Annotated in this window: 53 protein-coding genes, 1 tRNA gene and 1 CRISPR repeat array (2 of these 55 running past the window's edge); of the genes, 22 read left to right on the forward strand and 32 right to left on the reverse strand. The window is 36.6% G+C overall.

The window, feature by feature from the left end:
• The 7 genes from cbiD to ACNF4Z_RS03055 all read right to left on the reverse strand — a co-directional run.
• Window positions 1-313: the start of a cobalt-precorrin-5B (C(1))-methyltransferase CbiD gene (gene cbiD, locus ACNF4Z_RS03025; RefSeq protein ID WP_458327768.1), read on the reverse strand. 776 nt of this gene lie to the left of the window's left edge; only the first 313 of its 1,089 coding nucleotides appear in the window; its start codon is at window positions 311-313; the stop codon falls past the left edge of the window.
• Window positions 310-1,089: a precorrin-3B C(17)-methyltransferase gene (gene cobJ / locus ACNF4Z_RS03030; RefSeq protein WP_458327824.1), complete on the reverse strand. Its 780-nt coding sequence runs from the start codon at window positions 1,087-1,089 to the stop codon at window positions 310-312. Before cobJ ends, cbiD begins: the two co-directional genes overlap by 4 nt.
• Complete coding sequence (locus ACNF4Z_RS03035; protein WP_458327769.1) at window positions 1,035-1,820, reverse strand: precorrin-8X methylmutase; 786 nt, start codon at window positions 1,818-1,820, stop codon at window positions 1,035-1,037. The genes cobJ and ACNF4Z_RS03035 overlap by 55 nt, the downstream gene beginning before the upstream one ends.
• Entirely contained in the window at window positions 1,801-2,547 is a 747-nt protein-coding gene (locus tag ACNF4Z_RS03040; RefSeq protein ID WP_458327770.1) for an SAM-dependent methyltransferase, read from the reverse strand. The genes ACNF4Z_RS03035 and ACNF4Z_RS03040 overlap by 20 nt, the downstream gene beginning before the upstream one ends.
• A complete protein-coding gene (locus tag ACNF4Z_RS03045; protein ID WP_458327771.1) occupies window positions 2,544-3,191 on the reverse strand; it encodes a precorrin-2 dehydrogenase/sirohydrochlorin ferrochelatase family protein in 648 nt (215 codons plus the stop codon). The genes ACNF4Z_RS03040 and ACNF4Z_RS03045 overlap by 4 nt, the downstream gene beginning before the upstream one ends.
• A 71-nt stretch (window positions 3,192-3,262) precedes the next feature.
• Window positions 3,263-5,281 carry a heavy metal translocating P-type ATPase gene (locus ACNF4Z_RS03050; RefSeq protein ID WP_458327772.1) on the reverse strand — a complete coding sequence of 673 codons (2,019 nt, stop codon included), beginning with the start codon at window positions 5,279-5,281 and terminating at the stop codon, window positions 3,263-3,265.
• A 6-nt stretch (window positions 5,282-5,287) separates the two neighbouring features.
• A complete protein-coding gene (locus ACNF4Z_RS03055) occupies window positions 5,288-5,428 on the reverse strand; it encodes a YHS domain-containing protein (protein WP_458327773.1) in 141 nt (46 codons plus the stop codon).
• Window positions 5,429-5,502: 74 nt separating this feature from the next.
• Here ACNF4Z_RS03055 and ACNF4Z_RS03060 point away from each other — a divergent pair, with 74 nt between their 5' ends.
• Complete coding sequence (locus ACNF4Z_RS03060; protein ID WP_458327774.1) at window positions 5,503-6,012, forward strand: TRASH domain-containing protein; 510 nt, start codon at window positions 5,503-5,505, stop codon at window positions 6,010-6,012.
• On the opposite strand, the gene ACNF4Z_RS03065 is transcribed toward ACNF4Z_RS03060, so the two are convergent.
• Both ACNF4Z_RS03065 and ACNF4Z_RS03070 read right to left on the reverse strand, forming a co-directional pair.
• Window positions 6,007-6,465: a hypothetical protein gene (locus ACNF4Z_RS03065; RefSeq protein WP_458327775.1), complete on the reverse strand. Its 459-nt coding sequence runs from the start codon at window positions 6,463-6,465 to the stop codon at window positions 6,007-6,009. The genes ACNF4Z_RS03060 and ACNF4Z_RS03065 overlap by 6 nt on opposite strands.
• A gap of 55 nt (window positions 6,466-6,520) precedes the next feature.
• On the reverse strand, window positions 6,521-7,714 hold the full coding sequence (locus ACNF4Z_RS03070) for an NAD(P)/FAD-dependent oxidoreductase (RefSeq protein ID WP_458327776.1): 1,194 nt from the start codon (window positions 7,712-7,714) through the stop codon (window positions 6,521-6,523).
• A gap of 100 nt (window positions 7,715-7,814) precedes the next feature.
• Here ACNF4Z_RS03070 and ACNF4Z_RS03075 point away from each other — a divergent pair, with 100 nt between their 5' ends.
• From ACNF4Z_RS03075 to ACNF4Z_RS03145, 15 genes are all read left to right on the forward strand, one after another.
• Window positions 7,815-8,507, forward strand: coding sequence for a metallophosphoesterase family protein (locus ACNF4Z_RS03075; protein ID WP_458327777.1), 693 nt, complete (start codon window positions 7,815-7,817; stop codon window positions 8,505-8,507).
• Between the two features lie 24 nt (window positions 8,508-8,531).
• Window positions 8,532-9,320 (forward strand): MBL fold metallo-hydrolase, encoded by a 789-nt coding sequence (locus tag ACNF4Z_RS03080; protein WP_458327778.1) that lies wholly within the window; start codon window positions 8,532-8,534, stop codon window positions 9,318-9,320.
• Between the two features lie 144 nt (window positions 9,321-9,464).
• Window positions 9,465-9,749: a DUF211 domain-containing protein gene (locus ACNF4Z_RS03085; RefSeq protein ID WP_458327779.1), complete on the forward strand. Its 285-nt coding sequence runs from the start codon at window positions 9,465-9,467 to the stop codon at window positions 9,747-9,749.
• Window positions 9,750-9,752: 3 nt separating this feature from the next.
• Window positions 9,753-10,274 carry a hypothetical protein gene (locus ACNF4Z_RS03090; protein ID WP_458327780.1) on the forward strand — a complete coding sequence of 174 codons (522 nt, stop codon included), beginning with the start codon at window positions 9,753-9,755 and terminating at the stop codon, window positions 10,272-10,274.
• The gene (locus ACNF4Z_RS03095) at window positions 10,267-11,715 is read left to right on the forward strand and encodes a hypothetical protein (protein WP_458327781.1); all 1,449 of its coding nucleotides are present in this window, start codon (window positions 10,267-10,269) and stop codon (window positions 11,713-11,715) included. The genes ACNF4Z_RS03090 and ACNF4Z_RS03095 overlap by 8 nt, the downstream gene beginning before the upstream one ends.
• A gap of 104 nt (window positions 11,716-11,819) precedes the next feature.
• Window positions 11,820-12,560: a carotenoid biosynthesis protein gene (locus ACNF4Z_RS03100; protein ID WP_458327782.1), complete on the forward strand. Its 741-nt coding sequence runs from the start codon at window positions 11,820-11,822 to the stop codon at window positions 12,558-12,560.
• 36 nt (window positions 12,561-12,596) lie between these two features.
• Window positions 12,597-14,177, forward strand: a complete 1,581-nt coding sequence (locus ACNF4Z_RS03105; protein ID WP_458327783.1) for an APC family permease — start codon at window positions 12,597-12,599, stop codon at window positions 14,175-14,177.
• Window positions 14,174-15,097: an ATP-binding cassette domain-containing protein gene (locus ACNF4Z_RS03110; RefSeq protein ID WP_458327784.1), complete on the forward strand. Its 924-nt coding sequence runs from the start codon at window positions 14,174-14,176 to the stop codon at window positions 15,095-15,097. Before ACNF4Z_RS03105 ends, ACNF4Z_RS03110 begins: the two co-directional genes overlap by 4 nt.
• Window positions 15,054-15,827, forward strand: a complete 774-nt coding sequence (locus ACNF4Z_RS03115) for an ATP-binding cassette domain-containing protein (RefSeq protein WP_458327785.1) — start codon at window positions 15,054-15,056, stop codon at window positions 15,825-15,827. The genes ACNF4Z_RS03110 and ACNF4Z_RS03115 overlap by 44 nt, the downstream gene beginning before the upstream one ends.
• A gap of 70 nt (window positions 15,828-15,897) precedes the next feature.
• Entirely contained in the window at window positions 15,898-16,281 is a 384-nt protein-coding gene (locus tag ACNF4Z_RS03120; protein ID WP_458327786.1) for a hypothetical protein, read from the forward strand.
• Window positions 16,282-16,361: 80 nt separating this feature from the next.
• Window positions 16,362-17,429: a glucose-1-phosphate thymidylyltransferase gene (locus ACNF4Z_RS03125; RefSeq protein WP_458327787.1), complete on the forward strand. Its 1,068-nt coding sequence runs from the start codon at window positions 16,362-16,364 to the stop codon at window positions 17,427-17,429.
• Window positions 17,420-18,247 (forward strand): SDR family oxidoreductase, encoded by an 828-nt coding sequence (locus tag ACNF4Z_RS03130; RefSeq protein WP_458327788.1) that lies wholly within the window; start codon window positions 17,420-17,422, stop codon window positions 18,245-18,247. Before ACNF4Z_RS03125 ends, ACNF4Z_RS03130 begins: the two co-directional genes overlap by 10 nt.
• Window positions 18,244-19,164 (forward strand): dTDP-glucose 4,6-dehydratase, encoded by a 921-nt coding sequence (locus ACNF4Z_RS03135; RefSeq protein WP_458327789.1) that lies wholly within the window; start codon window positions 18,244-18,246, stop codon window positions 19,162-19,164. The genes ACNF4Z_RS03130 and ACNF4Z_RS03135 overlap by 4 nt, the downstream gene beginning before the upstream one ends.
• A 42-nt stretch (window positions 19,165-19,206) precedes the next feature.
• Complete coding sequence (locus tag ACNF4Z_RS03140; protein WP_458327790.1) at window positions 19,207-19,887, forward strand: DUF47 family protein; 681 nt, start codon at window positions 19,207-19,209, stop codon at window positions 19,885-19,887.
• Window positions 19,884-20,783, forward strand: a complete 900-nt coding sequence (locus ACNF4Z_RS03145) for an inorganic phosphate transporter (RefSeq protein ID WP_458327791.1) — start codon at window positions 19,884-19,886, stop codon at window positions 20,781-20,783. Before ACNF4Z_RS03140 ends, ACNF4Z_RS03145 begins: the two co-directional genes overlap by 4 nt.
• On the opposite strand, the gene ACNF4Z_RS03150 is transcribed toward ACNF4Z_RS03145, so the two are convergent.
• Together ACNF4Z_RS03150 and ACNF4Z_RS03155 are read right to left on the reverse strand one after the other, a co-directional pair.
• Window positions 20,784-21,452 (reverse strand): hypothetical protein, encoded by a 669-nt coding sequence (locus ACNF4Z_RS03150; protein ID WP_458327792.1) that lies wholly within the window; start codon window positions 21,450-21,452, stop codon window positions 20,784-20,786.
• Between the two features lies 1 nt (window position 21,453).
• A complete protein-coding gene (locus ACNF4Z_RS03155) occupies window positions 21,454-22,203 on the reverse strand; it encodes a hypothetical protein (RefSeq protein ID WP_458327793.1) in 750 nt (249 codons plus the stop codon).
• Between the two features lie 85 nt (window positions 22,204-22,288).
• On the opposite strand from ACNF4Z_RS03155, the gene ACNF4Z_RS03160 reads away from it, so the two are divergent.
• Window positions 22,289-22,363, forward strand: a tRNA-Met gene (locus tag ACNF4Z_RS03160).
• Window positions 22,364-22,370: 7 nt separating this feature from the next.
• Here ACNF4Z_RS03160 and ACNF4Z_RS03165 read toward each other — a convergent pair.
• The gene (locus ACNF4Z_RS03165) at window positions 22,371-22,616 is read right to left on the reverse strand and encodes a hypothetical protein (RefSeq protein ID WP_458327794.1); all 246 of its coding nucleotides are present in this window, start codon (window positions 22,614-22,616) and stop codon (window positions 22,371-22,373) included.
• A gap of 132 nt (window positions 22,617-22,748) precedes the next feature.
• Here ACNF4Z_RS03165 and treS point away from each other — a divergent pair, with 132 nt between their 5' ends.
• Complete coding sequence (gene treS / locus ACNF4Z_RS03170) at window positions 22,749-24,389, forward strand: maltose alpha-D-glucosyltransferase (protein ID WP_458327795.1); 1,641 nt, start codon at window positions 22,749-22,751, stop codon at window positions 24,387-24,389.
• A gap of 1 nt (window position 24,390) precedes the next feature.
• Here treS and ACNF4Z_RS03175 read toward each other — a convergent pair whose 3' ends face one another.
• The 5 genes from ACNF4Z_RS03175 to pyrG all read right to left on the reverse strand — a co-directional run bounded on the left by ACNF4Z_RS03175 (window position 24,391) and on the right by pyrG (window position 31,979).
• A complete protein-coding gene (locus ACNF4Z_RS03175; RefSeq protein ID WP_458327796.1) occupies window positions 24,391-25,008 on the reverse strand; it encodes a superoxide dismutase in 618 nt (205 codons plus the stop codon).
• Window positions 25,009-25,091: 83 nt separating this feature from the next.
• Entirely contained in the window at window positions 25,092-26,294 is a 1,203-nt protein-coding gene (locus ACNF4Z_RS03180; protein WP_458327797.1) for an MFS transporter, read from the reverse strand.
• Entirely contained in the window at window positions 26,284-27,090 is an 807-nt protein-coding gene (locus tag ACNF4Z_RS03185) for a PRK13768 family protein (protein WP_458327798.1), read from the reverse strand. The genes ACNF4Z_RS03180 and ACNF4Z_RS03185 overlap by 11 nt, the downstream gene beginning before the upstream one ends.
• On the reverse strand, window positions 27,087-30,362 hold the full coding sequence (locus ACNF4Z_RS03190) for a DNA polymerase II large subunit (protein ID WP_458327799.1): 3,276 nt from the start codon (window positions 30,360-30,362) through the stop codon (window positions 27,087-27,089). The genes ACNF4Z_RS03185 and ACNF4Z_RS03190 overlap by 4 nt, the downstream gene beginning before the upstream one ends.
• Before the next feature lie 3 nt (window positions 30,363-30,365).
• Window positions 30,366-31,979 carry a glutamine hydrolyzing CTP synthase gene (gene pyrG / locus ACNF4Z_RS03195; RefSeq protein WP_458327800.1) on the reverse strand — a complete coding sequence of 538 codons (1,614 nt, stop codon included), beginning with the start codon at window positions 31,977-31,979 and terminating at the stop codon, window positions 30,366-30,368.
• Between the two features lie 201 nt (window positions 31,980-32,180).
• Between pyrG and ACNF4Z_RS03200 the strand changes: the two genes are divergently transcribed.
• A complete protein-coding gene (locus ACNF4Z_RS03200) occupies window positions 32,181-33,632 on the forward strand; it encodes a 4-hydroxyphenylacetate 3-hydroxylase N-terminal domain-containing protein (protein ID WP_458327825.1) in 1,452 nt (483 codons plus the stop codon).
• Between the two features lie 53 nt (window positions 33,633-33,685).
• On the forward strand, window positions 33,686-35,347 hold the full coding sequence (locus ACNF4Z_RS03205) for an AMP-binding protein (RefSeq protein ID WP_458327801.1): 1,662 nt from the start codon (window positions 33,686-33,688) through the stop codon (window positions 35,345-35,347).
• Window positions 35,348-35,359: 12 nt separating this feature from the next.
• On the opposite strand, the gene ACNF4Z_RS03210 is transcribed toward ACNF4Z_RS03205, so the two are convergent.
• Window positions 35,360-36,466 (reverse strand): 3-hydroxyacyl-CoA dehydrogenase NAD-binding domain-containing protein, encoded by a 1,107-nt coding sequence (locus ACNF4Z_RS03210; protein WP_458327802.1) that lies wholly within the window; start codon window positions 36,464-36,466, stop codon window positions 35,360-35,362.
• Window positions 36,467-36,572: 106 nt separating this feature from the next.
• On the opposite strand from ACNF4Z_RS03210, the gene ACNF4Z_RS03215 reads away from it, so the two are divergent.
• The gene (locus tag ACNF4Z_RS03215) at window positions 36,573-37,313 is read left to right on the forward strand and encodes an enoyl-CoA hydratase-related protein (protein WP_458327803.1); all 741 of its coding nucleotides are present in this window, start codon (window positions 36,573-36,575) and stop codon (window positions 37,311-37,313) included.
• Window positions 37,314-38,641: 1,328 nt separating this feature from the next.
• Here the strand turns inward: ACNF4Z_RS03215 and ACNF4Z_RS03220 are convergent.
• Together ACNF4Z_RS03220 and ACNF4Z_RS03225 are read right to left on the reverse strand one after the other, a co-directional pair.
• The gene (locus tag ACNF4Z_RS03220) at window positions 38,642-38,779 is read right to left on the reverse strand and encodes a hypothetical protein (protein ID WP_458327804.1); all 138 of its coding nucleotides are present in this window, start codon (window positions 38,777-38,779) and stop codon (window positions 38,642-38,644) included.
• A gap of 81 nt (window positions 38,780-38,860) precedes the next feature.
• A complete protein-coding gene (locus ACNF4Z_RS03225) occupies window positions 38,861-39,067 on the reverse strand; it encodes a transposase (RefSeq protein ID WP_458327805.1) in 207 nt (68 codons plus the stop codon).
• Window positions 39,068-39,354: 287 nt separating this feature from the next.
• Here ACNF4Z_RS03225 and ACNF4Z_RS03230 point away from each other — a divergent pair, with 287 nt between their 5' ends.
• Window positions 39,355-40,029, forward strand: a complete 675-nt coding sequence (locus ACNF4Z_RS03230; protein WP_458327806.1) for a hypothetical protein — start codon at window positions 39,355-39,357, stop codon at window positions 40,027-40,029.
• Here ACNF4Z_RS03230 and ACNF4Z_RS03235 read toward each other — a convergent pair.
• The 12 genes from ACNF4Z_RS03235 to ACNF4Z_RS03290 form a co-directional block, all read right to left on the reverse strand.
• Window positions 40,022-40,864, reverse strand: coding sequence for a bifunctional DNA primase/polymerase (locus ACNF4Z_RS03235; RefSeq protein WP_458327807.1), 843 nt, complete (start codon window positions 40,862-40,864; stop codon window positions 40,022-40,024). The two genes, ACNF4Z_RS03230 and ACNF4Z_RS03235, sit on opposite strands and share 8 nt — an antisense overlap.
• A gap of 83 nt (window positions 40,865-40,947) precedes the next feature.
• Window positions 40,948-44,681: direct repeats of the CRISPR family, unit length 28 nt; unit sequence CTTCCATACTAACTAGTTTTTCTGAAAC.
• A 195-nt stretch (window positions 44,682-44,876) separates the two neighbouring features.
• Entirely contained in the window at window positions 44,877-45,158 is a 282-nt protein-coding gene (cas2, locus tag ACNF4Z_RS03240; protein WP_458327826.1) for a CRISPR-associated endonuclease Cas2, read from the reverse strand.
• The gene (cas1b, locus tag ACNF4Z_RS03245; protein WP_458327808.1) at window positions 45,137-46,102 is read right to left on the reverse strand and encodes a type I-B CRISPR-associated endonuclease Cas1b; all 966 of its coding nucleotides are present in this window, start codon (window positions 46,100-46,102) and stop codon (window positions 45,137-45,139) included. Before cas1b ends, cas2 begins: the two co-directional genes overlap by 22 nt.
• A gap of 2 nt (window positions 46,103-46,104) precedes the next feature.
• On the reverse strand, window positions 46,105-46,863 hold the full coding sequence (locus tag ACNF4Z_RS03250; protein ID WP_458327809.1) for a CRISPR-associated protein Csx14: 759 nt from the start codon (window positions 46,861-46,863) through the stop codon (window positions 46,105-46,107).
• Window positions 46,864-48,063 carry an RAMP superfamily CRISPR-associated protein gene (locus ACNF4Z_RS03255; RefSeq protein WP_458327810.1) on the reverse strand — a complete coding sequence of 400 codons (1,200 nt, stop codon included), beginning with the start codon at window positions 48,061-48,063 and terminating at the stop codon, window positions 46,864-46,866.
• 4 nt (window positions 48,064-48,067) lie between these two features.
• Window positions 48,068-49,030, reverse strand: coding sequence for a hypothetical protein (locus ACNF4Z_RS03260; protein ID WP_458327811.1), 963 nt, complete (start codon window positions 49,028-49,030; stop codon window positions 48,068-48,070).
• A 4-nt stretch (window positions 49,031-49,034) separates the two neighbouring features.
• A complete protein-coding gene (csm3, locus tag ACNF4Z_RS03265) occupies window positions 49,035-49,712 on the reverse strand; it encodes a type III-A CRISPR-associated RAMP protein Csm3 (RefSeq protein WP_458327812.1) in 678 nt (225 codons plus the stop codon).
• A gap of 3 nt (window positions 49,713-49,715) precedes the next feature.
• Window positions 49,716-50,168 (reverse strand): type III-A CRISPR-associated protein Csm2, encoded by a 453-nt coding sequence (gene csm2, locus ACNF4Z_RS03270; RefSeq protein ID WP_458327813.1) that lies wholly within the window; start codon window positions 50,166-50,168, stop codon window positions 49,716-49,718.
• Between the two features lie 99 nt (window positions 50,169-50,267).
• Entirely contained in the window at window positions 50,268-52,586 is a 2,319-nt protein-coding gene (cas10, locus tag ACNF4Z_RS03275; protein WP_458327814.1) for a type III-A CRISPR-associated protein Cas10/Csm1, read from the reverse strand.
• A gap of 1 nt (window position 52,587) precedes the next feature.
• Window positions 52,588-53,313 (reverse strand): CRISPR-associated endoribonuclease Cas6, encoded by a 726-nt coding sequence (cas6, locus tag ACNF4Z_RS03280; RefSeq protein ID WP_458327815.1) that lies wholly within the window; start codon window positions 53,311-53,313, stop codon window positions 52,588-52,590.
• Between the two features lie 157 nt (window positions 53,314-53,470).
• Window positions 53,471-54,784, reverse strand: a complete 1,314-nt coding sequence (gene csx1 / locus ACNF4Z_RS03285) for a CRISPR-associated CARF protein Csx1 (protein ID WP_458327816.1) — start codon at window positions 54,782-54,784, stop codon at window positions 53,471-53,473.
• A gap of 270 nt (window positions 54,785-55,054) precedes the next feature.
• Window positions 55,055-57,671, reverse strand: partial view of a DEAD/DEAH box helicase family protein gene (locus tag ACNF4Z_RS03290; protein WP_458327817.1) — the 3' portion only. Its footprint extends 170 nt past the window's final position; the window shows 2,617 of its 2,787 coding nt (coding positions 171-2,787); its start codon lies off the right edge, out of view; it ends in the stop codon at window positions 55,055-55,057.

Below are 57,671 nucleotides of genomic sequence, written 5' to 3' on the forward strand. Positions count from 1 at the left end.
CCATCGCAGTGCCAATACCCTTTCCCCCCTGAACAGTAATGGTTCCGTTTCCATTTTTCAAACATGCATTCGCAACGATAGTAATGCCATCCAGTTCATCCGGGTTGTCACCAGAAAATTTTCTCACTGATCCCCTCCCCTTCATATTTCCAAGATTTTCCATTTTTTCAACAGGTATTTCAAGTCTGATTCCCAGCGGTGTTGGTATACCAACCATCTGTATATTTAATCCGTAGGCGGCAAGAACCGCTGCCTTTGCAGCAGCTGATGCGGCAGCGCCTGTTGTTATTCCATACTGTTGAAAGGGGTTCATTGCCCACCATATTTGTTTGTATAGCCTCTTGGCGTTGCCATTTTTCCCCTTACCATCCTGGTGTTGGAATTGCCAATTATGACCGTTGTTATCATGTCTGCCGTGTTTGGGTCGTAGGTTTCAACGGTTTCAATTTCTATTTTCATCCCCTTTCTGTAGGCGTTTCTAACATGGGCCACAGGTGTTTTCCCGTCCCTGTATTTTTTCACTATGGAGAAAGCCTCAGAGAGATTGTCCGGAAATCTGGATCCTCGTGGATTATAGATAACTGTCACGAGATCAGCAATCATGAGACACTCCATCCTTTTCATTATGACGTCATGAGGAGTTAGCATGTCACTCATGCTAATCACCGCAAAATCATTTGCAAGAGGGACACCTACAAGTGAAGCAACTGAACTGAGCGCACTGATACCCGGGATGATCTCTATGTCTATATCTTCATTGATGCTTTCCACGATTTCAAAAAGTGCTGCCCCAATGCCATATATTCCAGGATCTCCACTTGATACCAGGGAAACCACATTTCCCTCATCGGCTTCCTTCACTGCGTACCTTGCCCTTGCAAGTTCCCCTGTCATGCCATTTGATACCACCTTCTTGTGAGAAATAAGATCTCTTATTAGTTCAACATAGAGTGTGAAACCCACTATTACCTGAGACTCTGAAATGGCCTTTACTGCAGCAGGGGATAGAAATTCCCTTGAACCAGGGCCAATGCCTACAATATATATTTTTCCTGACGTAGTAACATCACCCCAAGTGAATTCATACAGGCAGAGGCAAGAGGACTTCCCCCTCTGTTGCCATGAACAGTAATGAAAGGTATGCCTGAGCTTGAAAGTTTTTTCTTTGAGTATGCTGCATTCACAAAACCTACTGGGAATCCGGCAACAGCACCGGGATATTCACCTCTCTCATCTGCAATTTTCAATATTTCCATAAGTGCAGTTGGTGAGTTTCCCACACAATAGATTGTGTTTCTAAATTCATTATCGGATGTTAGAAGTATGCCAGCTGCTGATTTTGTGATTCCATGTTTTCTTGATACCTCCTGGATTCCCGGTATATCAAGCACACACTTCTTTTCATTATTATTGAGGGAATTTGAGTAAATCGCAGAAAGTGACATTCTACTATCACAGATTATTCTACCACCTCTGGATAATACATTGAGGGAAGATTTCAAAAAATTCTCTGAAAACTCTATGTCGGGAAGTATCGTAAAATCACCAACGGAATGAATCAGCTTTGCAATCATGTACCTGTGCTTTTCAGGTATGTTTGATATAAACCTGTAAATTCTACCAAAACTGCTCCTCTCTATTTTTTCAGGTTCATTTTCCCAGTCCCCCTCACTCACTGTTTTGTTTACAAATTCACCCACTATTTTATGAAGAATTTCATCATCCAACTCTTCTTTCAGTTTCTCTGTCATCTTATGGAATAAAGGTCTTTCAGATTTCAGAATCTCTAATACATTTTCATCAAACTTGTAACTTACCATTTTTTGAGCACCTCATTTTTTCATAATTTTTCACAGAGCCACCAATAAAAATAATACATGGAGTCTTTGGTAAGTAACCACTCATCTCTTCCAAATTCTCAAACACAACTATTCTTTCATCATCTAGTGAGGCATTTTCAACAATCAGAATTTCATCCACTCCCTTTCCATATTCCCCCATGATCCTGCAAATATGGTCTAGAAAATGACCGCCCATAAATATGGCACAGGGAATGTCCATTTTTATGGCATTTTCAACGTCCTTCAGGTTAAAAACACCATTTTCAAGGGTGGCCGTTATGAGCATGAATGATGATACGTCACCTCTGATGGTTAAAGGTATCCCCGATATGCCTGAAAAATAGAGAAAACTGCTGATGCCGGGAATTATCCTCACCTCCATTCCGATTTCAGATGCGAATTTTATATCGTCCCAAATATTGGCAAAAATCCCCGGATCACCATTCTTCACATAGGAGACATCAATTGAATTTTTATTTCCGTATAAAAGAGTCTCTCTCAATACCTTTTTTCTGGAGCTGTTCTGGACCCCATACTTTCTTCCAGCCCTTACACATTTTACATCATTCCCTATTATTCTTTGAATCCTTTCATCTACCAGGTCATCAAGAATGATGATTTTGGAATCCCTTAATATTTTATGTGCCTTGAGGGTTAGGAGTTCAGGATCTCCAGGGCCACTTCCAATGACATAAAATGTGCTCATTCCAAACCACTAAAATTTTTAATTATCCTTTCAAGATTATCCATTGCAGATTTTTCATTTCCATTTATCAGGTTAAGGCGTATTTCAGGGTCGGTTGCAATCCTGAACATGGCCAATCTTCTATTCCTCTTATCCCCAACTGCCCTCATTATTTTGCTTCGGTTTGAACTTATGAAATCAACCATCAAAACATCTTCCTGATCCAGTATTTTCTGTGAACTTAGGGCAGCCATAATTTTTCTTTTTGTTATAACTGTCATTGCTGGTGAGTATCCTTGAGAGCTGATACCAATGGAAATTTTTCCCCTTTTTATTATTGCACAGAGATTTACCTGGCTTAAATTATTCCTGTCCGGCACATAGACAAGATTGGAAAATTTTTTTGCATAATGGCTTATCTCAAAGTCAAGTGATTCGTTTTCAGTTGATACGAATGTGAAGTAAGGCCTTTCACTTTCAATATATTTTTTGAAGGAACCAAGATCAGAGCTTAAAAGAGAAGGATCTTCTGAGAATAAAGGATCGTCTGAGATCATAAGGAATCTTTTTGATTCTTTTCTAAATGCATCAACCTTCATTGTGAATTCACCACCTCTTCCTATGAAAAGTGTGGTGTTCTCATTCAGCTTAAGATCAACAATCATAGATTGGTCATGAATGAAGTTTATTTAATATTTATGAAAATATTTTCATTTCTTAAATATTATTTATTTAATTACATAATTTTTTTCAATTTCCTCCCAAGCAAAAGTGAATTTCCCACAACAGTTACAGAGGACATCCCCATGGCAAAAGACGCGAGTACAGGCAGGATTGTGAAAATGTAAATACCGGTGAAAGGAACAAGTATGCCCGCCGCTATTGGAATAAGGGCAGAATTGTAAAGGATTGCCCAGATCAGGTTTTGCCTCGCCTTCCTTACGGTGAGCTTAGCGATTTCAATCATATGTGGAACATGGGAAATTCTATTATCTAAAAGAACAGCATCTGATGACTGTTTGGATATATCCGCACCCGATGATTCAGTCACAGAAAAATCGCTCACTGCCAGAGCATTTCCGTCATTTAAACCATCACCAACAAATGTCACAAATTCACCATTCTTCTGCATTTCCATTATTTTTTTCTCCTTCTGTTCTGGAGTAAGCCCACCATATGAACAAGAAATGTTTAGTTTTGAAGCAATCTCTTCAACATTCTTCTGTGAATCACCTGAAAGAATACATGACTTAATCTTCATGGATTTTAATTTTTCAACAGCATTGTAAGCATCCTCCCTTATGGAATCACAAAGTATGAAATTAGCACATATTTCATTGTCAATAATCACACTTGTGCCTTCAACACCTCTCACTATTTTTATGGATCTTTCACCAATTCTTGCATAAACTCCCTGTCCTGGCATCTCATAAAATTCGTCCACATTCCTCGACTCTATGCCTCTTTCCTCACAGAATTTATTTATGGCAATCCCTACTGGATGTTTGGAGTGTTTCTCCGCTGCATACACATACTCAAGAATTTCACGTTCCTGTCCTTTTTTCACCGTAAAGGATTTAACAGACATTTGTCCTGTTGTCAGTGATCCAGTCTTGTCAAAGCACACAACAGTTGTTTTTGCCAGCCTTTCAAGTCCGTTGGGATTTGCCAGTAGTATTCCGTTTTCAAAAAAATTATTGGAGGAAACAAGCATTGTTATGGGTGCAGCAAGCCCAATTGCACATGGACATGCTATGACTATAACTGAGATGAATGAAAGAACACCGGTTGACAAAGCCTGTGATGCATTTAACATTGAAAGGTAGAAATACCAGAATGTACCTGTTGAAACCCCTATTATGAGAACAATGGGTACAAATACGGAGGAGAATAGATCTCCAATTCCAGAAATTTTTAGCCTTGCTGATGTGGCCATTTTAATTGACTGGAAAATTCTGAAAGCAGTGGAATCAGTTCCAGCATTCTCTGATTTTATCTTCAGATATCCGTTCAAATTTATGTATCCGGATCTCACATGGTCACCTTTTGTTAAAGTAACCGGTATTATCTCACCCGTAAGTGCTGAAGTATCCACATCGCTCTTTCCATCAATAATCTCTCCATCCACAGGAATGGAATCTCCAGGTGAGCACTGGATTATGTCACCCTCCCTCACGGATTCTATTGGTATCTGAATAATCTCATCACCTTCTGTTTTTGTGACAAAATCCGGCATCATCATTTCCAGAGATCTTGATGTTCTCCCAATTCTTCTTTTGCTTACTGCTTCCGCCAGATTGCCTGTTAAAATCATGGTCACAATGAAACAAGCTGAATCAAAATATGTTATGCCTTCATAAATTCCAGTGAATATACTCAAAAGTGAAAATGAAAAAGCCGACAGGCTTCCCATTGCAACCAACAGGTCCATATTGGGGGACATGTTATTAACGGACTGATAGGCGCCCTTAATGAATTGTGATCCGCAGTAGAATATAACTGGTATTGAAATAATCATCTCAGAAAAATATTCAAATTCAATACTTTCCATATGAATATAGGTTAATAATATCACAATTATGGACAGTGGCCACGCAATTGCAAGTTTTTTCTTAAGAAGTGCCGTCTCTTTTTCCGGTTGAAGAAATGATTCCCTGCAAGAGGTGGAACAGAAATAAAAACGCTGTCCATCATCATCTGCAAATATTCTGGAGTCTTCGTTTACATGCATCCCGCATACGGGGTCCACAGGCATACTTTCTTACCTTGTGTATTTGATGGGATTTTTGATGAACGTTTCCCTGCAGTGATCGCAGCAAAAATAGTATTTCTTGCCCTCATATTCCCACATTATGGCACTCTTTTCATTAACTTTCATTCCACAAACAGGATCTATCGCCATGAAACAGTATTGGGTCATGGCATTTGTATTTATTTTGTAAAAAATGTTATGATTTTTAATAAAATATGTAAATCATGTCAACAAAAATATTGAATCTGGAATACAAGATACTTAAATTACTGAAGAAAAATTCAAGGATAAGCATAAGTGACATTAGTGAAAATACGGGTGCTGACAGACGGCTAATATCCAGACTGCTTAAAGATCTTGAGAGGAAGGAAATAGTCTGCTACACTGCAATTCTGAAAAAGGAAACGGAGAGACTTGCACTTGTTACATTTGAGGGCTATGAAGGAAACAGGGATTTTTTTATAGAAAGTTTCAGACTTCTTGATGGAAAGGAATGTGCCCTGATCCCGGTTGATGACATTTACAGATTTGAAAACTGCAGAATCAGTATGATACAGATCATTAAGGAAAGGATTGTGAATCATGATTTTGCACCAAGGACTTCACAGGTATGTGAATATTGTGGAAATGAAATTACAAATAATCCAGTCACCTTTATTTTCAGAAACAGGGAACATACAGTATGCTGCAATAATTGCCAGAGAGATCTTATGAGAATACTTGAAAAATCATAATACATCCTGTTTAAGCAGCTCATTTATTTTTGAGCCCTTATCCACAAAGATTGCTATGAATCCCACCACTATTATGTAAATCCAAGTACCAACTGAAAATATCCTGCCAAAGGAATAGTTAGCAAACTGGACATGACCTGCAAGTACAGAATACGTTACAGGTGGAAGTGCTATCAATCCTGAAACAAAGTATATTGAGATATTCAGTAGTGTGAAAAGTATGGCTGGAAGATACCAAATTCTCAGTCCAAGAAGAAAAACTATACCTATTACAATGAATGCAGACACCTCAATTTCAAGCCAGAATGTCACCAAAGGGTATTGTGCAGGTGAGGCATACAGGTGTGCAGCAGCATCCAGGAGTGAACAGACAACAAGTGTGAATCTCATAATTTTTATCTTGCTGTATCCTCCTGTTAAACTATCCAGCACTTTTTTAACGTTTTGATTCACAATAAATAAGTTATTTAATAAAAATAAATATTTTCATGGGTATTCAATAAATTTTTCAATATATTGTTCCTATGTCATCATAAAGACTTTTTATTGTATTTCCTGTTACAAATCTTTTCAGGGAGAATATGCGCCAGTCAAACATTGAATTTTCAGGATCCTTCCCAGTTACCATATCAAATACGATCTTTCCTATTGCCGGTGATAATTTGAATCCATGTCCGCTGAATCCTGCGCATATAAAACAGTTTTCCAGGCCTGTATTTTCAAGGGAATCAATGATTGGCTGACCATCTGGTGTCATGTCATAATACCCTCTTATGGTGTCTATGATGGTACCCTTTCCCAGATCTGGCAGTCTGTTTATTGCCAAGCCAAGATATTCCATAATCTCTTCCTGATCCATCCTTTCATTCAATGGCTCAAAAACATCATAGCTTTTTCTGTCAAGAGAAGGATCAATGGATCCTATTACTATCATAGATTCACCTTCCATCTTGTAATAAAGACGGTTTGGCGGATCCCAAAGTGTTGGTTTCATACCCTTCATTTCCTTTGGCCTTCTGAGATATATGATTCCATGTACAGATGCATGAATGGGAGGCAGGTAAATCCTTTTGATGCCTGAATTCTCCAGCAGGCGGTTTGTCCAAACATTTGTTGCAATTATTACCTTGTTACCTGTTACCGATTTGCCACCTGAAAGTGTTACATTTACTACCCCATTTGCACTCTCAATCTTTACTGCCTCTCCATACATAATGGAGCAGCCGGATGCTTTAGCACCATCCATGAAAGCATTTGTTGTGGCCACAGGATCTGCATATCCACTCTCCGGCTCATATAATAAAAGGTCAAATTTGTCTGTGTTAATATTTCCATATTTTTCCACAAGGAACTGTTTGTCCACGATTCTTTCGTCCACACCTATGGATTTTAGCATCTCCATATTTTTCAGTGCAATATCGGCATCCCTGCCACTGAAGGGGAACACCATACCATTTTTTGTGTATTTTGTGAAACCTGTAGAATCGTAATGTTGAAAGCTCTTCAATGAGTATAGAGCCATTCTCGCCACCGTTTCGTTGGAATAGTGTGTTCTCACAAGTGCACTTGATTTTCCCGTATTACCGCTTGCCACGGTTCTCCACTCAATCAGACAAACTTTGTGCCCCTCCCTTGTCAGGTGGAAAGCTATGCTCGCCCCCATCACCCCTCCACCTATAATAATGTATTGAAAATCAACCATTATGATCAGCCATTTATGATCAGTACTTTTTTAATATTTTTTCCTATTTATTAATAATTGGTGAGGAAAAGCTAATATTTATAGAAAAATTGTTTCAATAATGAAATTTCTAGTCACTTCTGATATTCATGGACAGAAAAAAGTGGCCAGTTTCATTCTGAAAGTTGCCCAGACCTATGAATTTGATGTAATTATAATTGGAGGAGACATTGCAGGGTGGAAGGATCATGATTCAGTTTTCACGGTATTTGATATGCTTAAGGATTTCACAGGCATCACAATTTGCGTTCCTGGAAACAGTGATCTTCCTGATTACATTGACATTTCAAAAAATTATGAAAATATAATCATGTTACATGGAACGGATAAAAAGTTTAAAAATGTCATATTTTCAGGTACAGGGGGTATGCAGACTGGTACGGATCATGGTTCATTTTTCTCTCTGAGTGAGAATCAGCTGTACAATCTTTCAATGATGGCAATGAAAAAGGAAAATGGCTGTTATAACATTTCAATAAGCCATGTGCCTCCCTATGGAGTCCTTGACTACACCAGGAACGGTGATCATGCAGGATCTGTCGGCATACTCAGATTCATAAGGAATGCAAGCCCAGAAGTCCACGTTTGCGGCCACATACATGAGAACCCAGGAATTTCATTGATTGGCAATACTCAGGTGGTTAATCCAGGCAACATGAAGGTTAACGATAAAATATTCTACATCCGGGTTGAAAAAGGAATTCATGCAGGATACATTAAATATGGCGAATATGATAAATTAAAGGAAATATGATATGGAGAATTTAAATGATGTTATATGGTTGTTGAAACTGAATCCATTGATGTGGTAATTGATGGAAAATTCTCACTTGATTCAGGAGCTTTGTTTGGAACAACCCCTTACAATGTATGGTCTAAGTATTTCAACGAAAAGGAAAACAGGAGAATAGATCTTAATGCAAAGGCATTCATAATCCAGGAGGATGAAAAATATTATTCAGTGGACTCAGGTATTGGTGATCCCGGGCCATATTTTGATAAATGGTTTGAAGTACGTACAAACAATGGTCTGAAGTCATATTTGAAAAAAATGAATATAGGGGTGTTTGAAACAGTATTCTACACGCATCTGCATTTTGATCACATGGGGTATCTTTCCCAATCAAGCATAGGAAAGTCATCGATGGCCTCAATAGAGGAGATTAATGAGTTGAGGGCGCCATCCGTGCTTTCACAGAACAGTTATGTGAGGGATTTCAAAATGTCTGAAACAACACTTAGGCCATTCTTCAGTGAATACAGGGAGGGAAATTTTCATTTAATTAAGTGTGGAGGACACACAGCAGGAAGTACCGTAATATTCTATGAAGGTAGAAAGAACAGGATAATTTTTCCAGGGGATCTTATTCCAACATCCCTTCATCTGAAGTCGAACAGAATAACTGCAATAGACCAGTATCCGGTGACATCATACGAATTAAAAAAAGATATTATAAAAAAGGCCATAAATGAAAATTTTATGATTGCTTTTTGCCACGATCCAGATGTTAGTTTATGCACTCTAAATGGAGATTTTGAAAATCCAGGTTTTCAAAAGGTGTTTTGATCCATTGAAAATTGAAAGGATAATATGACATTTTAATTAATAAAATTTTTATTGAGAAAATTATGAAATTAATTGAAATTATTTTCAAAAAATTTATTTAATTTTTGAAATTAACCATACTGTAGTTTAAGGTGTAAAAAGGGAATGAATATAAGGAGACTCATACTTGATGTTGATAAGGGTCTTAACAGGCCAACTCTTGTTGAACTTGCAAGAATAATAAGTTCAGTGAGAGGTGTTGAAGGTGTGAATATAAGCGTAACAGACATGGATATGGAAACCATGGGCACAAACATTACCATTGAAGGTAACAACATTGATTACGATGAGATAATCAGGCAGATTGAGGACAGCGGGGCCGTTGTACACTCAGTGGATGAGATAGCTGCAGGCTCAAAACTCATAGAAAACATAAGAAGAGATCAGTGATTAATGGATCGGGATCTTTTTTTCCCAGTCACCATAGGTGTTATTGATGGTATAATTTCAGCAATAATGATTTCAGCAAACGCATTGATATCAGGATCAAAACTAACCCTTCTGGTTGCCCTTGACATAAGTATTGGTTCATCTTTTGTAAGTGCACTAAGTTATCTTATTGCTGAGTACGGTAAGTTGAGAAGTGATGCACACAGGGTTGAGATAGCATTGAGGCCAGGAAATAAAGACAGGCAGAGAAAACATCTTTTCCGATCAATACTCCTCGAGGCATTATATGGAGGGGGCCTTTCACTGTTAATGGGATTTCTTGGAGCCTCATCCACTCTTATACCATACTCCCTTGGGCTTATTTCACCACTTTATTCAATAATAATTTCCTATGCAATCCTGGGTTTGGTTGGAGCGCTGATTGGAAAGGTATCAGGTGGAAGCGCACTGGCATGGTCAATGGCACTTGTTATATCAGGAATATTAATTACCATACTGGGAAATTACATCAGGATAGTTGGTTAAAATGGAAAACAGCCAGAAATTGCTGTATTCGATTTCAGCAGGAATTCTTTATCTTTTTAGTATAATATTTACGGTTGAATCTGGAATCATTGTGGCGTTCAACTATACTCAGTATATAATTGAACTTGCATCACTCATATTCATCATCACAATTGTATCATCATTTCTTTATTTTAAAAATATGGATATGGCAAATTATTTTATGGGAGCATTTGCTGCGGCAGTGCTTCTCACCCTGTTGCTTGATTTCACAATTCCCATTGACCTCATACTGCAGGGCCTGTCAATTGCAATATCAATAAGGATAATGCTTTCAGGGAAAAGGTCATATGTTCCATACTATATTTCCTACTTTTTTTACATATTTTTAATGGCAATTCTGGCCACACTTGTGAGGTACGTTTCTTTTCAAAATCTAAGAAATATATATGTTCTGCCAATTAGTGCAGATATAAATTCTGCAGGAATACCATTGCTGTTCGCAAATGGAATATCAATAGCAGGTGAAAGATATTTTGTTATTACATTTAGTTATCCCTTTTTCATACTTATAATGCTTCTTGGCTTCTTTCTCATTGAAAATATAAGGATGATAATTCAAATTGCCAGTGGAGGGAGCAATGTCGCAGACAAATTTACAGCACTTTCCCTCTCATTCACTGTGTTAAGCTGTCAGTGTGAAACAACAACCTCACTTATCCCTGTTATTGGTTCAGAAATCATAGGTCTCATTTCCCTTCCTGTAATTACGGAGAGTCTTTTGCTCTCAATTCTCACATTTGTGGACATAAAATTAGGTATGATGGGAAAATATCCACATTTCTTTTCCTATTTATGGGTAAGAAAGCCAAAAAGACTTTCATACATCTTACTTGTATCAGGGCTCCTCATAGTTTCACCACTCCTTGTAACCATTGGGGTTTATGTGAATCTTCAGTCAAACCTCCTATTCTACTTTTCAACAAACGTTGGACTCTTTATAGTGGCTTTAGTATCCCTGCTAATAATATTTCAGTTCTTTTCATTAAATTTTAAAATTGATAATATTACACTGATTTTACTTGGTGGGATTTCAGGTGCTTTGATGATCATATGGTACCTTCCACAGTTACTCTCTATTGCAGTTGTTTCAGGACTCATTTTTTCCATCATGGGAATCATTTCATTTGCTTCAGGGTCAATTATAGCAATTGTAATAACATCTCTGAAAACCAGGGAAAAAATAGTATTTTATGAATATTTGGCGGGAATGTTTCCCCTTATATTCCTCATTTTTCTCTACATCTCTGCAGTTATACAGGTGCAGGTATGGACTCAGTTTGATCTTCTCCAGCAGATATATTTTTCAGTGATACTTTTGCTGGTGTCACTACCGGTTATGTGGTATTTTACAAACACATCGATTTATTCATATTTCAGAAGGGTTCCAGACATTCAATAGGAGAAGGTAATTTTCCCTCACAAATTATATTTATATGATATAATACAACAGATGATGTCTTTCACTGTGAAATATATTTATATAAAATTAATCATATCATTTAAATGAAGAGACAGGACATAGCCTGGTATATTTCTTTTGCATATATTGTGTATCTTTTTATTGGACAGATACCTGAGTTGAAAAGCAGTTTTATTTTCAATACATTTTTAACATCTCTTCTACTCATTGTAGTATATGGAATTTCATCAGTGCTCATAATTGGTTCAAAAAAATCATTATTATTTTTCATTTCCGCTGCTTTAATAGGTTCTGTTTTTGAATTACTTAGCATTCATACAGGTATACCATTTGGAAAGTATGTTTATACGTATGAGCTTGGTCCCAGAATTGAAGGAATTCCAGTATTCATACCATTTTTATGGGCATCACTGGGCTTTTTTTCCTATAGAGCGGGAGGAAAGATTCTCATGCCTTTTTTGATGGTAGCCCTTGATCTCTCATTTGATCCAAGATACTCTGGCCACCTATGGATCTGGATTTCAAAAACCCAGTATTATGGAGATCCATGGACAAACTTCCTTGGATGGTTCATTACATCTGCTGTCATAATAATGGTATATCACTTAATGGTGAAAAATTCATGGCACTGGGATTCAAGGGCTCTGATTTTCTACACCCTTTTTGGAATTGATAACTGCATTTCTGATTTATATGATGGTCTCAGGGTACCAGCAATGATCTCATTGATAATATTTATTGCCATATTCCTCTTATTCATCATGAAATACACACTTGAGAAAAACAAACCCAGGGAAAGTGCAACTTTTAATTTTCATACATAAAAATTATTAAATATATTAGTATGATACTAACATTATATGATCAAGACTAACTCCGAACTTCTATCAAACAAATATGAAAACAGGTTAAAAAAAGGAGAAGTTGGGGTTTGGGGTGCAATAGCAGAAGAAATATCCGCAATGGCTCCTGCATGTGATTCCGTTGCTTTTGTGGTATCCTCTGCATCCTTTGCACTCATACTGACACCACTTGCTTTCATAATTGCCACACTAACCATGTTTCTTGAGGTCAACACTCTATATCACCTTTCAAAGAGGCATGCAAGTGCGGGAGGTTACTATGGATACATCGCAAACGCATTCGGTCCTGTTCCTGCAGTTACGGCAGGTTTGATGTATCCTATGTATCAGATAGTCAGTACCGCAGCCATTCCAGTGTTTGTTGCAGGTGTATTTTTGCCTGGAATCGTTTCATATTTCCTTGGTATAGGAATGCCTGCATGGATATGGATACCCTTCATACTTGCATTCATCATTGTTCCAATAAGCATAGCAATAGTTGGAATTAGGCCGCAAATGAAGTACATTAAATACGCCTCATTCTTTGAACTCATCTTCCTTGCTGTAATTTCAGGAATCGAAATTATCAAGGCTCCTGACAACACCGCAAATGTTTTCAACCCATTTGCTTGGCCACAGTTTAATTCCATGTTCTCATCAAACGGTGGTGTTTTTGCGGGTCTTGGATTAGGAATGGTCTTCGGACTTACCAGTTTCATAGGATATGGCGGCTCTGCACCATTGGGGGAGGAGGTTAACAATCCAAATGCAATAACCAGATCCCTTACGGTTGGATTATTGCTTGTTGGTTTAGTTCTCACAGAGGTTGCATATGCACAGATCGTGGGATGGGGAACAAGTGTACCCCTAATGGACAGTTTTCTACAGCAGTCCATACCAGGTGTTCTCGTGGCAGTAACTTACACAGGAATTCTTGGAGGAATAATGTTCACACTGGTTGCATTCAATTCTGCCTTCTCGGACTCTGTTGCAATGCAGGCAAACGCAGGCAGGGTCTATTTTGCAATGGGAAGGGACGGAATAATACCAAAATTTTTCTCAAAGATTCACAGTAAGTATGTGACTCCATCGAATGCCCTGGCCTTTGTGGCAGTAATGTCTTCCACAGCTGCCCTGGTGGCAACATTTGGGATCACAGCAGGACTTGGCATTCCATTGGGTACAATCATAACGGGAAGTGCCGGCAATCCTCAGGTGGTTACAGCTCTGCAGGACAGTTTCAATTTTCTCACAACAATGGCACTTGGGGGTTTGATCATCACACACTTGCTTTTGAACACAAGCGTCATCACCCTATTTTCCAGACTGAAGGAAAAGCATACAGGAAGACTTGATTTTCTTAAACATGTCATATCACACTATGGATTTCCTGTTATTGCAACAATTATTTTTGCATTCGTACTTTATGAAAGTGTAAATTCATTCGTATATCCAATAGGTGAGGCAACCATCTCCGTTTTCCTCTATACACTTTTCTGCTACATTTATGCTGTGAGAATGAAAAGACTGAAGCCAGATGTGATGGAGAGGGCAGGGAAGAACGTTAACCTCATCGATGAAGAACATGGGGAAGCATGATGCAAAGGGAAAATGAAATGGATACACTTCACATCAGTAAACTTTCCTCCGGATACAGAAATGGAAAAGAATATGTGGAGATTATAAAGAATGTTGAAATAAATGCAAAACGGGGAGAAATCATTGGAATCACAGGAAGATCTGGTTCAGGAAAAACAACCCTCCTGAGGGTAATTATGGGTGAACTTTACAGAAGTGATGGGGATATACTGTTTGATGGTGAAAGCATATTCTCAAAAGACAACTATTTCGAATTCAGAAAAAAAAGAATTCTTGTTAGACAGGAATCATTTGACATGTTAAGACCAAGATACTCCATAGACTTTCAGATAAGAAAGATGTTCAAAAATGGAGAATATCCTCTTGAAAAATTGAAAGAAATATTTCAATCTCTTAATATTGATGAGAATGTGCTTCATATGCTTCCAGTTCAGCTCAGTGATGGTAACAAGCAGAGGGTGCTTATTGCCATGGCTTTGCTGGCAGACCCAGAAATACTTCTGATGGATGAGCCAACTTCAGGACTGGATGCCATGGCCATAATAGGTTTATTGAAACTGCTAAAGGAAAGAAGAAATGGCAGATTCACCATAATGATTAGCAATGACATAATTCCATTATTTCAGATTTGTGACCGCATATACATAATGGAGAATGGGAGGGTAATTGAGGATGGCCCATGGGATCGCATACTTGAAAAACCTGCACACCCTCTCACTGCTGAAATAATAACTCACATACCTGTCTACGAAAACAGGAATAATAAACTTCATTATGAAAGGAGGGAGGGTTCATATCCATGCATTTATGGAAATATGTGCACTCATATGGGTGATAAATGCATGGGGAATATTGAATATAAAAGGGAGGGGGAACATGGATACCTGTGTAACAGGTATCCGGATTGGTATGGAGATTGAACTGAGAGACATCATTAAGTTTCACGTTAAGAATAATGGCATTTTCAAAAATGAGAGGACAGCAATTATCAATGGAATTAACATGAAATTTAGGAAGGGTTTAATTTACGGAATATTTGGGGATTCAGGGGCAGGTAAGACAACACTTGGGCACATAATTTCTGGTTATGATAAGGATTTTGATGGAAAAATACTCCTTGACGGAAATACCATAGATCCTGTAAAATATTTCAGGATAGTGTTTCAGGACCCTTATACTTCATTAAATCCCTCAAAGGATGTCAACTGGCATGTTCATATGACTGCAACCCTTAATGGAATTGAGGAGGACCATGTCTGGCACTATCTGGAAAGAGTTGGAATCAATAGAAATAGTTATGGGCAGAGAAAGGTGAGCACACTTTCAGGAGGAGAGATGCAGAGGATTACTTTCTCCATAGGTGTTTCCCAGAATTCACAATGCATTGTTTATGATGAACCATTCTCATATCTTGATACCCTGAACATATTTGCAGCACTTGAAATAATAAGGGAGAGAAAGGATCAAATTATAACTATTTATCTGGACAATGATCTTAACAGATGCAGCTTTGTTTCAGATTACATATTTATAATGAGGGATGGAAGGATTGTTGAAGAGGGGAGTACAGAGAAAATTTTGTATCATCCGGAAGAACAGTACACAAAAATGATCCTTGAAAACAGTCCCAACATAAAAAAAAGAATATAATAAAAAAACATATATTGTAAAATAATATAATTTAATAATAAATATATATGTGAAAGCATTTACGCACCAAATGGGAAATCAGGAGGACAATTTCTGGTATATTATCCTGTATCTGGTACCACTTGTAGGGGCAATAGCATACATTATATTGGAGAAAAGTCAGAGTGAGAGTAAAAAATTTCATGTTTACCAGTCATCAGTTGAGGGTGTATTCCTCATCATCATTTACATAATTGGAAGAATCATCTCTTCAATTATCATTGGAACTTCTGTAGGAGTGCAATCATTCTCACAGATGCAACTGATGGTTTCAGAGGTTACCCTGGTTTCAATTCTTCTGGGTCTTATTTCACTATCTGCCTGGTTGTATGGTCTGTATGTTGGTTACAACGCAATGCAGGGAAAGGATATGCGTATGATAGTTTTTGCAAATATAGTGGATAAAATTTCTTAAAAATTTAATAAAATTTAAGGTCAGAAATGATAAAAATTTTACAATGAAAAGTATTTATTTAAATTGACATTAAACTTTTTGTGAAGGGAATCATTCTCCACGGAGGCTCAGGGACTAGATTAAGACCTCTGACTTACACTGATGTGAAACAGCTCCTTCCCGTTGGAGGAATGCCCATTAGTCAGTACGGTTTTGAGGATATGGTAAAAAATGGCATTACTGAAATAAACATAGTTGTTGGACATGTGGGTGCTGAGGATGTGAAAAATCATTATGGGGATGGTTCCAGATGGGGAGTCAATGTATCATATACATATCAGGAGAGGCCACTTGGCATTGCACACGCCATCTGGCTATGCAAGAATTTTGTAGGCAATGATGATTTCATAGTTTTTCTTGGTGACAACTATCTGAATAATGGTTTAGGGGAACTTTTGGATACATATGAAGGCGGTGATTATGATGCTGCAATTGGTCTTACAAAGGTTAAAAATCCAGAAAGGTTTGGTGTTGCAAAAATAGAGGGGGAAAGAATTGTTTCCCTTGTGGAAAAGCCAAAAACATTTGTTTCTGATCTGGCAATTGTCGGTGCATACATCTTAAACAAAGAAATTTTCCAATATATAGAAATGTTAAAGCCTTCATGGAGAAATGAATACGAGATAACAGAGGCATTTCAGAAAATGCTTGAGAATAATAAAAAAATCGGTTTCAGAATAATAGAGGGGTGGTTCAAGGACACAGGTACCGTGGAAGATTTTCTTGACTGTAACCGCTTGGTTCTTGAAAAGATAGGCAGGACCAATGAATTTCATGACGGTGGCAGGATCAATGGAAAAGTATTCATTGGAGAAGGTACAGTTTTGGATAAAACCACTGAAATTCTGGGGCCATGTTATATTGGAAAAAACTGTAAAATAACTGATTCATATATAGGGCCATTCACCAGTATGGGGGACGACTGTTCCATAAGCAAATGCCATATAGAAGACTCCGTAATTATGAATGGGGTATCGCTCGCAGGTTATGATGACATGCCTCCGATAAGGGGTAGTTTGATCGGGCCAAACTCGAAAATAAACCACACAAAGGATGGCCGAAGACACCTGAAATTAATTCTTGGAAGGGATTCAGAGGTATGGCTGTAAAATATATTATCTCTGGAGCCGGTGGGCAGACCGGTTCTTCCCTTCTTGAAATTCTACAGGATAGCATTGGTTTTGGACGGGGCTGTGCATTGAATTTTAATATAGAGGATAAAAATTCAATTGAAAATTTATTTGAAAAATACAGGCCTGAATTTTTTATAAATCTGGCTGCTCTCACAGATGTGGAGAGATGCGAAACTGATCCTGAATATGCAGAGAGGGTAAACGGTACTGCGGTGGAGCAAATCTCAAAACTCTGTGAAAAATATGGATCTGTACTAATACAGGTTTCCACAGATTATGTCTTCAATGGTGAGAAAGGCCTCTACAAGGAAAGTGACAAACCTGATCCCATTAATGAATATGGGAGGTCTAAATTGATGGGAGAGGCTGCTGCCCTTTCAATACAAGATTCCATTGTCATAAGGACATCTGGTGTATTCGGAAAAAAGAGGAACTTTCCATCAATAGTGAAGGAAAAGGGGGAAAAGGGGGATGGAATAACTGTATTTCCAGGATACTATTCCCCAATTCATTGTAAAATGCTATCTATGTCAATAAAAAAATTATGCGAAAAATATCCATGGAATTTAAGGATAATCCATATAGCAGGAGATAGGATAAGCAGGAAAGATTTTGCCAGACTTATTCTAAAATACAACAATATTAAGGATCCTGGAATAGAGGAAAAGGAATCAGGAACGATTATGAAGGCGAAAAGACCATACGATTCTTCACTTTCAATAGATCTTGCAAAGAGCATTCTTGATTTTGATTTTCACTCCACCATTGTTAATATAGGGTGTGGTGTGAAATGATAGTTACTGGTGGGGCAGGTTTCATAGGTTCATCTTTCATAAGACTTCTTGAAAATCCTGTTGTATTTGATAAATTCACATATGCGGGTAGAACTGAAAATTTAAAGGAAGTTAAATGCAGGGTAATCAGGGGAGATATCTGCTCAATGGAAGATCTTGAGAAATGTCCTCAAGACAACATAATTGTGAATTTTGCAGCAGAGACCCATGTGGACAGATCCATAAACAATCCATATGAGTTCATGAGAACAAATGTGATGGGTGTTTTCAACATACTGGAATATGTAAGAAAGCATGATTTGAAACTTTTTCATATATCTACAGATGAAGTTTACGGAGAAAAGGAGGCCGACGAAAACGGATCTCTGGAGCCATCCTCTCCATATTCTGCATCCAAGGCATCAGGGGACCTTTTTATAAAATCCTATGCAAAGACATACGGGTTAAAATATGCAATTATCAGACCCGGTAACGCATATGGCCCAAGGCAGTACCCTGAAAAGCTGATTCCAAAGACAATAATCAGATCAATACTTGGAATGGATGTACCTGTTTACGGTGAGGGAAATCAGAGGAGAAAGTGGATATTCGTGGATGATCTTTGCCAGGCAGTTCTTCACATTGTGATGGATAATCATTCATACGGTGTATACAATATACCAGGTGAGAAGGAATATTCAAACAACGAAATAATAAAAATGATTAGTTCACACACACCAGTAAAGATAAACCACGTGGGTGATCGACCAGGCCACGATGCTGCATACCCCATGATAAACAGTAGAATAAATGTTAGATACACCCCATTGGAGAAGGGAATTGACATCACAGTAAAATGGTATATGGAAAACAGATGGTGGTGGGAGAATCTCATAAATGATCAATATTTTCAGTACAGTGGAAGGAAAACAAATTGAAATGGATCATATTTATTTATATAGTAAATATATGCGGCAGTTATGGTCAATTATAACTTTCTTAAGAAAATAATGGTAATTGGTGAGAAGGAGACTATATCTAACTTATCAAAGTTCATTTCCATAGGAAAGGAGAACGCCTCACTTTTACTTGATATTTTCACCCATCCTGAAAACAACATAAATGACGCATCTTTTAAGATTGCACAGAATGAAAAGAATGCTGATAATATAACTCTTGAAATTAAAAGAGGAATAACCTCAGGTGCTGTTGGCATCACACTTATGGAAAATTTTCTTGAACTGGTGGAAACATTTGATGATATGATAGACAGAACCTACTGGCTTTCAAGGGAGATGCAGAGAACAAAGGATAGCCTGATAAGCTCCATGTTTCACAGCGAACCTGTAAGCACTTTCTATGAATCATTCTCAAAAATCCTGAAAATATACCAGGATGCACTTGAAATTCTTAACTCATTACTAAACAGCAAGGACATATCTGATGTGAAGAGGTACAGATTACAGATAGAAAAATGTGAAGAGGATGTGGATGAGTTGAAGGATGCCGTCATAGACAGGCTGTACAGAATATCAGAAAGCATAAGTTACCTTCTCTTCAATCATATCAATTCTGTTGTACATGTGCTGGATGATCTTCTTGATGACTGTGAAGACATATCGGATCTGGTTTTGAATACACTTCTCTCGGTATCAAAATGATATATGGCATTTTAATCCTTGCACTTGTTTTCATCCTTTCAATACTTGTGTCAGGAAATAATATATCGGCTGCTGTTGGAACCATAATAGGTTCCAGAATAGTTTCCAGATGGTTTGGTCTTATACTTGGGGCAGTGGGTTTTTCCACTGGTCTCATTACAGAGGGAAGATTTCTTTCAGGTTCAATTTTCAGGGTGATGCCCAATGATCAGAGACTTGTTTTCCTGGCTCTGATCACCTCAGCGGCAGTATTCGCATTTGCAACATACACAAGGATACCGCTATCACTCACAATGGCCCTTGTGGGGGCAGCTCTTGGTATAGCCTTGAAAACTGGCTTTAATTACAATCATTCTTACATAACACTACTGATTTTAACCTGGATAGCAGCTCCATTGATATCATTTGTTGCCTCAGCACTTGTAAACAGGGCTGTTGTCAACATGAATGTGAGTAATGTTTGGAGGTCAGCGGTAATCTACAAGTTGCTCCTTGTAATAATAAGCTTTTTCACGGCATTCACACTGGGGGCAAATACATTTGGTCTTCTGCTTTCCATGTCTCCAGGAGATTACACAATGATTGTAATGGTAGCTGGAATATTCATAGGGGCAGTTGTTCTAAGCAGTGGAATAATCAGGCGTGTATCACAGGAGATGTACGGTATGAGGTATGCAAGCGCACTTGTTTCGCTTGCAATTTCTTCATTTCTGGTGGAGGGTGCAACATTTTTTGCAATACCTCTTTCAAACACACAGACTCTCACATCCAGTGTTCTTGGTTCAGGTTATTCCTACAGGACCAAGGTGGTGTTTCTTAAGCCATTCCTCATAGTTGCATCCATGTGGGTTATCTCTCCACTCATAGGTATGCTCATAACCTACTCACTTGCCTGATTAGAAATCAAAAAGGGTTGTTTTATGCTTCCTCTCATACATGGAATAGAAAATTTCAAGAAATTTTGATCTTCCAAATGGCCTTTCATCTCCCAATTTTGAAAATTCAACCTCTCCAAGTGCATCTTTAAGATTATAGAGAAATTCTCTCTCATAAATTTCTCCTTCAATTTTAGCATCAAGATCCCCAAGCATCTCATTTTTTACCATTTCAATGGCATATGATTCAGTTATTCTGGATCCGGGTCTGCAGAGAAGGTTCACGCATAAATAATTCTCATAAAGTGGCATATGAGCATATATTGGGAAAGGATAACCTATAAACCTTGGTTTATTTATTCTTCCTGAGAATTCAACCACTCCATCTTTCCCAACCTTTATTTTATCATCCCATCCATCATTCCCATAATGATTTAGTGTAATCAAATTGAATTTATTCCCATCTTCATCAGTTGTATATGAGTTCTCATCAATAACAAAATTCATGGTTTGTCCTTCAAGATAACATTCAAGTAAAAGAGAATCTTCATTTTGAATAATTCTGGAAATTTTCATTTTTGCAGGAAAACCATCATTTATGTTTGAGATGAGAAATGAAAGGATTCTATGCCTTTCCCATCTGACATTTTCAAGTTCCAAGAAAAGTTCTTTCATCCTGTCCCTTGGCATCTCAGATACACCTCTCCATATATTCGTGAAGTTCAATCAGGAAAGGCAATCCATAGTTCCCCACAGGCACACCATGGGTTGTTTTACCATCTGAATATATTAGTGCTGTGCCTGAAATCGATTTCATGTATACTCCGCTGTTGATCCCGTAATGGAATTCAAATCTTTTTTTGAAGCCTGGAGCATTATTTGCCTTCACATTACTGTCAATTGAAAAAGCCTCTCTTGATCCTATTTCCCTTAATTCTGAAATTATTTTTTGCATTTTTCTCTGTATGGATGTGGTAAATAAGGTGAGAAGTTCAATCCTGTCACTGGAAAATTCCCCTTCCCTTTTAAGAGAAAACATTCCACTTTCTGATGTAAGGGTCATGCTAAGTGGACTCATACCATCATCAATTTTCTGTAAAATTTCATTTATATGAATATTTCTTGCTATTTCCCCGGATGCAATGAACCGTCCACCGGAACCTATCATGTTGATGTAATTTATTTTCAAATCCTTTTCAGACGCATCCTTTAGAATTTCCCTGAAAAATGAAGATGTCATGGGAACAATATTTTTTTTCAGCTCCTTCCCAGACCTGTTTCTCGAAATTACAATCACACCCTTTTTCAGAAAGGGTATTACAATAGTCCTGGAGGCAAAATGATCAAGGGCACCCCTTTCATCACAGACATAACCATAATAATATTTTCCAGTTTCAGGAAGATTTTTCTCTATAACAGATCTAATCTCTTCAGGATCCAATATGCCATTAAGTTTTCAACATTTATTATCTTTTTTCAAATACATAGAATAAGTGTTATATTCATCTCAACAATACAGGAAATGAAGCGGGGTGGGGTAGCTAGGAAATCCCGACGGGCTCATAACCCGTAGATCAATGGTTCAAATCCATTCCCCGCTATTTTTTATTATGTGTATTCAGGTAGTCTGTCTGAATCCATGTCAGGATTTTCCTCTTTCCACTTTTCCAATGGTATTTTTCCTATTGATCTCACAGGGTCAAAATCCTGATTATGGCACTTTGGACATGTGAACAGAAGATTATTAAAGATATGGGGTCTCAATAAATCCCTTGCCCTGAACATGTGTTGAAAAACAGCACCGCAGGATTTGCATTTTATTTCCCATATGTGCACATACTTCTCTTCTGACATGGTCGTATAATGGCAATGCCTATAAATTACTATCTGTAGAATCTTGTTTTAATAAAAGAATGTAAGATGACAATATATGAAAAACTTTTATCCTTCAGTATTCTGACCTTTTCAATCCGAAGGAGAAAAATTATGCTAAATGATGGAAATAATCTCTGGTATAAGGAAGCAGTATTTTATGAGGTTCATGTGAGAAGTTATTTCGATTCCAACAACGATGGTATAGGGGATTTCAAAGGATTAACAGAGAAGCTTGATTATATAAAAAGCATTGGAATTGACTGCATATGGTTACTCCCATTTTTTGAATCCCCTCTAAAAGATGACGGATATGACGTTTCAGATTATTATAGCATTCACCATGATCTTGGCACCATGGAAGACTTCGAAAAATTCATAAAGGAAGCACATGACAGGAATATCAGGGTCATAGGTGATCTTGTTTTAAATCATGTATCTGATCAGCACAGCTGGTTTGTTGAGGCCAGATCATCAAAAAACAGTAAAAAAAGGGACTGGTTTGTCTGGACTGATGACCCTTCGAAATACAGCGACGCAAGAATAATATTTGTGGACGTGGAGAAATCAAATTGGACATTTGATCAGACCTCAGGACAGTACTACTGGCACAGATTCTACAGTCATCAACCGGATCTGAATTATGACAATCCTGAGGTGAGAGATGAGATAAAAAACGTTTTCAGGTTCTGGTTGAAAAAGGGCATGGATGGTTTCAGGTGTGATGCGGCACCATATCTCTATGAGAGGGAAGGTGTTGGTTATGAGGGTCTTCCGGAAACCCATAATTTTTTCAAAGAGCTGAGGGCAATAATGGATGAGGAGTTTCCTGGTTGTATTCTTCTTGCAGAGGCTAACCAGTGGCCGGCAGAATCAAAGAAATATTTCGGAAACGGTGATGAATTCAACATGGTCTTCAATTTTCCACTCATGCCAAGAATATTTGTGTCACTTGCAAAGAGGTCATCATACCCAATAGTGAATATACTGAATCAAATAAATGACATTCCGGAAAACTGTTCATGGGGTTTGTTTCTGAGGAATCATGATGAACTCACCCTTGAGATGGTGGACGATGAGGAACGAGACATAATGTACAAGGAGTATGCAAAGATTCCAAAAATGATACTTAACAAGGGCATAAGAAGAAGGCTTGCACCACTCATGGACAATGACAGGCATGTTATAGAAATGCTCCACGGTATTCTGTTGAGTCTTCCAGGCTCACCTATCCTTTACTATGGTGATGAGATTAACATGGGGGACAACATATATCTTGGTGATAGGAACGGGGTTAGAACTCCAATGCAGTGGTCATACGACAGGAATGCAGGCTTCTCAAAGTGTGATCCTGAGCAACTTTACCTTCCTGTAATCATAAATCCAAACTATCACTATGAGGTTTATAACGTTGAATCCATGAACAGACTGCCTTCCTCCTTTCTAAACTGGCTGAGAAGAATAATCATAGTGAGAAAGCAGAATTCAAAGGTATTCGGCTTTGGCTCAATAGAAATACTGAACTGTAACAACACTGAAATACTTGCTTATATAAGGAGTTACCAGGATCAGAGAGTGCTGTGTGTCTTCAACGTATCAAGGAATCCCTCATATGCTGCACTTGATCTCTCAAAATATTCTGGACATATTGTAAGGGATATGATTGGACTTCAGAGATTTCCAGATATACCTGAAAAAGAAAAATATATAATTACCCTTCCGGGTAGTTCTTTCTTCTGGCTTAAAATTGAGTGATTTACTTGAAAGCCAGATATGCTTTGTGGGCCTTCTCAAATCTTTTGTTCACTGATTCCCAGTCCACATTCTTCATGAATGCGTCCAGATAAGGTGCCCTCTTTGCTCCGTAATCCACATAGTATGCGTGTTCATATACGTCAAGTGCAAGAACCACTATTGCATTCCATATTCCGTTGGTGTTGTGAACATCTGCCCCTATGTTTCTCAATTTTCCAGTGTTTAGATCATATACAAGAAGGGCCCAGCCTCTGAATGCTGTTCCTGTGGCCTTGAAATCCTCAACCCATTTCTCATAGGATCCAAAATCCTCATCAATTTTTTTCTTTAGTTCGGCGGAGAGATTTTTTGATCCCTCTTTCTTCAGCGACTCGAAGTATATTTCATGCAGCAGCGCACCATCGTAGTTGAATGTCTCTTCCAGCTTCAGTTCCCTGAACTCGCTGTAATTCTGGTTAGCCTTGCTCCTGTCAGCTGAGGGAAGTTTTTCCCATATCTCGTTCAGTTTGTTTACATATCCTGTATAGTGTGTCTCAAAGTGGTACTCAATCTGCTGATCTGAAATGCCATCCAATCCTTTTGGTTTAAATTGTGATTTTTTCTCCCATTTTTCTGCCATTATTTCACCAAGGGTTTATGGCATTTTCTTTAAAAAATATTGTGATTATTTTTAAGTGATTTTTAAAACATATTGATTATATTCTAATTTTCATTCTCCCTTAGTGGTTTTTTAAAACCCATGGGGAATCTTTCAAATAAAATTATGAGGATGAAAACAGCAATTGAAAACTGAACCATTGTAAGGAAGGAGAGCCTGTAACCAAGGTCTGATGCCTCAAAACCAAGCAGAAAAGGTGTAATACTCCCCACTATCATCATTATGGAATAGAAGAAGCTGTTGGCTGAATTCCTTGTTGACACCTCAAAAGAACGTGAAATTTTTGTTATTGATACGGGATATGTGAAGCCGTGTGGAATACCTAGAAGCAGGAATGAAAATATCAATTCAATTGCATTTACTGACATGGCTATGAGCACAAGTCCAAATGCGGTCAATATCCCGGAAATAAGCATGTAGTTGAAAATATTTTCTGGTGCCTTGGCAGCGTAAAAGAGCCTGGAAAGAAAGGATGATGCAAAAAACACTGAAAAAACATAGTTCACCTCGGCTGAATTCAGGGATGCAACCTGTTCACCATAAAGTCCACCGTATGTTGTGAGGAAGGCAAAGGGAATTGCATACATCAGGTTATTAAGGGTGGATACAATGAATCCCCTGTCCTTTAAAACTCTGGAGTATTCAACATTTTTCCTTCCCTTTTCATTTTCCTCCGGAAATTTTATGAAAAATGAGAGTATGAATGCCACGAAGGGAAAAGCCGAGAAGTAAAGGAATGAAAGTTTTTCTCCAGATATTGTTATAATATAGCCCTCAAGCAAAGGTTCAACTGCCAGGGACAAACTAAGCGCAACTGTATACAGGGCAAGAACCCTCTCCCTCACTGCTCTGTCCTGAAACATCCCTGCTGAGGTGATTATATTGGGCATAACAGCCCCCAAAACAAAAGCCTCCACCACTGTTATGAACCATATTGAAAGACCATCGGAAAATGCAAAAAATGGGAAAACTATTGCATAAATGAATATTGATACTCTGAAAAGAATTTTCCTTTTACTTGATGGTATTCTTGAATTTATGAAAGCACTCATAATGAATGCTGCGAAAGAACTTATGGATATGAGAATGCCAAGTTCAAATTTACTGAATCCAAAATAATCCTTTGCAAGAAGAGGTACATTTGTGAGGAACATGTTGTTGCTGCCCCTCACCGAAAAAGTGATTGAAATTATTATTCCTATTGCGGGAAGGTAATTCCTTATTTTTGACTTATTTTCACTGATCATTTATGTCATCTTTATCCTGATCCTCTGAATACAGGGTGTCCTCATCCTCCCCACCCGTGAGGTAAAGTGACATCTGGCCGTATATTTCATCAATGCCTGAGAGGTTTCTTGCAGATACACCTATTATATTATTGCTCAATCCACTCTCCTCAAAGGAATTGATAAAGTTGTAAAAGAAATCCTTTCTGCCCTCAACCTTTTCTTCCATGAAACCGTCAATGAGCATGTCCTTGTCCTTGTCCCAGGCTAATATTTTTTCCAATATGTCATCTTCCAGAACATCAACCTTGTTCATTACATACAATGTGGGTTTCATGAATCTTGTCATTATGGATGCAAAAAGTAATTTTTGTGATATGAAACCGGAGGGGGTTGAGGCAACTATGCCGTCTCCAACAAAAGCAAGCATGGCCCTTTTTCCAGCAAGTGACTCAACGATCATAGGGCTTGAAGTTCTGAAGGAAAAAAGTTCTATCTGTCCAGGGGTATCAAATATTACATAGTAATCAAGCATTTCATCTGTGATCTCCTTTATCCTCTCCACATTCTCTATTATGAGATCTGATGCAACAATCTGTGCTCCGTTTGGCCCCAGGTTAAATTGGCTCATGATATCCTGCAGGGATATCCATTCCCTTATGTCAACATCCGCTTCATATGGTATGAATTCAGCACCAGGATCAAGATTCACAATGGCAGCATCAATGCCATTCCTCTGCAGATATTCTTTTATGGCTCCACATAGTGTGGATTTTCCTGTCCCTGCAGGTCCAGTAACAAAAAGTCCACCCTTCATTCCTCTTCCTCTTCTGAATATGAATCTAGGTTATTATCCATGTCATCGGAAGTATCAATTTCATTTCCTGTCATCTTGAATGAAGTCTCTATTGTTCTCAGTATGTTGTCAATCCTGTATTTTAGCTCCTCCGGAAGTTCATATTCCTTTCTCATCATAACTATCATGCTTAGATATTTCACAATACCACCTATGTGGATTGTGAGAACAATGCTGTCTTTTCCACACCTTGTGCATTTTCCTGAAAGGGGAAGTCTCCTGTACTTTGCCTCACACTTGTTGCATCTGAAACGCTGAGAAAAGAAACCCCTGAAATTTCCAAACAGGTCAGGCAAAAAGTGAGATTCAAGTATCCTTGCTGAAACGTCGCTTGCATCCACCGCCCTTATCCTCGTCTCCAGTTCCAGCTGTTTTTTTATCTTTATCTTCATGTTTCCAAGTGTTTTGTAAGACGAAACCATGACACCATCATTGAGATCTGAAGTGGAAAACATGCATTCAAGGCCTTTCAGAATCCCTGTTTTTTCTACCAGGTTCTTTGCCTGAAACATTATGTTTTCTATTTCTGCGGGTTTTTTGTTTTCATATGTGGCCTCATAAAATTCAAGTGGATACCTTTCCAGTGCATCAACATTCAGTGCTTCTTTATCCACTTCATCAGGTCTCAATTCCATTGTAAGCACAAGCGGGGCATCCATGAGTCCACCTGTTGTTGATGGCAGATATTTTCTTGAAAAATTAAGAAGTCCATCCAGCAGGAGCATTATGGAATCCTCATCACCGTCACAGTTCCTTCTTTTTGCCGCATGAAAGAATGGATGTGCATAACATCCATTTATTTTGGAGAATCCAATTATTCTTCCCACAATACCACCAGAGGTGTGGGGTGCCAGCCCTATGACCAGATGGCCAATCAGATCCTCTGCCGAATTGCAATTGTAAAACGGTTCCATTCCGTAGTACCTTACAAGAAGTGTATCCACGAACTTTGAAACCCTGAGAAGATATTCCCCCGCATCCCATGGTATTATTATATCCTGAGGAAAAATCTCGTTTTTTCCCAGTGTGTAACCAAGTTCAACTGCTTTTCTTGGTGGCAGACCTATTTCACCTATATAAAAATGTGTTATTGGCACATCGCTCATATCGTATCTGCATGTTCCATCCTTGTTAACGGAAAGATCAAACTGTGATCTTAATAATCCCTTCTCAAGTGGTTCCGGATATTTCCCACTGGACATCAGCTTTTTTACACCCTTGACCGTCAGATTTTTCTTTCCATTTTTTTCTGGCATTCCAACTCTCTGAACTGCTGATTCCCATATCTCTCTTATGTCAAGGATCATCTTTTCACTTTTCTGCAGATCATCTGTTCTTTCACCGCATTCCGGGCATCTTATCAATGCAGTATCAGTTCTGCAGTTCCTGCATATGCGTCTGTTCACTTCCACACTGTATTTTGTCTCCTTTCCACCTATTGCAGCTGCAATATTTCTCTGGGATGAGCCAAGATTTTCAATTGGGAAAAGTGCATTGACAAGTGGATTCATCTTTCTGTACCCGGCTTTCTCAGGTCTGCCTAACCTTGCACCAATTCTTGTTGGGGATTTTGCCATAATTTTTATGCCACTTATGGCTGAAATGTATTCCAGGGGATCAGTGATATTTTGAATTTTTGAATATTTACTGAAAATGATCTTCAGAATATCTCCATTAAGAATCTTCACATTTTCCTTTAATTCAAATTCAACTCCAAGCTTTATGAGTATATCCACAATTTTTTCTGATTTTTCTATTTCAGGAAATTTTTTCAAGGATAGGGATTTAAAAATCTGCTCTCCTATGATGTCAATTTCCTCAACAGTGAGATCATGCCAGAAGTAATTATATTTTGGATGCAATGGGATTCCCTTTTCCCTGCTTATCTGAAATGCATCCTCCGGACTCTCAGGATAAATACAGCCTTTGCATTCTTTTTCAAAAATTAGATCATACCATTCCTTTGAAAAGGGGCTTTTTTCCAGAACATGATTGTTTTCCAGGAAGTCTCCGTAGGAGATCAGTATTTCCCCAAGATCCGTTATTTTTTCTATATTCTCTGAATATTTTTCTGCCTCTTCCTGAGAATTTATTCTTATGTGTCTTCCATCCTTTGTAAGGATCATTGGCCCCTCTATTTCATCGCATGGTGTCACTGCCGCAGCCTTTCCTGGAAGTTCGACCTTTATCTGGCTTCCTGTTGCTATGAAACTGTCCAGAATTACCATTGAGGCAGGATGAATTGAGGCAGCAGCAAGACCGGATAACCTTGATCTTCCGTACCTTAGCCTGAAACCCCCAGGGGCTCCCTGCATGGAAAAAACAGGCCTCCCCGCAAGAACATCCTGAAGGAATTTCTTGGCCTTTCTGTCCACCTCACCTCCCTTCTCCTTTCCACTTTCATTCAGGAATGACCACTCGGAAATACCAAGCTTTTCAGTGTGTTTCAGAACCTTTTTGGATTTCTGCAGCAAACCTTCACACAGGACAAGGCACATACCTCCTCTTATTCTGTTTGTTTTTATTCTCTCCATGTCCCTGTGTCCTGAGACCTCCTCGTCCTCACTGCCTTCCCCGTCTATGCAAACCGGACAGTTTTTGATTGCATTTTTCAGTTCTGCATCATCGGGCAAATACTGCAAGTGTTTAACCCGGTTGTATGCCTGAACCTCCTCTATGTATCTCTCAATTTCATCCTCTGTGGGTTTGTAAGAACCTATGCCCAGTTCCCTTCTGACTATGTCACCTATGAGAACGCTGAGTGCCTGTGCTGTACCACCTGCACCCCTTATTGGGCCCGCATAAACTATTGTTACATAATCGGTACCATCGTAGTTTTTTCCTATTTTTACTGAGGAAATACCTTCGAGTGGAGCAACAAGTATCCCCTCTGTTAGAATTGCAAGTCCTGTCCTCACAGCACCATCAAGTGCCTTTTCCACACCCTGATCTCTCAGTCTGGACGCAATTCTTTTTGCCATTTCTATTGAAACTTCTTCCCTGCTCATGGTCTGGGAAAGTTCCCTTATCTCCTTGCTTATCCCCCTTATTCCAATGAGTTCCTCTATCCTGTCAGCCATATCATTTGCAAGTGGTATCTCCACATCCTCCAGAATATCCATTCCCTTTTTCCTTGCAATTCTGGCTATTTCATAACACTCCTGCACATCTGAGTACAGGTTTCTCTTATACTCTTCCTCTGAGATTCTCTCATTTTTAAGGGTCAGTTCCATTTCTCAGTTCTTCTCCTCTATCTTTACCATGCTCTTCTTGTATTCAAGCGCTTCCATGACAAGATTCAGATGAAGAGGTGAAGGTGAAAGCGGCCTTGACTTAAACTCTGCATGGTACTGGGAGGCTATGAAATTTTTCCTGTCTTTTAATTCCAGTATCTCCATTCTGATCCCTTCACTATCCTTTCCTGAGAAAACAAGACCTGCATCCTCAAGATCATTTATGAATTCAGGATTCACCTCATACCTGTGCCTGTGCCTCTCATATATTTTATTTTTTCCATAAAGTCTGTATGCAAGCGTGCCCTCACTTACAACAACTTCCTTTGATCCAAGTCTCATGGTCCCCCCAAGATCCCTTATGCCTGATTGCTCCGGAAGAAGATCAATCACAGGATACTCCACTCCGGGTATGAATTCAGTGCTGTTTGCGCCTTTCAAACCGAGAACATTCCTTGCATATTCTATGACAGCCACCTGGAAGCCTAGGCATATGCCAAGGAATGGTATTTTGTTCTCTCTTGCATACCTTACGGCCTCTATTTTGCCCTCAACACCCCTGTATCCAAATCCAGGTGCAACAAGTATTCCGTGAACACCATTAAGTATGTTCACATCCTTCTTTACCAGGTCAGCATCTATCCATCTTAGATTTGCCTGTACCGCAGTAACCCCTGCAACGTGAATGAAAGATTCCCTGTGACTTATGTATGCATCATGTAATTCCGTGTACTTTCCAATTATACCTATGTGTACAGTATCCCTGGGATTTGCAAGATTCATTCTGTACTCTTTCCATGTATCAATATACTCATTCATACTCAACCTGAGAGATTGTGCGATTATCTGTGTGACCCTCTGTTTTTCAATTATTTCAGGCACCTCATATGCATTTCTTACATTGTAAACACTTATTATGGATTCCTCGGGAACATCGGTAAAAAGTGATATTCTCTTCCTGGTGTCTGCATTAAGTGGATTCTGGGACCTGCAGAAAAGCATGTCAGGTTGGATTCCTATCTCCTTCAGCGCTCTGACACTATGCTGAGTGGGTTTAGTTTTCTGTTCCATCTCAGTTCCTATTTCAGGAACAAGGGTAACGTGTGCAAAAAACACATCTCCGTTTTCCTCTCTCTTAAGCTGTCTTAAAGCCTCTAAAAATGGCATGGACTCAATGTCACCAACAGTTCCTCCTACCTCAATCACAACAACCTGGTAATTTTCCTTTTCAGTCACTTTCCTTATTCTTCTCTTAATTTCATTTGTAATATGTGGTATTATCTGAACCGTGCTTCCCAGATACTCACCCCTTCTCTCCTTCTCAATGACTTCCTTGTAAACCTTTCCTGTTGTTATATTATTGTCACCTGAAAGATTTCTGTCAAGATATCTTTCATAATTGCCAAGGTCAAGGTCAACCTCACTTCCATCATCCAGAACAAAGACCTCTCCGTGCTGATAGGGGTTCATTGTTCCAGCGTCATAATTAATGTATGGATCAATCTTGAGTGCAGTCACATTCAATCCACTGTTAACAAGTATGTGACAAAGGCTTGAGGCGATTGTACCTTTTCCAATGCCAGAAAGTACTCCGCCTGTTATCACAATATATTTCATGTAAATATGATTTCAAATTCATATTAAACAATTACATGTATGAAAAGTGGTATAGATTCAATATGCATGAAATGATGCATGGATGAATCCAAAAACACCCTTTTATATGGAATTTTCAATTATTGCTTTCATTTATAATATTAATGATGGGCAGTACAGGCAATCTTTATACACAAAATTATCTTGAACATATTCATGGGAATTATCAAGCCAGAGGATTTTATAAAAAGCATTAATGATGGAAGGATCATTTACTACAAGGGAAAAATTGTTCACAGCATTGCTGAACATGATGAGCTTGGCCCTGCTGTGAGGCATGCATCACTTCTCTATAAATGGCAGAACTCTCCTGAATTCAGTGATCTTTTGGTGGAAAAGAATAGTACTTACGGTGAAATAAGTGCATTCCTGAAAATTCCTGAGAATCCTGAGGATCTTATGAAGAGATTCAATCTAATTTACGAGACAACATGTATGGGAAGAGGTTCATTCAACATAATACAGGCAATAGGATCTGATGCAATATTTGCCCTTATGATTGTAACTGCCCTGATGGATAAAAAATACGGAACAAAATATTATGATCGTGTGATGAAGTTTTATAGAATGGTAGTTGAAAGGGATGCAGGTATGGCTGTGGCACAGACCGATGTTAAGGGAGACAGGTCACTAAGACCCGGTGAACAGAAAGATCCGGATATGTATGTAAGGATTGTAAGGAAAACAGATGAAGGAATTATTGTCAGAGGTGCCAAATCACACACAACCCAGGGCCCTGTTGCAAATGAGATAATAGTGATTCCAACAAGGGCAATGACTGAGGAGGACAGGGATTACGCTGTGGCATTTGCAATACCGGCAAACACCAAGGGTTTAAAGATGATAACAAAACCTGAGAAGGCTGCTGAGGCTGCAAACAACGATCCATGGTATATTATGGGCCGTGAGAACATAGAGACAGAATCTCTTACAATTTTTGATGATGTATTGGTGCCCTGGGAAAGGGTGTTTATGGCAGGGGAGTGGGACTTCGCAGGTCTTCTTGCAATGACATTCCCAACATTTCACAGATTCACTGCAATTGCCTACAGAATGGGGATGGCAGACCTTATACTTGGTCTTGGAAAGCTCATAGCAGAGATGAATGGTGTGGATGACAAATCTCACATCAGGAGGGATATTGTTGAAATTATAAAGTACAGGGAGCTGCTTAAAAGTACAGGCTATCTTGCAGCATACCAGTCCAGAAAGGATAAGCTCACCGGGATTCAGTATCCCGACAGGGTGTCCACAAATGTTGGTAAATTGGTGGCGAATCAGAACTATCTTGATGTGGTGAAGAATCTTATTGACATTGCTGGAGGCTGGGCTGCAACGTTGCCGCATTCAACGGATTTTCTCAACGATGATGAGAGGCATTATCTAGAAAAATATCTTGTGGGAAAGGCTGGAACAGATGCAATCACAAGATCGAAGCTGATTTCAATGGTCAGGGAGATAATATCATCACTTGGCGCACTATTTTCAGCTGCCATGATTCATGCGGAGGGCTCCATAGAGGCCAGTGTGCTGGAACTCTACAGATCCTATGATTATGATAAAAGTAAAAGTCTTGCACTTTATGCCTCGGATATTGATGAAAGGCTGAAATGATCCCATTTACATCAATAAATTAAACTTTTATATTGTATTTGAGATTCATTATCATGGAAAATAATAAAATTTGGTACAGATGGTGGCCTCACGGATTGCCTTACACACTGGAGTATCCTCAGGTTTCTCTTTTTAAAATATTTGAACACAGGGCTTTGGAGTATCCGGAAAAAACTTTCATGATTTTTTATGGAAATCATTTAAGTTACGGACAGGTTTTGAAAGAATCAACATCATTGATACATGAACTCACATCACTTGGAATTAAAAAAGGGGACCGTATTGCTATGTACCTGCAAAATTCACCAATGTTTGTCATATCACTTCTTGCAATTTCCGGTTCAGGTGGAGTGGCAGTATTTCTTAATCCAATGCTGAAGAAAGAGGAGATGCTAAAAATCATAGAGGACTCTGAACCAAAGATAATAATAACAAGCGATGAACTCCTCGCATCATTATCACATATCAGGGAAAGTGGTATTACAATAATTTCTGGAAATGCCGGTGATTACATTTCTGATGAAGGATCTGCGGATGCTCCTGAATTTTTAAGAAAGACATACGGGAAGGGTGACGAGATCAGATGGGAGTCTGCAATTTCCCACAATGATCAAATGGTTCATGTTGATTCACTCCCGGAGGATCCATTATTGATTGCATACACATCCGGGACAACTGGAGTGCCAAAGGGTTGTGTGCATACCAACAGGTCTGTGATTGCAAATGCAATGGCATCATCCTACTGGAGGAGCTGTACTCCTTCAACAGTTGAAATGTCTGTAGCACCCTTCTTCCATGTGACAGGTCTTTCATTTTCAGTTCTCTCTCCCATATATTCGGGAGCTACAATGGTCATACTCTCAAGATGGAACAAGGAAACATTTCTCAATTATCTGGAAAAGTACAGGGTTACACATGCAATCCTCATATCAGCAATGATAGCTGACCTTCTAACGGTGAAGGATATTGAGAAGAGGGATTTCAGTTCTCTGAGATTTGTTGGTGGAGGTGGAACAGCAATACCCGCCTCACTTGCTGAAAAATTTGAGAAGATTATTGGTCTTCCATTTGTTGAAGGCTATGGAATGACAGAGGCAATGGGTCAGAGCCATGTTAATCCACAATGGAGAAGAAAACTTCAGTGTATCGGGATTCCACAGTTCGGATACGATGCAAGGATTATTGACGTGGAGAGTGGTAATGATGTTACTGGAAAAGAAACGGGAGAGATAGTAATAAGCGGACCTTCGCTTTTCTTAGGATATTATGGAAAACCGGAAGAGACTGAAAAATCATCAGTGGTAATCAATGGTGTCAGGTATGTGAGGACAGGGGACATAGGATACATGGATGAAGAGGGATATTTCTTTGTATTGGATCGTGTGAAGAGGATGATAAACAGGGGCGGATACAAGGTATGGCCTGCAGAGGTGGACAGTATTCTCTACAGACATCCTGCTGTCAAGGAGGCATGTGTTGTTGGAACCCGAGATGAGAGGGTTGGTGAAGAGGTCAAGGCCTTCATAATTTTAAAGGAGGAGAGCAGGGGAAAGATAACCGAAGAGGAAATAATTCAATGGTCAAAGGAAAAACTGGCATCCTACAAATATCCAAGAAACATTGAATTTGTGGATGATTTTCCCAGGACAGCTTCTGGGAAGATCGACTGGAGAAAATTACAGGAGGAAGAAAACAGTAAAAAAGCAGTTAAATAAAAAATACATATTTTATAAATTTTTTAAATAAGATGAGGGTCTGTACCATTCATTTCCAGTTTTACTGTACAGTTCTTCAAGAAAAGATAAAAGATTTTCAACTCCATATCTTTCAGCATACTGAAAAGGTCCCAATGGCCAGTTCATTGCAAGTTTCATTGCCAGATCTGTACCTTCTCTGTCTGTGATTCCATTTTCCACAAGCCATGCTGCCTCGTTTATGGCAGGGCCTATAATTCTAAGAGGATCAATTTTTCTTGTCACATGCTTTTCATTAATCTCTATTTTTTTTGTCTTTCCTGGCTCATCATAATCATAGAAGCCACGACCTGTTTTCACACCGTATCTTTTTTCCCTGAACATACTCTCTAATGATGGATTTATCCTTGTGTTGAATCCTCTTTCCATCAGTTCCTTTGTGCCATAATATATGACATCAAGACCCACATAATCAATGAGCTGGCACATTCCCATTGGGAAATTCAGCTCATTCTTTGAAACATAATCTATCTCCATTGGAGTGAATCCCTCCTCAATGAGGGAAAAGGTTTCATAAAAAGTTCTTCCGTTTATTCTATTGACAATGAATCCTGGCACTTCCTTCTTCAAAACAACAGGCTGTTTTCCTGTGATCTTCATTATCTCCATTGTTTTATTTAAAGTTATTTCATCCGTATACTTTCCCATAACCACTTCAACCAGAGACATTAAAACAGGCGGATTGAAGAAGTGTGTACCTATGAATCTCCTCTTATTATTAAGAGAGGAGGAGAGATCACTGATGGGTATTGTGGATGTATTTGATGCCAAAATAGCATCATCCGAAATTATTTTTTCAACCTTTCTGTAAACATCAGTTTTAATTTTGAAAACTTCGGGAACAGCCTCAACTATGAAGGAACAGTCTGATAGTTTTAACATATCATCAGTAAATTGTATGTTGGAAATTCTATCACTTGCATTCAGTTTATTCAAACTTAAAGCAGCATTATTTTTTCCACGTTCAAGCGATAATATGTCACTATCGTATGCAATGATTTCAAATCCATTCAAGGCAAATAATGCTGCTATTGAATTCCCCATGGTTCCTGTTCCTATCACCCCGGCCTTCAGTTCCATGAAAAATGTATTAATTTTTCATTATAATTATTGTTATTTTTAACTTAATTTATTTACAAAAATAAGTATGAATAACTTTATCTGAACATATTATTTTGTTAATAAGATGGCAAAGGTAAAAATGGAGAACCGTAAGGAAATTTCAATCATTACAATAGAGAGAAGTGAAAAGAAGAATGCCATAGATGCTGAGACTGCAAGGGAACTTGGTGAATTATTTACAGATTTTGAATTTTCAGACAGCAAAGTGGCAATAATTACAGGTGCCGGTGATTCATTCTGTTCTGGTGCAGATCTTGGAGATGCTGAAGCATTATCCAGGAGGGTAATGGATGGAAATGGCCCTCTTGGTGTAACAAGGAGATTTATCACCAAACCAGTAATTGCAGCAATCTCTGGTTATTGTGTTGCGGGAGGGCTGGAACTGGCTTTATGGGCAGACATTCGTGTATGCGACAGCACATCAAAATTTGGTTTTCTGGAAAGAAGATATGGTGTACCACTTATAGATGGGGGAACAATGCGTCTTCCATGGATTGTGGGTTTGGGCAGGGCACTTGACCTAATAATGACTGGTAAATTGATAGATGCAAAGGAGGCCATGAACATTGGCCTTGTCAACTATGTATATGAAAAGGATGATCTTATTGATAAAACGATTGAACTTGCAGAAAAAATATCATCATTTCCATGGAATACTGTTATCAGGGACAGAGAGGCCTTATACCTGGGACTTGGTGGTAGTTCCTTTTATTCTTATGCAGCAGAGGCAATTCTTGGAAGGCAGACAATCAATGAAGGAATCGTGAAGGAAGGGTCAAAGAAATTCCTTAAAGGAGAGAGGTAGTTTGAGTTTCTTTTAAAAATTTGAATTTTTGGATCCTAACTGCAAATCTCCAATAATTAATATCATAGGAAGCAAGTAAAATTTTTAAGAAATATTATATATCTGGAAAAGCAAAATACAATTAAAAGATACAGTTCGACCAATAAGTAAATAGAGTCCATAAAATCTTGGATTTTCAAACGTGATCAAAATTGCTATGTCTCGTGTCTGAAATATATTTTGTTTGTGATAAAGAAGAAAGTAAATACAATTTCCTTAACATATTTTAGTATATCAAATAAGAAAATACAAGGAATTCAGGATAAAAAGCTATATATATTGAAATAAGACCATAAATTATTCAGGGTATGAAAGGATTATAATTCTTCATTTCTCATTATTGCAATGTTTGTTGACGTGCGCTGTTATATTAATATTTATAATGTATAAACAACATTTTAAATAGTCGCTCACTCGGTAAATAATATACTCGAAAAGAACTCTCAATGAAGAAAAAATAAGTAAATTTGTGATTTATACTTAATTGGAATAGTAAGATCATTTTCATCCCATTTATCCTATATATAATTTGAAATATTATTTCCCGGAACACAAAAGACTAAACGGTAATTTTTATTCAATAAAATATTCAATAAAATTATTAATGATATAAATGAAAAATCAAGAAAAATAGGTTAAGAGACAATGAAATAATGAAACAAAATTATATCAATAACATAACTGAGGCTAAAAAATCATAGTGTCCCAAATCTTGTGTGATTACTAAGGTTGCCTGTGTTTTAACACTTCCTTTATCTCATCGAAGCATTTATAATATCTCACAATGATCTCAAGACCATTTATCATTTATCTCTGCTTCTCTGAGATAAATGATCTTCATTACACCCTCTTTTTAAGGGATTGAATCTATGTTCATGATACTTCTTCTTATTTCCATCTTCATTCGTTACTTGAGATTTGTAGAATGTATCGATCTCCCTATGGATTCATGATACTCATAATACTTAAACAGAATATTGAGATTTTTCCGTGTTGTATAATTGTCATAGATATTTGGAATACTATTTATTCTTTAAATTATTGAATTGATCAAATGATTCACTCGTTGATCTTGAAAGGAATGCATTTTTCAGTTTATTATGGATTTCATTTCTATCTTACCCTCTCAAATGTGTTTCAAAGTTTTATGATGCAGGTAATGTGCATATCTGGAAATCAGATCTTTGATATACCTGTTTTAACTCTTCCTCAATTCCTTGCATTTCATATGCTATGAATAATAAGGGTTCTTTAACAACTCTTTCATGCAGATCAATGAGAATATTCCTTTATGAAACATGATTCTCAACAGCATTCAGGCAGAATCTCAATATTTCATGATTACCAGATTCCCTTATATCCATTTCAAATATGACAAATTCCTTTTCAACAGTATCCCTTCTTAGAGAGAAGAAAATTGTGTCCAAGAAGATTTCAATTATCTCTTATCAATATCTTATCAATTGGCCTTGATTTCCATGTGTTAATCTCTGTAACTGTTATGTCTCTTATTCTTCATATTGTGAATTTGCTATATTTGTTATGAAACATTGTTCGATTATTTCTGCCATATCCCTTTTTGATATTTTCTTTGAATACATGGATAAAACAAAATCAGTAATACCCGCATTACGCTGGTATTTCTCAATTAGAGCTGTCTGGAATTTATTATTTCGAGCCTTTATTCCCTTAAAGGAAGCTTTTTTATTTATCATTTCATGATAGATTCCATGAAATCCTTAACTGTCCTCCTTACGATCTATGATATCTTTTTATCAAGCTCTTCCATTATTCATTGAATCCTGTGGTTGTTCTAAGGAGGTACCCCTTTATGTTTCATGAAATTTATCCATTATTGTTGGAATTATTTCATTTGTTCTTACACAAAGTTCAGGATTCTATTAAAATCTGCCATTAGAAAAAATACTGATAATAAAGTACTTTAAATTGATTTTATCTTCATGCCCTTAGCTTTTATATAATCAAATTTCATAACTAATTATTGGATGATATACAGGAAATTATCAGACTTATTAAAGATAAGACCGCTCCAGTTGATTTAACTGTTCTCGGGAAATTTATTAAAAAAAAGCACGGCGAAGATTATTTTTCATATATTATAAAGACGTTTTTTTCTAACGGATTAAATGATAAAAATATTGCGATGTATATTACATATCCAGACGTAGATAAAGAAATTATGAATTGGACACCTTCAAAATGGACAAATTCTACAGTTTATACTCTTTCGAAGTTTCTTGACGATTTATCAGTATTAAAAACGCAAACAGTAGAAGATAATATACTTTGGCAAGTCGATTTAGATAATTATGTATTTACGCCAAATAAAGATATGGCAAGAAGATTACTATCTTTTTGGTATATATATTCAAAAGCACCAACAGAAGTTATAATGGCTACAAAAAATTCTGACGGTTTTAGTTTTGCAACATACGCCGCATCCATAGATAACGAGGCTTCATTTTACAGGGATATAGTTCTTTACATAATATTAAACCAGATAGCACCAGATAAAGCAAAGGCGTTTGGAGAATATGTTTCATTTAGAATAAGTGAGCCATTCGAGGGATTAGAGCCAAAATTAGAACCAGACCAATTCAAAAATATGAAAGACATAATAGACACACTTACTAAACAGGGCTATAAGGTTATTTAAAAACAGTTTCCTTAATTTTTTGCAATGTAGGATAACCATATTCGTTTCCAGAGTGTTCATAACAGTATTTTATCTGTGATAAATGCTCATAACCTTTATTTGTCATTTTTATAAGCCCAGAAATTACTTTTGTTATGGATTCTTTATCCCAACCACTGCGTTTTAACCAGCCTATAATTGCAAGTGTCAAATCATGTCTTTTTGTATCGGCATTCTGCCATAAAATATAAAGGTCAGATATTACAGAATTTATTTTTTCTTCAGGCATACTTTTTGAATCCGTATTTGTTTTTTCCTGTATAGATTGTTCTGGAATTTGTTTTGTAATATCCGTTTTTAAAATATACGGTTCAAGCACTCTTTCAAGAACTGTATATTTTATACTGGCAATGGGCTTATCATTAAGATTTCCGCCATAAACCGTACCATTTGGATGTACAGATCCTATGCCTACAATATATCCATGCTTTCCTTTTACGTATGCACCGTCTAATAATGGTATATTTTCTATTGGTCTGTCTATTTTGTAAATATAATGCATATGTTCAGGCTTTCCTGTGGAATAATGAAGTGTATCAGTAAGGCAATTCAAATCTTCCTGAATTTCTTTCGTATCTGCATCAATGAATACCACAGTCCCGTCCATAGATACAATGCCATAATTGTTTCCGTCTATTATCCAGTCTGTTATTTCTTCCGCAGAATAATTATTATCTATTTGCCATCTTTTTTCAAGTGGTTTTTTATCTCCTTTTTTTAGTTTTATATACCTCACATTCATATCTTTAAATCTCTTCACTGCCACATTTAAGAATAAAGATATGTCTGTATCCATAAATGTTGATAAAAAAATCATATAAACATTTTTATAGTAATATTCTTTATAAAAATAAAAAAAAGTAGGCTTATTGTTTAAAGCTTCAATACTAACTAGTTTTTCTGAAACTTTCCTCATCAATTTCATTTGATAAATGCTTTTTTGTTAGGGGTACTTCCATACTAACTAGTTTTTCTGAAACTCTGGAGCTGGTGCTATAAACATCTTTATCGATTTCGCTTCCATACTAACTAGTTTTTCTGAAACACAAATTATGTATTTATATATAACAATACTGAATATTATGCTCTTCCATACTAACTAGTTTTTCTGAAACTTGAGATTGAAATTAGATCAAGCATTACAGTATTTAGAAACTTCCATACTAACTAGTTTTTCTGAAACAAACAACAAAAAGCGAACAACAGGAAGAGCAGCCGCAGCAGGACTTCCATACTAACTAGTTTTTCTGAAACTATCATAATCGTATTCAAAGGGGTAATCCCATTTCCACCTTCTTCCATACTAACTAGTTTTTCTGAAACAGTTTCTATTAAAAAAAGATAAAGACTTAAGGAGGAGACTTCCATACTAACTAGTTTTTCTGAAACTATGTGAGGATATAGATTTTTATATCCATAAAAATGAATTCTTCCATACTAACTAGTTTTTCTGAAACAGTCAGGCTGGAAAAAAGAGAACGCTTTTTTAACAACTTCCATACTAACTAGTTTTTCTGAAACTCTTCTGAGTTTTCGAAGGTTTTTGATACCTTCGAGGAAGCACTTCCATACTAACTAGTTTTTCTGAAACTGAACTGTATTCAATTGAATTTTTTATGCCTAATGTTGTAACTTCCATACTAACTAGTTTTTCTGAAACTGTCAGGCATTACGTTCAATGATGCAATCGATGAGTTGCTCTTCCATACTAACTAGTTTTTCTGAAACAATGAGATTATTAAACCTAATCCTGATAAGGTCTATATTGTCTTCCATACTAACTAGTTTTTCTGAAACCATGGGGCTGGGCAGACCCATTCTACTGGGACGAAGAAGATGAAACTTCCATACTAACTAGTTTTTCTGAAACTTGAGATTCAAAAAAGGAAAGAAGAAATTGCAAAGACTGTCTTCCATACTAACTAGTTTTTCTGAAACGGGGGATCGTGATAACATCTAAAAAGGTGGTAAAAAACCTTCCATACTAACTAGTTTTTCTGAAACATATTTGAGAGAATTCGATTTTGAAAATGTTTTCTTTGAACTTCCATACTAACTAGTTTTTCTGAAACATGAAAATAAACAATACAGCATATCTGCTTTTATCTCCACTTCCATACTAACTAGTTTTTCTGAAACATGCTTGAAATTGGGAAAAAAATTCCTGTCATTAATAAAATGACTTCCATACTAACTAGTTTTTCTGAAACTTTATCTAAAAATGATTTAAAAATTTTGAAATATTTTTCAAAAATCTTCCATACTAACTAGTTTTTCTGAAACTGATGATGAGGTATATATTAGAGACTTCGATGAAAAATTTCTTCCATACTAACTAGTTTTTCTGAAACCAAAACGCATAAAGTTGGGAACGTAAAGGTTAGGGTGATCTTCCATACTAACTAGTTTTTCTGAAACAATTTTGATCGGAAATGTAACGTATAAAAGTAAGTATGCTTCCATACTAACTAGTTTTTCTGAAACATGAAAATGCTGGAAAAAAGTAATAAAGGTCTTAATTTAGCTTCCATACTAACTAGTTTTTCTGAAACTGAAACTCTAAAGATAAGATTTGATGAAACATATGACCAAGACTTCCATACTAACTAGTTTTTCTGAAACTGAGGCTATTTTACGCAGATGATTTGTGCCTTTGTCGATCACTTCCATACTAACTAGTTTTTCTGAAACTAAAGTATTTCTCATTTGAGGAATACTAATTTTTATTTTTTCTTCCATACTAACTAGTTTTTCTGAAACTGAAAAAGAGTATAGACTAACTAATGTCTTTGAAAAGTCATTCGCTTCCATACTAACTAGTTTTTCTGAAACAAAGGAAAAAAAAGAAGTAAGTAATTACTTCATTTTTGAAAAACTTCCATACTAACTAGTTTTTCTGAAACTAAAATAAAATATTATGAATGCTTGATAACTAACTGGAAAAACTTCCATACTAACTAGTTTTTCTGAAACGATAAAGAAAATATTGTAGATTTGTATAATCTTAAAGAAATCTTCCATACTAACTAGTTTTTCTGAAACGTGAAAAAAGGGGTGTGAGAAAAGTATGAAATTGTTAGAAAACTTCCATACTAACTAGTTTTTCTGAAACTTTTTCCTTGTCCTCCGGGTGTGGTGGCCCGGGGCTGATGCTTCCATACTAACTAGTTTTTCTGAAACAGGTGATAAAATGATTATAAATGACAATGAATATAAATATTTACTTCCATACTAACTAGTTTTTCTGAAACAAAGAGAGTAAAAGTATTCTTTATTTATGACAAATTTTTTAGCTTCCATACTAACTAGTTTTTCTGAAACTAGCAGACACACTTAACATAGTAATGACATATATTGAACTTCCATACTAACTAGTTTTTCTGAAACATGTATGAACTTATGATTACTGTAAGATGGAAATGGGACCTTCCATACTAACTAGTTTTTCTGAAACAATAGAATAAAAGCAGTAGAAAACGAAATAACTACATTGATGACTTCCATACTAACTAGTTTTTCTGAAACTAAAATATGAATTATACGGTATTAAAGAAACACTGACTTCCATACTAACTAGTTTTTCTGAAACAAAAATGAAAAAGAAATGCTTAAAGCATACTATGATTATCTTCCATACTAACTAGTTTTTCTGAAACCCAGTAATTCCGTTTACAAGAATAAAGTCAGAATCTTTAGCACTTCCATACTAACTAGTTTTTCTGAAACTTAAAATGGAAAATGAGAATAAATTTAATTTTGACGAATATACTTCCATACTAACTAGTTTTTCTGAAACGGAAAAGAAATAGAAAAAGTGAAAGAAATAGAAAAATTCTTCCATACTAACTAGTTTTTCTGAAACAGAACGATGATAACGATTGAAGACATAGAACTTAAAATAACTTCCATACTAACTAGTTTTTCTGAAACCGATTGCGATTTAAGAGAATTTGATTTCAATAAAAAGACTTCCATACTAACTAGTTTTTCTGAAACCTCCAGAAAATCTGGAGGAGGCAATAAGGGTAGCAGTGGAGAACTTCCATACTAACTAGTTTTTCTGAAACAGAGGTAGAAAAATGGGAAGTGATGAGAATGGAAGAAGTCTTCCATACTATCTAGTTTTTCTGAAACTGTATAGTGTTGATTTTTTGGATTTCTACGATTTAATGAGTTCTTCCATACTAACTAGTTTTTCTGAAACGAATTTTTGCTCCTCTCGTGCTGGTAATGTTAATAACTACTTCCATACTAACTAGTTTTTCTGAAACAACACAATTCATGATAATACACACTGCAAACATAGAGATGTCTTCCATACTAACTAGTTTTTCTGAAACTGGATTGTGAATTAGTTTTTTATCAAAATGAGTGTTTTATACTTCCATACTAACTAGTTTTTCTGAAACAAAATATTAATAAATTTTTATTTTTCTTTAAAATTTAGCTTCCATACTAACTAGTTTTTCTGAAACGAGGGCTAATGAGTATAGTGATATGAGTTATATTCCAGACTTCCATACTAACTAGTTTTTCTGAAACTTGAAAAATATTAATAAATTTTTATTTTTCTTTAAAATTTAGACTTCCATACTAACTAGTTTTTCTGAAACTCATTTGGAATCACAAATGAATATATTATGATTTCTTCATTCACATAGGGGTTTGATAAAATATTTGTGTTACATTATTTTTATTTTACAAATAAAAATTAAAATCAGTTTAAGACTTAGTTTTTTTCTAATTTTTCAAAGCATTGACCGGTCAACCTATTTTTTAACATCAGTTTATATACCCAAGCGGGCACCTCAAATTATATTATTTACATCCTGGTCTTGGTCACCCATCTTTACTCTCTCTATGTAACTGTTACTTTTAAGTTGGTATATGAGAACCTTATCTTTGTCTTTTATTATTTTCTTTAATCCTTTTTTAAGGTTTTCAAGTGTGGATTCCCGTATTTCACCTTCAAATACTGAATTTTGTATCCAGATTAGATATCTTTTCAGATACTTATTTACTTTTGAAACTCTTTCAACTTCAACATCATATACAAGTATTACGTAAATTAGTCCCAGCTCCTTATAGATCTATATTTTTCTTCACCATTTATGTGTTTCATAAGTTTAACACACTCACTTCTTATAAGATTATCATAATTTGTATACACTTTCCCTAACTTTATAGATGTATTCAGTTTGCTGTCATATTCACCTAAGAAAATCTTTCTTCCACGTTCATTAAGATATACCCCTCCATTCTCTTTCTTAAAATAAGAATCATCAACCATATTATTATTTAGAATCTTAGCTATTATTCTTTCAACTATCATTGGCTTAAAAACATCCGCTATATCAAGGGCAAGAGAAAAGGACCTGTCCGATGGTTCGTGAAGAAAACTGATTGCTGGATTCAGTCCAGTAGTCATTATTTTAGTAAGTACTGTAGAATAAAGGAGAGCGTTTCCAAATGATATCATAGCATTGAGAGGGTCTTTAGGTGGATGAAATTCCCTTTTAAAGGATTCCTGATTTTTAAAAATTTTTGGAAAAGCAGAATAGTATTCACTCCAAATATTACCCTCTACACCAAGTATTGAACTTATTGTGTCCTCTTTTACCTTATATGAATTTATCCGATCAATTGTTTTATCCAGAATTCCATCTTTATTATAGTATCTGAGATTTCTCAATATTCCACTCCTAATCCCCATAACCATCTCTGCTGCAATTTTAAGTCTTTCTGAAGAATTCATATAACATGCTGCCTGTTTTACCGTAAAATTACCAATCTCATTTCTTCCGGCGGGAATAAGAGATGACATATAGCCCCCAGACTCTCTAATAAAATGGATACATATGTTCAGTTTTGCCAAATAGTCTAGAGCCCATGAAGAGAAACTTACCTTCGCAGTTACTATTATCTGACTTATATTGAGAACGGGAATGGATTGTTTGAATCCATCTCCTTTGAAATAAAGGGTGTTCCCCTCCCTCTCTATTGAGCCATTCTTAGATATATAGAAGTCATACATTTTTACCTTAGGTAATCAAGAATGATATTACCCAGATCAGTTGGGTATGTCCTGTTCTTGTCATATGTTATCAATCCAGAACTCTGGTATGCAGACAATTTAGCCTTTGTAAAATCTTCATCATCTAAAGATATTCCCATCAAAAGTTTTTTTAAGATATTTCTTTCGTCCTGTGGCATCATGACAACTGGAACCTTTAAAAAATTGAGTACATCTGGGTCCGGGTAGAACAGGCTATCTAACAACTCCCTCCTGCTATTGTACTCTGAGACCAGATCTATTGTTTTATCTAAGTTTTCGAACCGGGTCAAAGTGAACTTCTCCCTTTCCCAGAATTCATTAAAATTTGAAATATTTCTGTCTATGACATTATACACCTCAGAAATACCTAGAACTCCCGCATATATTGATAGTGCGATTGTTTGTATTTTTCTTCCTCCTGTGACATTCAGATAGAATTTATCAACTTTATATTTATCCCTCTCATCTTTCATTGAATCTATAACAAGTTTAATGAACATTTTTAAGTCCTCATCATTTCCTATATCCTCTGTTTTTGTCTCCTTTAACTGCACTCTTACGTCATTATAATTTGCAACCAGAGAGGCTTTTGCTATTTTTGCCCCAGTCAATACAGAACTGTTTTTGGTGTGTATTATTATGACATCTCTTAAATCAGGGTCAGCATTTCTTAGATATCTGTAAAGCTCAGTAACGATCATTGGAGATGTACCTATTGGATTAATCACGCATGACTTCATTTATTCCTCTACCCTCTTCAAAATATAATCTAATTCCTTCAAATCCTTCATCTGACCTTCACCCATATTTTTTACTTTAAATATCCCTAATTTGGTTTTCATCATTGTGTTTCTCCCCTTAACATAAAAGTTAATCATCCAGTTTGTTTTTTGAAAATCTTGTTCCTGCCAAGCTGAATCATAATATCTATTTGTTTTTAATGATCTTATTCTTGGAAGTTTAAGATTGTACATATTCTTGACTGATACAAAACCTGAAAGTGACAATCCTTTTCCAAATCCCAAAGCTATATAACTTTTCTCCTCTGTTTCTCCGAGATAATAATTTTTTTGATATTTCATTTGGTTTTGCTCTATTATAATTCTTGAATTTTCAGTAACAATATCAAAAATCCTCTCTTCATACATATTTCTGTTGTTGGAATTATTGTAATTTATCCCAAGATCTAATAAAATCTCTGTCAGCTCAGGGCTCAAATTTTTGGGGAGATTTAAATTCACCTCTCCATAGAATTTTCCTGATTGGACAATTGGAAGAAACGTCCTAGGGCCTTTTGGGTCCCTCTTTACACTGTCAATCTTTATACTGTAATCAAGTGCTGGGTAAAAATCAGAAACCTGAATATTTTGCATCAACAGTTTTAATTTTTCTTCAGTCATCTTAATAAATTGATCTTTTTCACCTTCTAAATTTATGGTTTTAGCAGATGAATTTTTGCTATGCAACTTAATGAACTCAAGATATAACATCCTTCTCAGAAGACCTTTAACAGTTGATCCTGGTATGTACGGAACAAATTCTTTGTATTTTTCTCTAAATACGATTATATTTATATAATCATCAAATTCATAAGCTCTTGTAAAATCTCTCCCTTTTTCAATCTTTGGAAATAACTTGTGTTCAGAGGCTTTATTTTTTCGGTTAAAATTTTGTATTTGGTTCCACATCCTTAAATATTCATCCTTTGGCTCAGAATTATCTCTATTACCTTTATTTTTATCAGTCATTTTTCTCTTTATCTTAATAAAGTTTTCAAATATTTTGTTCTGCTCATCGATTTCCCCTCTGGACAGTTTAGCAGAAAAAGAAGAAGTGTCTATTCTGTAAAGAACATTGTCTTCCTCAAGAAGTTCCAATATTGAAAACTTTTCTCCACTCTTAATTATAAATGGTGTTACACATTCCAATTCCCATATCATTAATCTACGCACCCCTCAGCTTTATAATAATTGGATGAAATGTCAATATTCTTTTTTGCTCTTTTAAAAATATATTTCTTCCCATTAATTTATCCTTCAAATAGAGAAGCGAACCACTCTTAAAGAACCTTAGCTTTGGTAATGCTGCCTTTCCACTCGATATCCCAGTAAACGAACCAATTGTATAATAAGACTTATCCAAATCTATATTTTCAAGATCTTTTTCTTCCGGTAAAAATTCTGACAATAGAAGATAATAACCTTCCCCTCTAAATCCTGTCTCCTCTTGAGACTTGAACTCCTGAAATCTGAACCAGCCCTTTCCTCTGCTTACGAAAGCTGAAATACCTGAGTCCTGAAGATAATTCATGGAATCGCCAAAATAATCCTTATCAAATTCTGCCACAATACAAACAGGATCGTATGAGAGAACTCTTTTGCCATTTAAGTCCCTGAACATCATATTCCCGAAAACTTTTAGCTCCCTTACATAAACTCTTGGGGTCTCATCAATAAGTGAAACCGCGTACTCAGTGAAATCTTGATTCCAAGATCTTTTATTCTCATCCATGGAATTTTCATTTTCATCCGGTTTTAGTATTTTCGTGGCATCATCCTGGCTGATTCCCTCCTTCAGAAAAATGTCAAGAACATCCCTTATTTTACAAATTGTGCTGTAGGATATCTTCTTCTTTCTCTCCTTTGCTAATTTTATTCTCTCTTCCCTGTTCTTATTTCTCGGAAAAATGTATGGAATTGGTGGAACAGGAAATAATATTGATTTTTCTTCCATATCAAACGGAAGAGGATTAGAAACTCCGAATCTGCCTGCAGCTATCTCCTTCTCTATCTCTTTTGATTTGTCAGGATAGATCTTGAATAATGCAGAAATCATTGCACCTGATATCTTAATGCTGTCCAGGTTGTTGTATGGGCTAGAGAAGAAGAGTTTATAATTATGTTCCATTTGATCACGGTTTCTCCTTTTTTATGTAATACTCAGGCCCTCTTTCTTCAATATCATACTCAATTTTTACCTTTCCATAGCCCCTTGTTCCATTACCGCCTAGGTAGTTTTGCTCCAGTAACTTAAAGCCATCTTCTAGGGTTTTTTTCATTCTGCTTTCATCATCATTATCATAAATGGTCAATATACATTCAAAGTCAAACTCGGTGAAAGGCCTAACCCGCTCTATAAATCTTGGATCAGCTTTCATATCTTCTTTTATCCTGTTTTCTGATTTTATCTCTGTAAGATCAAGATCATATTGCTTCACAAAAAGAGAAATTGTGTTTTCAGAGGGAAAAGAATCTCTGAATATAACTCTCGATGTTTTTATTCCCTCCTTTTCACTAGTACCAAAGATCTCATTTATCATCTTTTTGTTTTCATTCTCATCCTTAGTTGGAACATAGCTGCTCAGCAGTTTCCTGATCTTTCCTTTTAATGAACTTCCAGGTATATATGGTACCTCTAATTTCCTCCCATTTTCCCATATTATTGTTTTGGCAACAGAATTGTCTGTTCCACCTATTTTTACAGTTTCATTACCTCCTCCAATATGCAAACCTGTCAACACTTTTATCTTTCCGCTATACACTATATTTTTCTTAAAAACCATATTATCTGACATTTCCTTATCCCCCATTTATTATTTCACCTTCTTTGAATAAGCAATAATTGCCTCCATCACATTCTTGAATGAATGCAGAGATTTTATAGCATTATCACCGTTTTGTTCTGTTATGATCTGAACTGCTTTATCTATGAGATTTAAAAACTTGTTATCCACCAGTTTTCTTGCATTTGCATATCTTACTATTGGAACCAGTCTGATCAGATCATTTATTGAATCTTCACCTTTTGATGCCCTTTCCTCAATTGACACTATCTGGTCATAAAAACGGCGAAGCTGGTTCATTGTGGAATCGTTTGCCTCGTCTCTGCAATAAGTTCTCTTTATCAAACCTTCAATACCGAATATCTGGTACTTACTTTTGTAATCTATATCTTTCTCCTGCCTTATGTAATCAAATATCTTCCTTTCATCTTCTACATTTGTGGTGGAGACACTCTCCCTTTTATAATTTCTTTCATCTCTCATATTCATTCCTATATCACCTCTTTCTCACATCCCATTGTAATGGGATAAACCAAATCCCTTTTCTTATCATTCTCACAAATCCTTTTAAAATAAATTTCTTTATTCTTCATTCTGCATTGCCTCCTGTCTTTTTTTCATTATTGCCCAGGTAGTTGGATACCTTATGAACCTAAACACATCCTCCTTCACTAGCTCTCTTAAAAATTCCTGCTTCTTTTTCTCATCTCCTTTCCAGTTTCTCTCAATATAGTAGTAAAGATGGTGATCCGGGAAAAAGATCTCAGAACCTTTTGAAGGTCTCATCAAATATGGATTTTTTTCGTCCAATTTCAAAAGCAGTTGTAGAAAAGCTATTCCTAAATGCCCTGACTGGATGTCTGTGACATTTTTCAGTTCCTTAGCAAATTCGTACATTTTTTCTGAAAAGATTGAGTTCTTCATCGTAATTCCAAATACAGTTATGGAATCCTTGCCACTCATCTTTGACATTTCCATGGCATCTTCCGCAATGTCTATTCCCCTTCGTATTGGGAATTTCGCATGAGTAGTTGCAATTCCAGCACTTAAAGTGATCTCATCATTTTCAAACCATTTTTTAAATTCAGTAAGCAATCTTTTGGAAAAATCAACCACATCCAGCAGTGATCCCAGAGCTGAAACGTCATCGCCACCCGAATATACAAGATATACGTTTGAATCCTTTGCAATAATATTAATTCCCTGAGTGAAAAATGTTGTAGTCTGCCTCGAGAATGCTGCATATGCAGGCATTGTAAGTTTTGGGAAGCCCTCTGATATTAACGTTCCCATATTATCGAGATCTGCCTTGTAAATTCCCATGTAAAAATATTCCCTTTTATTTTTTCCTTTGCCGATCCTCAACATATCCTCAAAGGTTTTTAAATTACCATTGTTCATTGGGGCAAAATTTCCTGTGAGGAATATTTCCCATGGTACCCCATAGTCAGTTATCCTATCGGGCAAGCCGTTCAGGTACATTATCCGCAAGGTATTTTCAGTATCAATTGTATTTCTATCGTCGAGCACAAATGAATATATCCTTTCTCCAAAATTGAATGAAATATCCCCTCCAGAACCATTAATCATTGCTATTTGTACATCAGTTTTCATGATTTTCTGGCCTATTAATTCCTCTGTATGACACTCTTCGCATTTTTCATCCTCCTTTTTTGGGTTAAGACCACAGGACCAGCAAGGATCAGTTATTTCTCCACCAAAAAATTCTTGATATTGTGACTGAATCAAATCGGAGAATGGGGCACGCTTAACTCTGTTCAGTTTTTCCATAAGGCTGTCCAAAAATTTTCTAAAATCTCTGTCATCAATTTCTAGTTCTCCATCATTTTCGTTTCTTTCATTTTTCACCGCAGGTATTATCTCATAGTTGCCAACTTCCCACTCAATTGCACACCATATTCCTCTGTCATGGGAAATAAAAAATCTGTTCACCTCCCTTCTTATTTCCTTGAGTTTTTTCTCATTCTCATCCGAATAGGGTGCCATTATAAGTGAACCATCAGAATTCAGCCACATTACATTAATATCCAAGAGATTAAGTTCGTCCACAATGTACTGGACTATTGCCCTCGTTGTCAGGCTGACTCTCAGGCTTCTACCCCTAATTCTCCTTGTCCCTTTATCATCTGCCTGCTCTGATCTGAAATATTTAAAGATGTAGTTCTGAATCCCTGAAAGGTCAGTCTTTATAAGAATAAATTTATCATTGTTGCTTAGTTTTGATCTATACTTGCACATTGCAATAGCCGCCGTTACCTTCAGATGATCATAAAGTGGAATGTTTGGTTTCGAATAGTAAAATGCAGATGGTATGTAGGAGGTTGTGTTCCTCAGAATTGAATTCACGGAATTTATAAAATTTTCAAATTTATCTGTATTTAGTTTTGAAATTTCTTTCAACGTCTGTACATCAATAGAGCGATAGTCTGTTGATAAGTTTCTTCCATAGTTTATAGGGTCTTTAAGAACTTCTGCCTCTGTTGCAATAGGAAAAGTCCTAATAGTGTCTTTTCCTGGCTTTTGTTCAAGTGATAGATATGTAGATATTTTGGTCAGTTTTGGCCCATTATTCTGTATCTGACCATCCCTATCCTCCCTTTCGTGTGCTGCAGATTTTCGGTCTGAATCTTTTAATATTTCAAGTAGCTCCTTGTCTTTCTCATTAAGGTCATCCAGTCCATATTGGTCATGATGATGTTTAACCAGTTTTGAAACACGATTAATATAATTTTTATTTGGATTACTTTTCATTATCTCCTGAACCATATCATAGCCATGTTCAGCGTGTTTTTTTCCATTGTCATGTCTGACTCTTATCTTACCAATATCATGAAGAAGGGATGCCAAAATGAGAACCTTTTCATCTTCACTTATTTCCATTCTATTCTCCCCTTATGGGGTTTATAAAGCCAAACCCTAGGCTATTTTTCTCACCAATGCCACAATCCATTATGAAACGATAAAAATCCATATCAATTCTTCTCCCCTGTGTTACACCAAGTTTTTCCCATAAACTGCCAATGATGTAGAAATCGCCGCCTCTGTGTTCAATTTTAATAGAAACTTCTTTCTTGAGCTTTATGAAATCAAATATTGGTCCTTCTGCAAATCTTGGATTTTTCCCTGAAAACTGATTGTATTTTTTTATGGCATTTTCCTTCAATCTCTGTATGAAGAATGATAAACTGTCCCCATCCCTAATGGAGAAGAATAGATTTTTTTTATTATCCTTATACAACACCACGGGACTTCCACTTATGAACATTCTCCCAAATGGAGTAAGGCGGATTATCTTCACAGAATTTAATTTCATTTTTCCCTTTCCAATATAAATTTCATCATCCTCCACAAAACTCTTTGCAAGCAGACCTATCAGATTATCATCTGGTGATGAAATAATCAACTTCTTAATATCTCCCTTTTTCATTGGTCCAGATGGAAAAACATCACTAAAAGAAAAAAAACGAAACCTGTTGCCCTTATGATATTCTAAATTCCCCTGACTATTGAGCCTTCCGTATATTAGAGATTGTATGTAATGTTTGTTGAATGAATCCTCAGTTATTTCGTTCTCCTTCGTGGAAAATTGAAGGACGAGGCGGCTCATTGATATTTAACCTTTTCAGATTAATAAATTTTTCTGAGTTATATTAAGCAACCTTAAAATGTACCACATTGGATTAAATTAATATAAATTTATTCCTTAAAAATTACTAAAAATATTGATTAAAAATTATTTCATATTTTTTAATATCGGTTCTCTTTTATGTAAAAAGATCCAGAATTCTCTCCTTTTCGATATTATATTCAAGAGTCCCATCTCTTTTAATTTTTATGTACTCTGATTGAAAACCAGCATGGGCGATCATGATTCTTCGATCTGGTACATTATGAATTACATTTTGATTATTATTCTTCAAAAAATCTTTGTAAAACAAAAAGTCCTCATTCCCAAAATTTGCTTCTTTATAAGCTTTATCAAGCTTGTATATTTCGTAGTCTATGAGTGCACTCCCAATTTCTGAAATTTTCCTGTAAATTTTTTTGGAATCATATTTCATGCTTTCTATGTTTTTTTCTGGTTTGACAATATTAATAACTGCTTTTACCAGAAGAAAGCTGTATACATGTATATAATAAATTGAAACTTGTTTTTCAATTAAATTATTTTCTATGCATACTCCTTTTATCCACAATTCCCTTAGGTTATCGCTGGTAAGTTTCTTAAAGGATGTTTCAGCCACAAGGTACTCAAGGACTAGTGGCAATGGAAAATAAATTGCTGTTATAATTTTTTTTACTATTTCAGTATACTCGAAGTTAATTTTTTTAAAAATTTCCTTATCTGGATTTTCATTCTTGTCAAATCTTATCAAGTTTCTAGATTCTTCTTTTATTTTCATGTACGGGAGATCTATTTTTGACTTTTTTGTCTTGTATACTTCAAAAATTTCATATTCCTGACTCTTTTTTTCAGGTGAATATGGTTCGGAGTTGTAATATTTTATCTCTATGAAATCTCTATCTTTAATTTTTATAAGCTCCACATCTGTGATCATTTCACATAGACTTACAGTCATAGATGTTAAGAAATTAATTCCATGGGAAAGATCAAGTGAAATTTCTTCTACTTCTTCACCAATATCACTTATTATCTTTTCAATTTCAAGAAGTCCAAGAGACAGATAATCTTCTGGTTTACCTTTGAAAATAACTCTTCCACCTGGGGAACCAAAGGTTGGCAACACGCATACATGAGCATTTTCTATTCCTACAATTTTCAATGAATTTTCTATGAAATCCTTTATTGACAATTGAATCGATTCATAATCTTTAAAGCTGGTTTGTCTTTTTTTCAAAATGGTTGTTACATATGCCTCATTCAAAGGTGAATTTGGGTTTTCGTTCAGATCAATCAGGCTCTCAAGGGCAAGTATGATTATGTGATCATATTTCTTGTTGAGGACCTTAAGGCTTGTTATGGAGTTTTCACTTATCTCCCCATTTTTATCCCTCAGAATGTATTTTACTTTTCTCCAACCAAGAGGATTTCCCCAAGGGGCAATCAGAATTTTCATTATAAAAAATTATTTTTAAAGTATAATAACATTTCTGTGATAAATATAATGATATCTATTAAAAAATTTATATTTACATATTATTCAGATAAATAATATTTTTATGCGAAGATTTTTTATTTCAAGATTTTCCAGTAAATAATTTTAAAGACTCATACTGTAGCTTCGGTTCTAATCTCTCCATTATAATAAGGACCTGGGCCCTCTTATCCTTATAGCTTCTTGGGAACCTTTTCGAAATCTTCTTTTGATTCAATAGTATCGGACGACTTAGTTCAACAAGTGTCGTTTAATAATATCCTTGATATCTGATGGTCTGAAAGACACATCATATTCCCATTTTCCAAATCTACCATCTGAATTAACTGCGTCAATCCATTCTCTGAGAGCTGCTCTTTTAGTTCTGTTTTTTTCATCATCCACTCCTTTAACTTCCAGTACCAACGTCTTACCATTTCTCAGTTTGATTAGGAAATCAGGATAAAAACTGTGAATAACGCCATTATAGAGATAACTTATAACGAAACCCAAGTGATCATTCTTGGCCCAGCTTACTACTGCATCGTTATTGTCTAACTCATATGATTCTGAGGCTTCCCAAGCACTGTCATAAACAACATGACTTATGTGTGATTTCTTAGTAATTTCGCATGGTCTGCTTGTATACCATGTAACCATACTTCCGGTTGATTTTATGGGCATCTCCTTATCAAAAACTGGGACTAGTTTTTCTGCATTCTCAGCTCGGATAACACTAAAAATGTGCTGAACTATCTTGTTAAGGTTCAACATAATAAGGAGTCTCCTCTTGAGGTCTTCTCTGTAGGATTCACTCTGAATTACTAGTTTATCAGAATCCAAAAATGATTCGACAATTCTTATTAACTGTGCTATCAAATACTCCTTACTACCAGGCCAAGATGGTTTCATTTGATCGAATACATCCCTAGCTGCCTCGAAAATCAATTTCTGTTTTCTTAAACTGGTAAGTAATTTTTCGACCTGTTCGTCCGAAAGATCTATTATTTTCATTTTCTTCGTAACGTCAGGTTTTCCTTCAATTATCTGTGCTAGTTCAGCTTTAAGTGGTGTATCCTCCGGATTGAGTTGTAATTCCTCTATCTTGTTGAGATCGACTTTTAATTTTGGAGTATAGGTATGATTAATTCTCAAAACATTTGGCCAAGTGATTTCGAACTCTTTTTTGTTTTCATCAACATGAATCCTCGTTTTAGGGGTGGGGGGAGGTGGAGGTACACCGCCTTCGATTCCTACGCCTTCTCCTTCATGGGGCAAAAATGTGAATGGCACTCCAAATACATTGACATACTCAGGTTCGAAGAGTCCTGTTTCTTGATTTATGTCATAGGAACAACGTCTTAATCCTCTTCCCACTACTTGTTCACATAGTAATTGGCTGGTAAAAGCTCTTAATCCCATTATATGTGTAACAGTCTTTGCATCCCAACCCTCTGAAAGCATGCCTACAGAGATAACATGCTGTATCTGTTCACCAGGTTTTCCCTTTTGACCTACAGTGTCAACTTTTTCTCGTAGCTCTTCTGCGATCGTTTTCTTGGGAGTTCCATTGACAACAGACTCGGCCTCATTGAGCAGCTTTGTATCTATTTGCAGAGTGGCATCTGGATTTTGCAGTTCCTTTATTCTTATCTTCCCCCTATCTAATGAAAATTTAACCCTTGCAGCTGTCTCAGTCCTATTGCATACTGTAATCATCACTGGAGGGGTTTCCGCGTGATTGTTTCTCCACAAATTCAGAGTTTCAACCCAGTCCTTTCCTAAGAAGTAGTATGCCTTTGTCACCAGATCTGGAAGAGGTTCTTCTTTGTTTGAGGCACGATTTATATTTGCTTTAACTTCTGGATCGGAGTATATATGATAAAACTTTGATTTCATTGTCTTTGCATTAGGATTCCCATCATCCCTGACAACAACTCTTGGTGTCTTTACCAAACCTGATTCAATAGCTTCGTTTAGGCCGAAATCGCTCACTATCCAATCAAAAAGAGATCCTTCCATTACCTTCTTTCCCGATGGGAAGAATGGAGTTGCTGTGAAGTCAAAGCACCGGAGAATTTTTCTTACTTTGTTTATTCTATCTAGCCCACCTACCCATACCGTGCCTACCTTGGCACTATCCTCAAGGTCTCCTCGCCTCTTATACTTTCCAAAAGCCTCTGGATTGACTCTCCAGGCATGATGTGCCTCGTCATTTATAACTATAATATTCTTTGCATCTTTCAGTTCTCCAAGCACTTCTCTGGCATAAGCCTCATCACTTTTTTCACCACGCTTGTCTACACTCTTCTTTTTTTTAACCTTATCTTCCTTATCCCACTCCAGAAGACGCCAATTTATTATTTTCACTCTACCAGTTCTGAGCTTATCATACATCCCTGGTGGAATTAAATCAAATTCCTGATAATAGTTGCTGCCCTCAGAAGAAAATGGATTTAAGACCTGGAGTCTGTTTCTGACAGTGAGTCCTGGTGAGATAACTAATATATCCTTGGAGAACCTAGTATCCTGCCTGTAGGTTACCTTATTTATAATCTGCCAGGCAATCAGCATTGCCATAACAACAGTCTTTCCAGTTCCAGTTGCCATCTTTGAACACAAACGCTCTATGTTTCCTCCATCACCCTTTAGCTTTATCCCCTGCTTCTCAGTATCTGGTGTTTCTATAAACCATATGAGCGTCTCGATTGCCTCAAGCTGACAGAAGAATAACTTTCTATCTCTATCTGGCCTTTTCCAATAATCAAGCAACTCTTTGGTGACCTTCGTAACGCCAGGGTATCCGTCATCTCTCCACTTGTCGACGCGCCCCCTTATCTTATTAACCTCTGGTAGTTCGACGAAGAAC

This window comes from Caldiplasma sukawensis (genome assembly GCF_052315375.1).
Classification (GTDB): Archaea; Thermoplasmatota; Thermoplasmata; order Thermoplasmatales; family Thermoplasmataceae; genus Cuniculiplasma.

Excerpts from the sequence above, each read along its gene's own strand:
- ACNF4Z_RS03035 (WP_458327769.1), bottom strand. The coding sequence starts at position 1,820 with ATGGTAAGTTACAAGTTTGATGAAAATGTATTAGAGATTCTGAAATCT.
- ACNF4Z_RS03040 (WP_458327770.1), bottom strand. The coding sequence starts at position 2,547 with ATGAGCACATTTTATGTCATTGGAAGTGGCCCTGGAGATCCTGAACTC.
- ACNF4Z_RS03045 (WP_458327771.1), bottom strand. The coding sequence starts at position 3,191 with ATGATTGTTGATCTTAAGCTGAATGAGAACACCACACTTTTCATAGGA.
- ACNF4Z_RS03050 (WP_458327772.1), bottom strand. The coding sequence starts at position 5,281 with ATGCCTGTGGACCCCGTATGCGGGATGCATGTAAACGAAGACTCCAGA.
- ACNF4Z_RS03055 (WP_458327773.1), bottom strand. The coding sequence starts at position 5,428 with ATGGCGATAGATCCTGTTTGTGGAATGAAAGTTAATGAAAAGAGTGCC.
- ACNF4Z_RS03060 (WP_458327774.1), top strand. The coding sequence starts at position 5,503 with ATGTCAACAAAAATATTGAATCTGGAATACAAGATACTTAAATTACTG.
- ACNF4Z_RS03070 (WP_458327776.1), bottom strand. The coding sequence starts at position 7,714 with ATGGTTGATTTTCAATACATTATTATAGGTGGAGGGGTGATGGGGGCG.
- ACNF4Z_RS03075 (WP_458327777.1), top strand. The coding sequence starts at position 7,815 with ATGAAATTTCTAGTCACTTCTGATATTCATGGACAGAAAAAAGTGGCC.
- ACNF4Z_RS03080 (WP_458327778.1), top strand. The coding sequence starts at position 8,532 with ATGGTTGTTGAAACTGAATCCATTGATGTGGTAATTGATGGAAAATTC.
- ACNF4Z_RS03085 (WP_458327779.1), top strand. The coding sequence starts at position 9,465 with ATGAATATAAGGAGACTCATACTTGATGTTGATAAGGGTCTTAACAGG.
- ACNF4Z_RS03090 (WP_458327780.1), top strand. The coding sequence starts at position 9,753 with ATGGATCGGGATCTTTTTTTCCCAGTCACCATAGGTGTTATTGATGGT.
- ACNF4Z_RS03100 (WP_458327782.1), top strand. The coding sequence starts at position 11,820 with ATGAAGAGACAGGACATAGCCTGGTATATTTCTTTTGCATATATTGTG.
- ACNF4Z_RS03105 (WP_458327783.1), top strand. The coding sequence starts at position 12,597 with ATGATCAAGACTAACTCCGAACTTCTATCAAACAAATATGAAAACAGG.
- ACNF4Z_RS03110 (WP_458327784.1), top strand. The coding sequence starts at position 14,174 with ATGATGCAAAGGGAAAATGAAATGGATACACTTCACATCAGTAAACTT.
- ACNF4Z_RS03115 (WP_458327785.1), top strand. The coding sequence starts at position 15,054 with ATGGATACCTGTGTAACAGGTATCCGGATTGGTATGGAGATTGAACTG.
- ACNF4Z_RS03120 (WP_458327786.1), top strand. The coding sequence starts at position 15,898 with ATGGGAAATCAGGAGGACAATTTCTGGTATATTATCCTGTATCTGGTA.
- ACNF4Z_RS03130 (WP_458327788.1), top strand. The coding sequence starts at position 17,420 with ATGGCTGTAAAATATATTATCTCTGGAGCCGGTGGGCAGACCGGTTCT.
- ACNF4Z_RS03135 (WP_458327789.1), top strand. The coding sequence starts at position 18,244 with ATGATAGTTACTGGTGGGGCAGGTTTCATAGGTTCATCTTTCATAAGA.
- ACNF4Z_RS03140 (WP_458327790.1), top strand. The coding sequence starts at position 19,207 with ATGGTCAATTATAACTTTCTTAAGAAAATAATGGTAATTGGTGAGAAG.
- ACNF4Z_RS03145 (WP_458327791.1), top strand. The coding sequence starts at position 19,884 with ATGATATATGGCATTTTAATCCTTGCACTTGTTTTCATCCTTTCAATA.
- ACNF4Z_RS03150 (WP_458327792.1), bottom strand. The coding sequence starts at position 21,452 with ATGCCAAGGGACAGGATGAAAGAACTTTTCTTGGAACTTGAAAATGTC.
- ACNF4Z_RS03165 (WP_458327794.1), bottom strand. The coding sequence starts at position 22,616 with ATGTCAGAAGAGAAGTATGTGCACATATGGGAAATAAAATGCAAATCC.
- treS (WP_458327795.1), top strand. The coding sequence starts at position 22,749 with ATGCTAAATGATGGAAATAATCTCTGGTATAAGGAAGCAGTATTTTAT.
- ACNF4Z_RS03175 (WP_458327796.1), bottom strand. The coding sequence starts at position 25,008 with ATGGCAGAAAAATGGGAGAAAAAATCACAATTTAAACCAAAAGGATTG.
- ACNF4Z_RS03180 (WP_458327797.1), bottom strand. The coding sequence starts at position 26,294 with ATGATCAGTGAAAATAAGTCAAAAATAAGGAATTACCTTCCCGCAATA.
- ACNF4Z_RS03185 (WP_458327798.1), bottom strand. The coding sequence starts at position 27,090 with ATGAAGGGTGGACTTTTTGTTACTGGACCTGCAGGGACAGGAAAATCC.
- ACNF4Z_RS03190 (WP_458327799.1), bottom strand. The coding sequence starts at position 30,362 with ATGGAACTGACCCTTAAAAATGAGAGAATCTCAGAGGAAGAGTATAAG.
- pyrG (WP_458327800.1), bottom strand. The coding sequence starts at position 31,979 with ATGAAATATATTGTGATAACAGGCGGAGTACTTTCTGGCATTGGAAAA.
- ACNF4Z_RS03205 (WP_458327801.1), top strand. The coding sequence starts at position 33,686 with ATGGAAAATAATAAAATTTGGTACAGATGGTGGCCTCACGGATTGCCT.
- ACNF4Z_RS03210 (WP_458327802.1), bottom strand. The coding sequence starts at position 36,466 with ATGGAACTGAAGGCCGGGGTGATAGGAACAGGAACCATGGGGAATTCA.
- ACNF4Z_RS03215 (WP_458327803.1), top strand. The coding sequence starts at position 36,573 with ATGGCAAAGGTAAAAATGGAGAACCGTAAGGAAATTTCAATCATTACA.
- ACNF4Z_RS03225 (WP_458327805.1), bottom strand. The coding sequence starts at position 39,067 with ATGATAAATAAAAAAGCTTCCTTTAAGGGAATAAAGGCTCGAAATAAT.
- ACNF4Z_RS03235 (WP_458327807.1), bottom strand. The coding sequence starts at position 40,864 with ATGGATACAGACATATCTTTATTCTTAAATGTGGCAGTGAAGAGATTT.
- cas1b (WP_458327808.1), bottom strand. The coding sequence starts at position 46,102 with ATGTATGACTTCTATATATCTAAGAATGGCTCAATAGAGAGGGAGGGG.
- ACNF4Z_RS03250 (WP_458327809.1), bottom strand. The coding sequence starts at position 46,863 with ATGAAGTCATGCGTGATTAATCCAATAGGTACATCTCCAATGATCGTT.
- ACNF4Z_RS03255 (WP_458327810.1), bottom strand. The coding sequence starts at position 48,063 with ATGATATGGGAATTGGAATGTGTAACACCATTTATAATTAAGAGTGGA.
- ACNF4Z_RS03260 (WP_458327811.1), bottom strand. The coding sequence starts at position 49,030 with ATGGAACATAATTATAAACTCTTCTTCTCTAGCCCATACAACAACCTG.
- csm3 (WP_458327812.1), bottom strand. The coding sequence starts at position 49,712 with ATGGGGGATAAGGAAATGTCAGATAATATGGTTTTTAAGAAAAATATA.
- csm2 (WP_458327813.1), bottom strand. The coding sequence starts at position 50,168 with ATGAGAGATGAAAGAAATTATAAAAGGGAGAGTGTCTCCACCACAAAT.
- cas10 (WP_458327814.1), bottom strand. The coding sequence starts at position 52,586 with ATGGAAATAAGTGAAGATGAAAAGGTTCTCATTTTGGCATCCCTTCTT.
- cas6 (WP_458327815.1), bottom strand. The coding sequence starts at position 53,313 with ATGAGCCGCCTCGTCCTTCAATTTTCCACGAAGGAGAACGAAATAACT.
- csx1 (WP_458327816.1), bottom strand. The coding sequence starts at position 54,784 with ATGAAAATTCTGATTGCCCCTTGGGGAAATCCTCTTGGTTGGAGAAAA.